Here is a 56,786-nt window from a genome sequence, read left to right on the forward strand (position 1 = left end):
CCCCCGGGACACCCGGGTACACAGGGTGTGATCGTGTTGACCGTCAAACTTTTTGGTGAGACGCTGAAAACCCCGCGCACCTTAGCTGTTCGGTAGAGCTGATTAGCAGCAGAACCGCAGTGGTGACAGAGCCCTGCCGAGCACCGCGGGTGCCATCCCCTGACGACCCACACCGCATCGGTCGGTCACTCATTGTGGAGGACCATCCATCATGGCAAAGGCGCTTCTCGGTTACGTCGGCGGTTCCGACCCGCGACTCCTCGCCGAGATGCGACGGCTTCAGCAGCGCGTCCAGGACCTGGAATCCGAGCTCACCCGGATCCAGGACGAGAACGACGCGCTCAACGCCGCCGCCCAGCACCAGGAGTCGCTGCTCGACAGCATCGACATCGACGTACCCCAGGGCGAGCCTGCACTGACCTGACCGTCACGGCCCCTCCGGGCCGGTCGGGCCGGGCACGCTCAGTAGCCTCGGAATCTCTCTGATCCGTCCTGCGTCACGGATCGCCGTCCCCGAGCACCGGGGTTCCCGCAGCGCCGGGAATGCTGATGTCCGGTCGTACGACGATGCCTCGCGCGGGCCACAGCTGCATGAACGGCGACGCAGGCTGTACAGCGACGCCGACAAGATTCACAGGGACGCTTCGGCGTCCCTTTTTCTTTGCCCGCCCTCCCGCCCCGGACCTACCCGCCTTCGCTTACCGTCTGATGTGCCCTGCACCTTCATCAGCGAAACCGAGAGCGAAAGGTAGAGTCCGGCGGCGTGCACCTCAAGGCCCTGACCCTGCGTGGTTTCAAATCGTTCGCGTCCGCCACCACCCTGCGGTTCGAACCGGGGATCACCTGCGTCGTCGGACCCAATGGATCCGGGAAATCCAATGTGGTGGACGCGCTCTCCTGGGTCATGGGGGAACAAGGGGCCAAATCCCTGCGCGGCGGCAAGATGGAAGACGTGATCTTCGCCGGGACGACCGGGCGGCCGCCGCTCGGCCGCGCCGAAGTATCGCTGACCATCGACAATTCCGACGGCGCATTGCCCATCGAGTACGCCGAAGTGACGATCACTCGGATCATGTTCCGCAATGGCGGCAGCGAATACCAGATCAACGGCGACACCTGCCGGCTGCTCGACATCCAGGAACTCCTCTCCGACTCCGGTATCGGCCGCGAGATGCACGTCATCGTCGGGCAGGGCCAGTTGGACTCCGTCCTGCACGCCGACCCGATGGGCCGCCGCGCCTTCATCGAGGAGGCGGCGGGCGTGCTCAAGCACCGCAAGCGGAAAGAGAAGGCGCTGCGGAAGCTCGACGCGATGGGTGCCAACCTGGCGCGGGTCCAGGACCTCACCGACGAACTGCGCCGCCAGCTCAAGCCGCTCGGCCGCCAGGCCGCCGTCGCCCGCCGGGCCGCCGTCATCCAGGCCGACCTGCGCGACGCCCGGCTCCGGCTCCTCGCCGACGACCTGGTGACCCTGCGGGACGCGCTGCGCGACGAGATCGCCGACGAGGCGGAGCTGAAGAAGCGCAAGGACGCGGCCGAGGCCGAGCTGAGGACGGCGCTCGCCCGCGAGGCCGAACTGGAGGGTGAGGTGCGCCGGCTCGCGCCCAGGCTCCAGCGCGCGCAGCAGAGCTGGTACGGGCTCTCGCAGCTCGCCGAGCGGGTCCGCGGCACGATCTCGCTGGCCGATGCCCGGGTCCGCAGCGCCTCCGAGGCGCCGGCTGAGGAGCGTCGCGGCCGCGAGCCCGAGGACCTGGAGCGCGAGGCGGCCCGGATCCGCGAGCAGGAGGCGGAGCTGACGGCGGCCCTGGAGGCGGCCGAACACGCGCTGGAGGACACCGTCGCCCACCGCGCCGACCTGGAACGCGAGCTGGCCGCCGAGGAGCGCCGGCTCAAGGACGCGGCCCGCGCCATCGCCGACCGGCGCGAAGGGCTCGCCCGGCTGAACGGCCAGGTCAACGCGGCCCGCAGCCGGGCTGGTTCGGCCCAGGCCGAGATCGACCGGCTGGCAGCCTCCCGCGACGAGGCCCAGGAGCGCGCGGTCGCCGCCCAGGAGGAGTACGAGCAGCTCAAGGCCGAGGTCGAAGGGCTGGACGGCGTCGACGAGGAGTTGACCGCCCGCCACGAGGAGGCCAAGCGGGCCCTGGCCGGGGCCCAGACCGCCCACAGCACGGCCCGCGACGAAGCCACCGCCGCCGAGCGCAGACGGGCGGCGGTCGCGGCCCGGCACGAGGCGCTGGCCCTGGGACTCCGCCGCAAGGACGGCACGGGCGCGCTGCTCGGCGCCCGCGACCGGCTGGCCGGACTCCTCGGCCCCGCCGCCGAACTGCTGACCGTCGAACCCGGGTACGAGGTCCCGGTCGCGGCCGCCCTGGGCACGGCGGCGGACGCGGTGGCCGTCACGGACCCGGCCACGGCGGCCGCCGCGATCCGGCTCCTGCGCGAGAGGGACGCGGGGCGCGCGGCGATGCTGCTGGGCGGGGAGCCGGCGCCGGCCCCGGCCGACGCCACGGGGGCCCCGGCTGTCACAGAGGCCCGGCGGCATCACGTACCGGGGCAGGCGGGTGAGCAGGCGACGGTGCGGGGCGAGGCCGGTGAGCCGGTTCCCGTACCGGGGCAGGCCGGCGAGTCGGCCCCCGCGCCGGGTCAGCCCCGTGAGTCGGCGGCCGTGTGGCAAGAGCCGGGTGGCCAGGGGCCTGGGGCGGGGCGGGCCGGTGAGCAGGTGCCCACGCCCGAGCGGCCCGGCGGGCAGGCGCCCGTACCCGGACCATCCGGCGAGCAGGCCCCCGTAACGGGTCAGTCCGGCGAGCAGGCGCCCGTGCGGGGTGAGGCCCCGCGCGCCGCACCCGCTGTACTGCCCGGCCAGGGCGGGGTTCCCGGTGAGCCCGCGGCCGTCGTCGGCCCCGGCGCGGCCTCGGGCCTCGCCCCGGCAGGGACCGGTGGAACCGCGCCCGCCTCCGCCCTCGTCGGCCCCTCCAGCGCCGTTCTCCGCGACGGCCACGCGGAGGCGGCCACGACCACCGCGCCCGCCGTCGCCGATCTCGTGCGCGGGCCCGCCGCGCTCGTCGGGGCCGTCCGGCGTCTCGTCGCGGGCATGGTGGTCGTCGCGACGCTGGAGGACGCCGAGGCGCTGGTCGCCGCGCAGCCCGGGCTGACCGCGGTGACCGGGGAAGGGGACGTGCTCTCCGCCCACTTCGCGCACGGCGGGTCGGCCGGGGCGCCCAGTCTGCTGGAGGTGCGGGCATCCGTCGACGAGGCCGCCGCCGAACTGGCCGAACTGGCCGTACGGTGCGAGGAACTGGCCGAGGCCCAGCGCCTGGCGGGGGAGCGGCGCACGGAGCAGGCCGCGCTCGTCGAGGAGCTGGGGGAGCGCCGACGGGCGGCCGAGCGGGAGAAGTCCGGCTTCGCCCAGCAGCTCGGGCGGCTCGCCGGGACGGCCCGGAGCGCGGCGGGCGAGGCCGAGCGCATGACCGCCTCCGCCGCCCGCGCCCAGGAGGCCCTGGAACGCGCGACCGAGGAGGCCGAGGAGCTGGCCGAGCGGCTGCTCGTCGCCGAGGAGACGCCGGCCGAGGAGGAGCCCGACACCTCCGTGCGGGACCGGCTCGCGGCCGACGGTGCCAACGCCCGCCAGACCGAGATGGAGGCCCGGCTCCAGGCCCGTACGCATGAGGAGCGGGTCAAGGCGCTGGCCGGGCGGGCCGATTCGCTGGACCGGGCCGCCCGGACCGAACGTGAGGCCCGCGCCCGCGCCGAACAGCGCCGCGCCCGGCTGCGGTACGAGGCCGAGGTCGCCTCCGCCGTCGCCTCGGGCGCCCGTCAGCTGCTGGCGCACGTCGAGGTCTCCCTCGTACGGGCCGACGAGGAGCGGACATCGGCCGAGGCGGCGAAGGGTGAACGCGAGCGCGAGCTGGCCGTCGAGCGCGACCGGGGCCGGGAGCTGAAGGGCGAGCTGGACAAGCTCACCGACTCGGTCCACCGGGGCGAGGTGCTGGGGGCCGAGAAGCGGCTGCGGATCGAGCAGCTGGAGACGAAGGCCTTGGAGGAGCTGGGCGTGGAGCCCGCGGGGCTGGTCTCCGAGTACGGGCCCGACCAGCTCGTACCGCCGTCGCCCGCAGCCGAGGGCGAGGAGCTGCCGGAGGACCCGGAGCACCCGCGCAACCAGCCGAAGCCGTACCGGCGGCCCGAGCAGGAGAAGCGGCTGCGGTCGGCCGAACGGGCGTACCAGCAACTCGGGAAGGTGAATCCGCTCGCGCTGGAGGAGTTCTCGGCGCTGGAGGAACGGCACAAGTTCCTGTCCGAGCAGCTTGAAGACCTGAAGAAGACCCGGGCTGATCTGCTCCAGGTGATCAAGGAGGTCGACGAGCGGGTCGAGCAGGTATTCACCGAGGCCTACCACGACACCGCCCGGCAGTTCGAGGGTGTCTTCTCACGTCTCTTTCCCGGCGGCGAGGGCCGGCTCGTCCTCACCGACCCGGACAACATGCTCACCACCGGCGTGGACGTCGAGGCCCGTCCGCCGGGCAAGAAGGTGAAGCGGCTCTCCCTGCTGTCGGGCGGCGAGCGGTCCCTGACGGCGGTGGCGTTGCTGGTCTCCATCTTCAAGGCCCGGCCCAGTCCGTTCTACGTGATGGACGAGGTCGAGGCCGCGCTCGACGACACCAATCTGCAGCGGCTGATCCGGATCATGGAGGAGCTCCAGGAGAGCTCGCAGCTGATTGTGATCACCCACCAGAAGCGGACGATGGAGGTCGCCGACGCGCTGTACGGCGTGTCCATGCAGGGCGACGGGGTGTCGAAGGTCATCAGCCAGCGGCTGCGCTGACTCTTCACCGAATTGTCAGAGGTTCAACGCACCTTTTGTGCACCCCGGGGTACACGGCATCAGACCCGCTGTTTGACTTCGCTTCTTGAACGCATACCCTCTGCGAAGTTGATTTGGTCTTCAAGTGGTGGCGGGACGGATGTTGTGCGCCACTGGGAAGGCTCACACCCACGTCTGCCCCCGGCCAGGCATCAGGAGTTCACGTGACCAGCAGCACAGCGAACGGACCCGAGTCCGGGGCGAGGGCGGCCCACCCCGACCACCTCGGCCATGTCATCTTCATCACCGCGGCCGCGGCGATGGGCGGCTTCCTCTTCGGGTACGACAGCTCCGTCATCAACGGCGCCGTCGAGGCGATCCGCGACCGGTACGACATCGGTTCCGGAACGCTCGCCCAGGTCATCGCCATCGCGCTGATCGGCTGTGCGATCGGCGCCGCCACCGCGGGCCGGATCGCGGACCGGATCGGCCGCATCCGCTGCATGCAGATCGCCTCGGTGCTCTTCACCGCCAGCGCGATCGGCTCCGCACTGCCGTTCGCGCTCTGGGACCTGGCGATGTGGCGCATCATCGGCGGCTTCGCCATCGGCATGGCCTCCGTGATCGGCCCGGCCTACATCGCCGAGGTCTCCCCGCCCGCCTACCGCGGCCGGCTCGGCTCCTTCCAGCAGGCCGCCATCGTCGTCGGCATCGCCATCTCCCAGCTGGTCAACTACGCCGTCCTGCAGATCGCCGACGGCGACCAGCGCGGCGAGATCCTGGGCCTGGAGGCGTGGCAGTGGATGCTCGGCGTGATGGTCGTCCCGGCCATCCTGTACGGGCTTCTCTCCTTCGCCATCCCCGAGTCCCCGCGCTTCCTCATCTCGGTCGGCAAGAAGGCCGAGGCCCGCAAGATCCTCGAAGAGGTCGAGGGCGACAAGATCGATCTCGACGCGCGCGTGACCGAGATCGAGACGGCCATGCACCGCGAGCACAAGTCCTCCTTCAAGGACCTGCTCGGCAACCGCTTCTTCTTCCTGCCGATCGTCTGGGTCGGCATCGGCCTCTCGATGTTCCAGCAGCTCGTCGGCATCAACGTGGCGTTCTACTACTCGGCGACGCTGTGGCAGTCCGTCGGCATCGACCCGACCGACTCGTTCTTCTACTCGTTCACCACCTCGATCATCAACATCATCGGCACGGTGATCGCGATGGTGCTGGTCGACCGGGTGGGCCGCAGGCCGCTCGCCCTCGTCGGCTCCATCGGTATGGCGGTCGCGCTCGCCGTCGAGGCCTGGGCCTTCTCCGCCGACCTGGTCGACGGCAAGCTCCCCACCGCCCAGGGCGCCACGGCGCTGGTCGCCGCCCACGTCTTCGTGCTCTTCTTCGCCCTGTCGTGGGGTGTGGTCGTCTGGGTCTTCCTGGGCGAGATGTTCCCGAACCGCCTGCGCGCCGCCGCCCTCGGTGTCGCCGTCTTCGCGCAGTGGATGGCCAACTGGGCGATCACCGCCAGCTTCCCGAGCCTGGCCGACTGGAACCTCTCGGGGACGTACATCATCTACGCCTGCTTCGCCGTGCTCTCGATCCCCTTCGTGCTCAAGTTCGTGAAGGAGACCAAGGGCAAAACGCTTGAGGAGATGGGCTGATCCCCGCTGCCTCCTCCTCGCGGCACCGCCCCGGCTCACCCGAGCCGGGGCGGTGCCGTTTTCGGGCGATCGCCCCGCAGAACAGCCGCAGACTCCGCCACCCACAGCGGCAGCCCCAGCCGGGCCGCCCGCCGCGCCGCCGCCCGCGAGCTGCCGCCGACCAGCAGCACCGGGTGCGGTCGCGTGTACGGGCGAAGGGTGACGCGTACCGTACGGCCCCGGTACGGGAACGGCTCCCCGCTCCACGCCGCCAGCAGCGTCTCCAGCAGCTCGTCCTGGAGCCTGCCGCGCCGGCCCCACTCGGCCCCGGCCCGCTCGTACTCCTCCGGGCGGGAGCCGACCCCCGATTGAACCGGACCACTGTGAAGGCCATCGAGGGTCCCTTCGCCGGAGCGGGCAGACGGGCGGCTGTAGTGGCGGGCGGGCGGCCGCACCGTACCTGACGGAGCGTCAGAAATGTAGGGGTCCGCCTCTGCATTGCGGCCAAAAGGTGTATAGGGGGGCAGGCGGATCGCCGGGGGCCTGCCGGGGCGCCGCTCGCGGGACGGCCGTGGCCGATACTGGACGGGTTATGGAACTCGTCGAAATCGTCATCCTCGCTGTAGTCATCGCCCTGGTCGCTGTCGGCCTGGTCGGCGGGCTCGTGGTCGGCAGCCGCAAGAAGAAGAAGCTGCCGCCCCCGCCGCCGAGCACGCCGACCATCACCCCTCCCGCCGAACCGCAGGTCGGCGAGGAGGCCGAGACGCCGCGCGACGAAGCGCGGCGCACCATCGACGAAGTCGCCCTCCCGGACGCCACCGCGCCCGTGGAGGAGGTCCCGGTCGCCGAGGCCCCCGCGCTGGAGGTCCCCGAGCCCACCGCCGGCCGGCTCGTCCGCCTGCGGGCCCGCCTCGCCCGCTCGCAGAACTCGCTCGGCAAGGGGCTTCTCACCCTGCTCTCCCGGGACAACCTCGACGAGGACACCTGGGAGGAGATCGAGGACACCCTCCTCACCGCCGACGTCGGCGTCGCCCCCACCCAGGAACTGGTCGAGCGGCTCCGCGAGCGCGTCCGTGTGCTCGGCACCCGCACCCCGGAAGAGCTGCGCACCCTGCTCCGCGAGGAGCTGATCACCCTGCTCGGCCCGGACTTCGACCGCGAGGTCAAGACCGAGGGCGGCGCGGAGACCCCCGGCGTCGTCATGGTCGTCGGCGTCAACGGCACCGGCAAGACCACCACCACCGGCAAGCTGGCCCGGGTGCTCGTCGCCGACGGCCGCAGCGTGGTGCTCGGCGCGGCCGACACCTTCCGCGCCGCCGCCGCCGACCAGCTCCAGACCTGGGGCGAGCGCGTCGGAGCCCGTACGGTCCGGGGTCCCGAGGGAGGCGACCCGGCGTCGATCGCCTACGACGCGGTCAAGGAAGGCATCGCCGAGGGCGCGGACGTCGTCCTCATCGACACCGCGGGCCGGCTGCACACCAAGACCGGGCTCATGGACGAGCTGGGCAAGGTCAAGCGCGTCGTGGAGAAGCACGGCCCGCTGGACGAGGTGCTGCTCGTCCTCGACGCCACCACCGGGCAGAACGGTCTCGTCCAGGCCCGGGTGTTCGCGGAGGTCGTGGACATCACCGGCATCGTCCTGACCAAGCTCGACGGCACCGCCAAGGGCGGCATCGTCATCGCGGTCCAGCGCGAGCTGGGCGTACCGGTGAAGCTGATCGGCCTCGGCGAGGGTCCGGACGACCTCGCCCCGTTCGAGCCGGGCGCCTTCGTGGACGCCCTGATCGGCGACTGACCCACCCCGCGATCCGGTACGGCGGACGGGCGGCGGCTCCGGCGAGGAGCCCGCCGCCCGTCCGCCGTTTCCAGGGCTTCCTACGAGCGGTGGCAGACGTACGCCAGGGTGCCCAGCAGCAGCCGCGCCTGCGGGGGAGCGGCCGCCGTGTCCAGCACCGGGGGCCGCAGCCAGCGGACCGGGCCGAGGCCGCCGAGGTCGGACGGCGGGGCGGTGATGTGCGTCCCCGGGCCCAGGGCGCGCAGATCCAGGCCGGTGTCGTCCCAGCCCATCCGGTAGAGCAGCTCGGGCAGCTCGGCGGCGGCCCCGGGGGCGACGAAGAACTGCGCCCGCCCGGTCGGCGTCACCGTGACCGGGCCCAGCGGCAACCCCATCCGCTCCATCCGCACCAGCGCCCGCCGCCCGGCCTGCTCCGCGACGTCCAGGACGTCGAAGGATCGCCCCACCGGCAGCAGCATCGCGGCGCCCGGGGTCCGGGCCCAGGCGTCCGCCGCGCGGTCCAGGCCGGTGCCCGCCGGGACCTCCCCGGCGAAGCCCAGCGGGTGGGCTCCGGGGGAGGGGCACACCGGATCTCCGCACGAGCAGGAGCCGCCCTCGGCCCGTGCTCCGGGCGCCACCGCCCAGCCCCACAGTCCTGTGTACTCGGCCACCGCCGTGCCCTCGGTGCCGCGGTGGCGTCGCCGCGCACCGGATCGCATCTCCCGGATGCCGCCGATCGTGAAGCCCATGCCCCCTCCAACGGGTACGGCTCGCCGGTGGTTACGACCCGCGTCGCTCGGGTAACCCTCCGTCGCTGCTACTCGATCGAGTGGCGTGCGCGGTGGTGCGAAAGGGAGTGCGACACGGAGCACGCGCCCCCGAGTGCTTCGGTGCGCTCGCCCTCGGTTCTGATCCCTCAAGTCAAGCGCGCCCAGGGGCAGTCGGGTTCATTCGAAGGGGTGGCGAATGGTGGCGTTTCCTCAATTCCCCTCGCGAGAGGGGTGATCGTAGGATTACCGTCGGTACGCGGACTCTGGGAGTATGTGCACCCACGGGTATGCCGCAGGCAACCCGATTTCCTGTTCGAGGGCATCCAACTCCCGTACGGACAGCACCGATGCACGGCATTCTGATAATGGTTCGCGCGATGAGGTTTCAGCGGGATGGGGGCGTTCCAGTGAGTGGCAGCGGCGCAGGCGACACGGATGCCGGAAAGCGTCCCAACGAGCAGTTGGGCTCGTGGTTCGTGCGCAGTGGCTGGTCCAAGGGCGAGCTGGCGCGCCAGGTCAACCGACGGGCACGGCAGATGGGTGCCTCCCACATCAGCACCGACACCTCCCGGGTGCGGCGCTGGCTCGACGGTGAGCAGCCGCGGGAGCCGATCCCACGCATCCTCTCCGAGCTGTTCTCGGAGCGCTTCGGCGCCGTCGTCGCCGTCGAGCAGCTCGGGCTGCGCACCGCCCACCAGTCGCCCTCCGTGGCCGGGGTGGACCTCCCCTGGGCCGGCCCGCAGACCGTCGCCCTGCTCAGCGAGTTCTCCCGCAGCGACCTGATGCTCGCCCGGCGCGGCTTCCTCGGCAGCTCGCTGGCGCTGGCCGCGGGGCCCGCGCTCATCGAGCCGATGCAGCGCTGGCTGGTGCCCGTTCCCGGGCAGGGGGCCGGCGAACCGGAGGCTCCGGATGCCGACCACCGCCCCTCCCGGCTCTCCCGGCCCGAGCTGGACCTGCTGGAGTCGACCACCGCGATGTTCCGGCAGTGGGATGCCCAGTGCGGCGGCGGACTGCGCCGCAAGGCCGTCGTCGGACAGCTGCACGAGGTCACCGACCTGCTCCAGGAACCCCAGCCGGGCCCCACCGCCCAGCGGCTCTTCCGCTGCGCCGCCGAACTGGCCGAGCTGGCGGGCTGGATGAGCTACGACGTCGGCCTCCAGCCCACCGCCCAGAAGTACTTCGTCCTCGCCCTGCACGCCGCCAAGGAGGCCGGGGACAAACCCCTCGGCAGCTACATCCTCTCCAGCATGAGCCGCCAGATGATCCACCTGGGCCGCCCCGACGACGCCCTGGAGCTGATCCACCTCGCGCAGTACGGCAGCCGCGACTGCGCCACCTCCCGAACTCAGGCCATGCTGTATGCGATGGAGGCCCGCGCCTACGCCAACATGGGCCAGCCCAGCAAGTGCAAGCGGGCCGTCCGGATGGCCGAGGACACCTTCCTGGACGCCGGTCTCGACGGCGAGCCCGAGCCCGACTGGATCCGCTTCTTCTCCGAGGCCGAGCTGAACGGCGAGAACGCCCACTCCTACCGCGACCTGGCCTATGTCGCCGGCCGCAGCCCCACCTACGCCTCGCTCGCCGAGCCCGTCATGGAGAAGGCCGTCGAACTGTTCGGCGAGGACGACGAGCATCAGCGGTCCTACGCGCTCAACCTCATCGGCATGGCCACCGTCCATCTCCTCCAGCGCGAGCCGGAGCAGTCCACCGTGCTCGCCGGGCAGGCCCTGAAGATCGCCAAGAAGGTCCGCTCCGAGCGGGTGAACACCCGCCTGCGCAAGACCGTCGACACCGCTGCCAGGGACTTCGGTGATGTCGCCGACGTCGCCCGGCTCACCGAACTGCTCCACGAACAGCTGCCGGAGACCGCCGAAGCGGTCTGACCGGCACCCCGGCCCCGGCCGCGGCGCCCCTTCCGTACACCCCGACCCGGCTCCCCCATCGCCTGGTCACACGGAGGGTCGCCGTGGCCGGTTTCGTGCTTTCCGGCCCGAAGGACTGCCCCGTAGGCGTTTCAACCGCACCGTATGCGGCGTGCGCTGCATGGTAGGCAGGGCACCGGACGCGCCACCCCGGATTCATTCGGCCGTAACACGCGATCCCTCTTCGTCACGCTCGCGAAACATCGTGCGGCATCCCATGAAACGGCCCTCCGTCAACCTCGTGGCTCATAACCGGCCCGCACCTGTTCCCCAGTGGTCCCGCAGCATTCCCCCGCACGCCGCGGCCGCACCGACGACGAGGAGACGCCGATGCCCCCAGGCATCACGACGCTTGCCGCAGACGCCCCTGAGCTGTCTGCCGCCAACACCGGGTTCATGCTCATCTGCTCGGCCCTGGTGATGCTCATGACCCCTGGCCTGGCCTTCTTCTACGGAGGCATGGTCCGCGTCAAGAGCACCCTGAACATGCTGATGATGAGTTTCATCAGCCTCGGGATCGTCACGGTCCTGTGGGTGCTCTACGGATTCAGCCTGGCCTTCGGCTCCGATGTCGGCTCGGTCATCGGCTGGAGCTCCGATTACGTCGGCCTCAGCGGGATCGGCGTCACCGAGCTCTGGGACGGCTACACCATCCCGGTGTACGTCTTCGCCGCCTTCCAGCTGATGTTCGCCGTCCTCACCCCGGCCCTGATCAGCGGTGCGCTCGCCGACCGCGTGAAGTTCACCGCGTGGGCGCTGTTCATCGTCCTGTGGGTCACCGTCGTCTACTTCCCCGTCGCCCACTGGGTCTGGGGCACCGGCGGCTGGCTCTTCGAGATGGGCGTCATCGACTTCGCCGGCGGTACGGCCGTCCACATCAACGCCGGTGCCGCGGCCCTCGGCGTCATCCTGGTCATCGGCAAGCGCATCGGCTTCAAGAAGGACCCGATGCGGCCGCACAGCCTGCCGCTCGTCATGCTCGGCGCGGCCCTTCTGTGGTTCGGCTGGTTCGGCTTCAACGCCGGATCCTGGCTCGGCAACGACGACGGCGTCGGCGCGGTCATGTTCCTGAACACCCAGGTCGCCACCGCCGCCGCGGTCCTCGGCTGGCTGATCTACGAGAAGCTGCGCCACGGCTCCTTCACCACCCTGGGCGCCGCCTCCGGCGCGGTCGCCGGCCTCGTCGCCATCACCCCGGCGGGCGGCTCCGTCAGCCCGCTCGGCGCGATCGCGATCGGCGTCATCGCCGGTGTCCTGTGCGCCATGGCGGTCGGCCTGAAGTACAGGTTCGGCTACGACGACTCCCTGGACGTCGTCGGCGTCCACCTCGTCGGCGGCGTCATCGGCTCCATCCTGGTCGGCTTCTTCGCCACCGGAGGCGTCCAGTCCGACGCCGCCGGCCTCTTCTACGGCGGCGGTGTGGACCAGCTCGGCAAGCAGGTCGTCGGCGTCGTCGCGGTCCTCGCGTACTCTCTCGTCGTCTCCGCCGTCATCGCCCTGGCGATCCACAAGACGATCGGGATGCGGGTCTCCGAGGACGACGAGGTCTCCGGCATCGACCAGGTCGAGCACGCCGAGACGGCATACGACTTCAGCGGCACCGGTGGCGGCTCGGTCGCCCGCACCACCGCCCCCGGCACGACGGCAGCACCGAAGGCAAAGAAGGTGGACGCATGAAGCTCATCACCGCGGTCGTGAAGCCCCACCGGCTGGACGAGATCAAGGAGGCCCTCCAGGCATTCGGCGTCCAGGGGCTCACCGTCACCGAGGCCAGCGGTTACGGGCGGCAGCGCGGCCACACCGAGGTCTACCGGGGCGCCGAGTACACCGTCGACCTGGTCCCCAAGATCCGCATCGAGGTCCTCGTCGAGGACGAGGACGCCGAACAGCTCATCGAGGTCGTCGTCAAGGCCGCCCGAACCGGCAAGATCGGGGACGGCAAGGTCTGGAGCGTTCCGGTCGACACCGCCGTCCGGGTACGGACCGGCGAACGCGGCCCGGACGCCCTCTGACCGACGGCCCACGAACGGAAGGCAGCTGGGTGACGAGTACCGAAGTGACCACCGAAACCGAAGGCTCGGGGCCCAGCGGCTACGCGGCGGCCCGGCTGCGCCTCCTCCAGCGGGAGGCGCGGTCCGGGCCGCCGCGCCGTGCGGCCCTCGCCCGCCTCACCGACGCATGGCTCACCGGCCTGTTCACCGCAGCCGCCGACCGGACCGGGGTGCGCGGCGCCGCACTCGTCGCCGTCGGCGGCTACGGCCGCGGCGAGCTCTCCCCGCGCAGCGACCTCGACCTGCTCCTCCTGCACGACGGCAACGCCGACGCACCCGCCGTCGCCGCCCTCGCGGACTCCCTCTGGTACCCGGTCTGGGACCTGGGCCTGGCCCTCGACCACTCCGTACGGACCCCCGGCGAAGCCCGGAAGACGGCGAGCGAGGACCTCAAGGTCCAGCTCGGCCTGCTGGACGCCCGGCCGGTCGCCGGAGACCTCGGCCTCGTCGCCGGCCTGCGCACCGCGATCCTCGCCGACTGGCGCAACCAGGCCCCCAAACGGCTCCCCGCCCTTCACGAGCTCTGCCAGGAACGCGCGGAGCGGACCGGCGAGCTCCAGTTCCTCCTGGAACCCGATCTCAAGGAGGCCCGCGGCGGCCTCCGCGACGCCACCGCCCTGCGCGCGGTCGCCGCCTCCTGGGTCGCCGACGCCCCGCGCGAAGGGCTCGACCAGGCCCGCCGCACCCTCCTCGACGCCCGTGACGCCCTCCACCTCACCACCGGGCGCGCCACCGACCGCCTCGCCCTCCAGGAACAGGACCAGGTCGCCGCCGCCCTCGGCCTCCTCGACGCCGACACCCTGCTGCGCCAGGTCTACGAGGCCGCGCGGACGGTCTCGTACGCCACCGACGTCACCTGGCGCGAGGTCAACCGGGTGCTGCGCGCCCGCTCCGCCCGCCCCCGGCTCCGCGCCCTGCTCAGCGGCGGCCTCGGCACCAAACCCACCCCCGAGCGCACCCCGCTCGCCGACGGCGTGGTGGACGCGGACGGCGAAGTGGTCCTCGCCCGCGCCGCCCGCCCCGAACGCGACCCGGTCCTCACCCTGCGCGCCGCCGCGGCCGCAGCCGAGGCCGGACTCCCGCTCTCCCGCCACCTCGTACGCCACCTGGCGACCACCGCCCAGCCGCTGCCGGTCCCGTGGCCCCCCGAGGCGCGCGAGGAACTGGTCACCCTGCTCGGCGCGGGGGAGGCCACCGTCGGCGTCTGGGAGGCGCTCGAAGCGGAAGGGATCGTCACCCGGCTGCTGCCCGACTGGGAACGCGTCCACTGCCGCCCCCAACGCAACCCCGTCCACACCTGGACCGTCGACCGGCACCTCGTGGAGACCGCCGTCCGCGCCGCCTCCCTCACCCGCCGCGTCCACCGCCCCGACCTCCTCCTGGTCGCCGCCCTCCTGCACGACATCGGCAAGGGCTGGCCGGGCGACCATTCGGTGGCCGGTGAGGTCATCGCCCGGGACATGGCCACCCGGATCGGCTTCGACCAGCACGACGTGGGCGTCATCGCCACCCTCGTACGCCACCATCTGCTGCTCGTCGACACCGCCACCCGGCGTGACCTCGACGACCCCGCCACCGTCCAGGCCGTCGCCGGGGCCGTCGCCAACGCCTCCACCCTGGAGCTGCTGCACGCCCTCACCCAGGCCGACGCGCTCGCCACCGGCCCCGCCGCCTGGTCCGCCTGGCGCGCCTCCCTCGTCGCCGACCTGGTCAAACGGGTCGGAGCCGTCCTCGCCGGGGAGTTCCCCGATGAGCCCGACGACGAGGCCCCCAGCGCCGAACACGAACGCCTCGCCATCGAGGCCCTGCGCACCGGCGAACCCGTGCTGGCCCTGCACACCCGGCCCGGGGAGCCCGCCGGGGACGGCGAAGTGGAACCCGTCGGCGTCGAACTCCTCATCGCCCTGCCCGATCGCCCAGGCGTCCTGCCCGCCGCCGCCGGAGTCCTCGCCCTGCACCGCCTCACCGTGCGCGCCGCCGACCTGCGCGCGGTGGAGCTGCCCAACGAGGTGGGGGAGCGGGCGGACCTGCTGCTGCTCAACTGGCGGGTCGCCGCCGCGTACGGGTCCCTCCCGCAGGCCGCCCGCCTCCGCGCCGACCTCGTACGCGCCCTGGACGGCTCCCTGGACATCCGGGCCCGCCTCGCGGAACGGGAAGCCGCCTATCCGCGCAGGCGGGGCGTCAAGGCCCCGCCGCCCCGCGTCACCGTGGCCGCCGCGGGCTCCCGGCGCGCCACCGTGATCGAGGTCCGCGCCCAGGACGCCCCGGGACTGCTGCACCGCATCGGCAACGCCCTGGAAGGGAGCGCCGTACGGGTACGGAGCGCCCATGTCTCCACCCTCGGCGCCAACGCCGTGGACGCCTTCTACGTCACCGGGGCCGACGGCGAACCCCTCCCCCCGGCCCGGGCCTCCGAGGTCGCCCGGGAGGTCGAGAAGGCCCTCGGCTGACCGCGTACGACCAGCCCTCGCCCGGCAGGTTCCGGGCGAGGGCTTGGTGTTCTCCGGGAGGCGGATACCCTGGAGGGCGATTGACCTGCCCCGCCCCCGACCCTGAGGACCGACGAGCGCCGTGTTCGATACTCTCTCCGACCGCCTTAGCGCGACTTTCAAGAACCTCAGGGGCAAGGGCCGCTTGTCCGAGGCCGACATCGACGCCACGGCACGCGAGATCCGTATCGCCCTGCTGGAAGCCGACGTCGCCCTGCCTGTGGTCCGGGCCTTCATCGCCAACGTCAAGGAGCGGGCGCGCGGCGTCGAGGTCTCCCAGGCGCTGAACCCCGCCCAGCAGGTCGTCAAGATCGTCAACGAGGAGCTCGTCGCCATCCTCGGCGGCGAGACCCGGCGGCTGCGGTTCGCCAAGACCGCGCCCACCGTGATCATGCTCGCCGGTCTCCAGGGTGCCGGTAAGACGACGCTGGCCGGAAAGCTCGGCCTCTGGCTCAAGGGCCAGGGCCACTCCCCGCTGCTCGTCGCCTGTGACCTCCAGCGCCCCAACGCCGTCAACCAGCTGAGCGTCGTCGCCGAGCGCGCCGGCGTCGCGGTGTACGCCCCCGAGCCGGGCAACGGCGTCGGCGATCCGGTGCGGGTCGCCAAGGACTCCATCGAGTTCGCCAAGGCCAAGGTCCACGACATCGTCATCGTCGACACCGCCGGCCGCCTCGGCATCGACCAGGAGCTGATGCAGCAGGCCGCGGACATCCGCGACGCCGTCAGCCCCGACGAGATCCTCTTCGTCGTCGACGCGATGATCGGTCAGGACGCGGTCAACACCGCCGAGGCCTTCCGCGACGGCGTCGGCTTCGACGGCGTGGTCCTCTCCAAGCTCGACGGCGACGCCCGCGGTGGCGCGGCCCTGTCGATCGCCCATGTCACGGGCAAGCAGATCATGTTCGCCTCGAACGGCGAGAAGCTTGAGGACTTCGACGCGTTCCACCCGGACCGGATGGCCTCCCGCATCCTCGACATGGGTGACCTGCTCACCCTGATCGAGCAGGCGGAGAAGACGTTCAGTCAGGAAGAGGCCGCCAAAATGGCCTCGAAGCTCCAGTCGAGCAAGGGTGGGAAGGACTTCACCCTCGACGACTTCCTGGCCCAGATGGAGCAGGTCCGCAAGATGGGCTCCATCTCCAAGCTGCTCGGCATGCTGCCCGGCATGGGGCAGATCAAGGACCAGATCAACAACATCGACGAGCGCGACATCGACCGCACCGCCGCGATCATCAAGTCGATGACGCCCAAGGAACGCGCCGAGCCGACGATCATCAACGGTTCGCGCCGGGCCCGTATCGCCAAGGGTTCGGGCGTCGAGGTCTCCGCGGTCAAGAGCCTGGTCGAGCGGTTCTTCGAGGCGCGCAAGATGATGTCGAAGATGGCCCAGGGCGGCGGCATGCCCGGGATGCCGGGGATGCCGGGCATGGGCGGCGGCCCCGGCCGGCAGAAGAAGCAGGTCAAGCAGGCCAAGGGCAAGCGCAAGAGCGGCAACCCGATGAAGCGCAAGGCCGAGGAGCAGGCCGCGGCGGCCCGCCGTGAGCAGGCGGCGGCCCAGGGCGGCGCGTTCGGTCTGCCCGCCCAGGACGACAAGAACTTCGAGCTGCCGGACGAGTTCAAGAAGTTCATGTAAGCAAGCACGGCACAGGTAAGGGGCGCCCTCTCTCAAGGGCGCCCCTTACGCGCTCGGCACTCCTGCCCCTCAGGTCACGCAGACCAGATAGCGGAAGACGTTCGGCATCCACACCGTGCCGTCCTCCCGCCGGTGCGGGTGCAGGGCCTCCGCGACCTCCTTCTCCACCTGGGAGCGGTCCGTGGCCCGTACGGCGGCGTCGAAGAGCCCGGTGGACAGCAGGCCGCGCACCGCGCTGCCCACGTCCGCGTAACCGAACGGGCAGGACACCCGCCCCGAACCGTCCGGCTTCAGCCCGGCCCGCGCCGCCACGTCCTCCAGATCGTCCCGGAGGGTCGGCCGCCACCGGCCCGGCCCCGTACGCGGCGGACGCGCGGTGTCCGCAAGGCGTGCGGCCACTTGGAGCACCGCGGCCGTGGCGCAGCGCTCCGGCGGACCCCAGCCGGTCAGCACCACCGCCGCGCCCCGGACGGCCAGCGGCACCGCCGAGCGCAGCGCCGGCACCAGCCCCTCGGAGTCCCCGGCCGCGCAGCCGATCGGCTCGAAGACCGTGATCAGGTTGTACGGAGCGCCGTCCGCGCAGACGGGCGCGGGACCCCCGTCCTCCAGCACCCGGGCCCGGCGGCGGGCCGGGTGCGGGGAGTGCGCGGGCGCGTCGTCCCAGCCCGCGTCGGGCAGCAGCCGCGCGCGGGCCAGCGCAAGACGCTCCCGGTCGGAGTCCACACCCGTGACGTGCGCCCCCCGGGCCGCCGCGACGAGCATCGCGAGGCCCGAACCGCAGCCGAGGGACAGCATCCGGGTGGCGGCCCCGATCTCCATCCGGTCGTACACCGCCTCGTAGAGCGGCGCGAGCATGCGTTCCTGGATCTCGGCCCAGTCGCGTGCGCGGGTACCGGCGTCCGCCGGCGCGGAGGCGTCCGCGCCCAGCTGGTTCCGGACGAGCGTTGGTGTCATGGAAAGTGCCCCAATCCGCCAAGAGGTCGGTCGTGCCCGAGTGGACGTCCCCCGTGTGCGAGTGTTCCGCACCCCCGTAGCCAGAGAACTGCGCATCCGCCGTTCCGTCCAGGGGTTGTGGAACAGTGCTTGCGTGCCCCGGTCGTGCGCCCCGTCCCACGTCTGCTCTCCGACCAGTCTTACCCGACACCCCGCGCCGGGCACGTCGAGCGGAGGGGAGGGTAGTCTTCCGGGCGGGTTCGTCAGGGCCGCGGGCCGCCCGCGCTCCTCACATCAGCGGCCGCCGGACGTACCGCACGCTGTGCACCACCTTGGTGCGAGCTGTGCGTCTTCTCCGCAGTTCTGCGTACCCGCCCTCGTCCGGACGCATCAAGGGCAACTGACTGGTACGTGCAAATTATTTGGGATGCCCCGGAATAGGAACACCGGGGCACTCGGGCTCGTTGTCACGACGTGAGCACGACACCACCTGTACTTGCCGCAGAGCTGGCACAGGCGTGGGCCGACATTCAGCGGTACCACCCCGAGCTGCCCGATCTAGCCGCGCCCGAGTCCCTGATCGGAGAGTCCTCGTCCGCCTGTGGCGCCGAGCTCTCCTTCGAGCGACTGCTCCACGAGGCAGTCCACGGCATCGCCGCCGCGAGAGGAGTCCGAGACACCTCCCGCGCCGGCCGCTACCACAACCGACGCTTCCTCGCGATCGCCGAGGAGCTGGGCCTCGACCATGCCGAGGAACCCCACCCCAGCAGCGGATTCTCCCTGGTCACGCTGAATCCGGAAGCCAAGCGCCGGTACCGTCCGACCACCGAACGGCTGCAGCGCGCCCTCAAGGCGCACACCGTCGCCACCGCCGCCGACACCAAGCGCTCCTTCCGCGGACCTGCCGCCCGGCACGGTTCCTCCGGGGGCGGTGTGCGGGTCAAGGCAGTCTGCGACTGCGGACGCAATGTCCGCGTCGTCCCGTCGGTTCTGGCGCAGGCGCCGATCGTCTGCGGCGGCTGCGGCAAGCCGTTCCGGATCCCGGAAGCGGTCGCGGTGGGGTGAGCCGATGTGGTGTGGCACAATGGCTAGCTGTACTCGACAGTCGCACAGGACCCCTCTCTCCTCCGGCTGACGCGTCCATCGGGCACTCCGAGTACCGCAACCCCACGTGGCATCTTCGTTGTGCCCAACCACGTCAGAGACCAGGAGACACCACTTCCGTGGCAGTCAAGATCAAGCTGAAGCGTCTGGGCAAGATCCGTTCGCCTCACTACCGCATCGTCGTCGCCGACTCCCGTACCCGCCGTGACGGCCGGGCCATCGAGGAGATCGGCCTGTACCACCCGGTGCAGAACCCCTCGCGCATCGAGGTCAACTCGGAGCGTGCGCAGTACTGGCTGTCCGTCGGCGCCCAGCCGACCGAGCCGGTTCTCGCGATCCTGAAGCTCACCGGTGACTGGCAGGCCCACAAGGGTCTCCCGGCCCCCGCGCCGCTGCTGCAGCCGGAGCCCAAGGCTGACAAGCGCGCGCTGTTCGAGGCGCTGTCCGCGGACGGCGACGAGGCCAAGGGTGAGGCCATCACCCCCAAGGCCAAGAAGGCCGACAAGAAGGCGGACGAGGCGGCTGACGCTGCCGAGTCCACCGAGTCGACCGAGGCCTGAGCATGCTCGAGGAGGCTCTCGAGCACCTCGTGAAGGGCATCGTCGACAACCCCGACGACGTGCAGGTTGCCGAGCGCACCCTGCGTCGCGGGCGCGTGCTGGAGGTCCGGGTCCACCCCGACGACCTCGGCAAGGTGATCGGCCGTAACGGCCGCACCGCTCGCGCCCTGCGTACGGTCGTGGGTGCCATCGGCGGCCGTGGGATCCGTGTCGACCTCGTCGATGTGGACCAGGTTCGCTGATCAGCGAGTTGAACACCGGCCAGGGCCGGGGAGGGCCTTCGGGCCGTCCCCGGCCTTTGTCGTCGGCCACCCGGACGTCTCCCCCTTCCCGTCCGCACCCCATCAATCGGAGAACAGCGTGCAGTTGGTAGTCGCGCGGATCGGCCGCGCCCACGGCATCAAGGGCGAGGTCACCGTCGAGGTACGAACGGACGAGCCGGAGCTGCGGCTCGGCCCCGGCGCCGTCCTGGCCACCGAACCGGCGGCGACGGGTCCGCTGACGGTCGAGGCGGGCCGGGTCCACAGCGGCCGGCTGCTGCTGCGCTTCGAGGGCGTACGCGACCGCACCGCCGCCGAGGCCCTCCGCAACACCCTCCTGATCGCCGAGGTGGACCCGGACGAACTGCCCGAGGAGGAGGACGAGTTCTACGACCACCAGCTGATCGATCTCGACGTGGTGCTCGCCGACGGCACCGGGATCGGCCGGATCACCGAGATCTCCCACCTGCCCTCGCAGGACCTGTTCATCGTGGAGCGCCCCGACGGCAGCGAGGTGATGATCCCCTTCGTCGAGGAGATCGTCAGCGAGATCGACCTGGAGGAACAGCGCGCGGTCATCACCCCGCCGCCGGGTCTGATCGACGAGAGCGAGGCCGTGATCGCCTCCTCCCGCGACGAGGGGACCGGCGAAGCGGCATCCGGCGATGCGGCCTCCGGGGACGCGGCCGAGGCGCCGAAGGGCGACGCCTGATGCGGCTCGACGTCGTCACGATCTTCCCGGAGTACCTGGAACCGCTGAACGTCTCCCTCGTCGGCAAGGCCCGCGCCCGCGGCGTGCTGGACGTCCACGTCCACGACCTGCGGGAGTGGACGTACGACCGGCACAACACGGTCGACGACACCCCCTACGGCGGCGGACCCGGCATGGTCATGAAGACCGAGCCCTGGGGCGACGCCCTGGACGAGTCCCTGGCCGACGGCTACGAGGCCGGGGCGCACTCCCCGGTCCTCGTCGTGCCCACGCCCAGCGGCCGGCCGTTCACCCAGGAACTCGCCGTCGAGCTCTCCGCCGCACCCTGGCTGCTCTTCACCCCGGCCCGCTACGAGGGCATCGACCGCCGGGTGATCGACGAGTACGCCACCCGGCTGCGGGTCGTCGAGGTCTCCATCGGGGACTATGTGCTGGCCGGCGGGGAAGCGGCCGTCCTGGTGATCACGGAGGCGGTGGCCCGGCTGCTGCCCGGTGTCCTCGGCAACGCCGAATCCCACCGGGACGACTCCTTCGCCCCGGGCGCGATGGCCAACCTCCTGGAGGGGCCCGTCTACACCAAGCCGCCCGAGTGGCGCGGCCGGTCCATCCCGGACGTCCTGCTCAGCGGCCACCACGGGAAGATCGCGCGCTGGCGGCGCGACCAGGCCTTCGCCCGTACCGCCCTCAACCGCCCCGATCTGATCGAGCGGTGCGAGGCGAGCGCCTTCGACAAGAAGGACCGCGAGATCCTCTCCATCCTCGGCTTCGCGCCGGAGCCCGGCGGCCGATTTTGGCGCAGGCCCACCGCCGTGGAAGAATAGGCCGCTGCTGTCCGTCCGGCGTGCGCCCCTGCCACAGGGGGAAAGACGCCCGCCCGAGGCGATCAGCACTCCGAACTCTTCAACAACCTTCCCGTCGATGACCTGTGGCATCGGCGAAGAAAGCAGAAACCATGGCTTCCCTGCTCGATGGCGTCAATGCCGCCACCCTCCGTTCGGACGTCCCGGCGTTCCGCCCCGGTGACACCGTCAACGTCCACGTGCGCGTGATCGAGGGCAACCGCTCCCGTATCCAGCAGTTCAAGGGTGTTGTCATCCGCCGCCAGGGCGCGGGCGTCAGCGAGACCTTCACGGTCCGCAAGGTCTCCTTCTCCGTCGGCGTCGAGCGCACCTTCCCGGTGCACAGCCCGATCTTCGAGAAGATCGAGCTCGTCACCCGCGGTGACGTCCGTCGCGCCAAGCTGTACTTCCTCCGTGAGCTGCGCGGCAAGGCCGCGAAGATCAAGGAGAAGCGCGACAACTGAGCTGTCGCCCGGTCATCCCCCTGCGGGTGACCCGTCCACAGCCTGGCCGGATAAGCTTCGGCCGCGATGGACACGCAAGCACAGCACTCGGAGCGCGACCGCTCCTCGGAACCCGATGCGGGGTCCGGGGAGAGGTCGCGCTTTTCGCGTACGCGGGCCCGCGTCGCCTCCGCGCTGTCGTGGCGGCGGGTGTTCGCCGGGGCGATCCTGGCCACCGTCGCCCTGCTGCTGTTCAGTGCTTACGTGGTCCAGCCCTTCCTGATCCCCAGCCGCTCGATGGAGCCCACGCTGCAGGTCGGCGACCGGGTGCTCGTGAACAAGCTGGCGTACCGTTTCGGTGCCGAGCCCGAGCGCGGCGACGTGGTGGTCTTCGACGGGACAGGATCGTTCGTACGGGAGGACCTCGACGCGAACCCCCTGACCGGGCTGGTGCGCGGGGCGGCGGCTTCCCTGGGGCTCGCGGAGCCCGCCGACACCGACTTCGTGAAGCGGGTGGTGGGCGTGGCCGGAGACCGCGTCGTGTGCTGCGACAGGCGCGGGAGGCTCGCGGTCAACGGCACCGTGGTGGACGAGCCGTATCTGTACCCCGGGGACACCGCTTCCCGGGCGCCCTTCGACATCGTGGTGTCCGCCGGCGCTCTGTGGATGATGGGCGACCACCGCAGCCGCTCCAGCGACTCCCGGGACCACCTCGGATCGCCCGGCGGCGGGATGGTGCCCGTCGAGCGGGTGACCGGCCGGGTGGACTGGCTGGGCTGGCCGCCCGCCCGGGTCGGCTCGCTGACCGGGACCGGCGCCTTCGGTGACGTACGGGCGCCTGGCGCGGCGCATGGGTAACCGCGGACGCCCGCGCGGCGCATCCGACCCCCGTGCGTCCCTGCCGACCGGGACCAGGCCGACCGCGCCGCGCCCGCTGCCCACCCGGGCGGAGCGCCGCAAGCTCGCCAGGAAGGTCCGGCGCAAGCGCCGCAGGTCCGCGGTGAAGGAGATACCCGTCCTCGTCGTCGTGGCGCTGCTGATCGCGCTCGTCCTGAAGACGTTCCTGGTCCAGGCGTTCGTCATCCCGTCCGGGTCGATGGAACAGACCATCCGGATCGGCGACCGGGTGCTCGTGGACAAGCTGACCCCGTGGTTCGGATCGAGGCCGCAGCGCGGCGACGTCGTGGTCTTCAAGGACCCCGGCGGCTGGCTCCAGCAGGAGAACCCCGGGCAGAAGAAGGACCCGCCGATCGGCGTCAAGCAGGCCACCGAGCTGCTGACCTTCATCGGGCTGCTGCCGTCCGACGACGAGCAGGACCTGATCAAGCGGGTCATCGCGGTGGGCGGCGACACCGTGAAGTGCTGCGGCGAGGACGGCCGGGTCACCGTCAACGGCGTACCGCTGGCCGAGACGTACCTCCACCCCGACGACCGGCCCTCGGCCATCTCGTTCGAGGTGAAGGTCCCCGAGGGACGGCTCTTCGTGATGGGGGACCACCGGTCCGACTCCGCCGACTCCCGCTTCCACCTCGACGAACCCGACCGGGGCACGGTCGCCGAGGAGGAGGTCGTGGGGCGGGCCGTCGTGATCGCCTGGCCGTTCGGCCACTGGACCACGCTGGAGGAGCGCGACGCCTTCCGTGCCGTCCCGGACTCGCGCGCATCGGAGGCGGCGGTTCCGGCCCGGTCGAATAGTGTGGCACCTCCGGATCGCGATGGAATGGTCCGGCTCCCGACCCCTGCGGAACTCCCGCTCGTTATGGGAGTGGTGGGCCTGCGTCTGATGAGGCGCGGGCAGTGGCACGTACTGAGGAGTGGATGTGGGGGATTTGGCGGTCGGCGCACGATCCGGACACGACGAACCCGAGGACCGGCCGGAGCGCGACGAGTCTCCCGCGGGCGGGGCGGCGGTCCCGCCGGAGGGTGAGGGCGACGCTGCGGGCGGCACGCCCCCGAAGGGCAAGAAGCAGCGCTCCTTCTGGGTGGAGCTGCCGCTGCTCGTCGGTATCGCCCTGATCCTGGCGCTGCTGATCAAGACGTTCCTGGTCCAGGCGTTCTCGATCCCCTCGGACTCCATGCAGAACACGCTGCAGCGGGGCGACCGGGTGCTGGTCGACAAGCTGACCCCGTGGTTCGGCTCGGAGCCGGAGCGCGGCGAGGTCGTGGTGTTCCACGACCCGGGCGGCTGGCTGGAGGACACCGTGACCCCGGAGCCCAACGCGGTGCAGAAGTTCCTGAGCTTCATCGGCCTGATGCCGTCCTCAGAGGAGAAGGACCTGATCAAGCGGGTCATCGCGGTCGGCGGCGACACCGTGGAGTGCAAGGAGAACGGCCCCGTCACGGTCAATGGGAAGAGCCTGGACGAGAAGTCGTTCATCTTCCCGGGGAACACCCCGTGCAACGACAAGCCCTTCGGCCCGATCAAGGTGCCCGAGGGCCGGATCTTCGTCATGGGCGACCACCGGCAGAACTCCCTGGACTCGCGCTACCACCAGGAGCTCCCGGGCCAGGGCACGGTCTCCAACGACGAGGTCGTCGGCCGCGCCGTCGTCGTCGCCTGGCCGCTGAGCCGCTGGGCGACCCTTCCGGTCCCCGACACCTTCGACCAGCCCGGTCTGAACGCGGCCGCCGCGATGGCTCCGGGGGCACTGGGTGTAGCCGGAGCGGTGCCCCTCGTGTTGTGGCGCCGCCGGAGGCTGACCGCCCGGCGTACCGCCGGGTAGGGTGCCGACTCGGATCAGCGATTGTCGATCTCCGACGGGGGAGCGCTGGGATGAGCGGTACAGGAAACGGGAAAGACGGCCGCGGCCGGCTCGGCGCCATGGTGTCGGGCCTCGCCGTGGCCGTCGGCTGTGTACTCTTCCTCGGCGGCTTCGCCTGGGCGGCGGTGGTCTACCAGCCGTACACGATCCCGACCGACTCCATGGCCCCGACGGTGAACCCCGGCGACCGGGTGCTCGCGGAGCGGATAGACGGCGCCGACGTCCGGCGCGGTGACGTGGTGGTCTTCACCGACGAGGTCTGGGCCGCCACACCGATGGTGAAGCGCGTCGTCGGGGTCGGCGGCGACAAGGTGGCCTGCTGCCACAAGGACGGCCGCCTCACCGTCAACGGGACCCCCGTCGACGAGCCGTACGTCGACCAGGGCCCGGCCGCCGGCGGCAAGGCCCCCGCCTCGCCCCAGGAATTCTCCGCCACCGTGCCGCAGGGCAAGATCTTCCTCCTCGGCGACGAACGGGCCACCTCCCTGGACTCCCGGGTCCACCTCCAGGACGCCGGCCAGGGCTCCGTACCGCTGAGCGCCGTCCAGGCCCGGGTGGACGCGGTGGCCTGGCCGATGGACGGCATGATCGACCGGCCCTCCTCGTTCACCGCGCTGCCCGGCGGGGTGTCCGCCGCCGGACCCCTGCCGCTCCAGCTCGGCGCGATCCTGGTGGGGGCCGCCCTGATCCTCGGCGGCGCGGTGTACGGGCCCGTGGCGGCGCGCCTGGGCCGCCGGAGGGCACCTGCCGGAGGGGCCCGGTGACCTCCGGAGCCCGCAAGGTCGCCCGGGTGGTCCTGCTGGACCCCGACGACCGCATCCTGCTGCTGCACGGCCATGAGCCGGACGATGTGGCCGACACCTGGTGGTTCACCCCGGGGGGCGGCCTGGAAGGCGACGAGACCCGGGAGCAGGCGGCCCGCCGGGAGCTCGCCGAGGAGACCGGGATCACGGACATCGAGCTGGGCCCGCTGCTCTGGACCCGGATCTGCTCCTTCCCGTTCGACGGGCGCCGCTGGGACCAGGACGAGTGGTACTACCTGGCCCGTACGACGCAGACGGCCACCGCCCCGCAGGGCCTCACCGACCTGGAACTGCGCAGCGTCGCCGGTCTGAGGTGGTGGACTTCCGCCGAACTGCTCGCGACGCGTGAGACGGTGTACCCGACCAGACTCGCCGAGCTGCTGCGCACGCTCCTCGACGAGGGTCCCCCGCGCGATCCGCTGGTTCTGGCCCCCGAAATCGTCCAATCGTCCAGGGACGCCGAAGGCTGACGCACAATGGGGGCACGCACGGCTGAAGGGGAAACATGCCATGAGCGCCGAGGACCTCGAGAAGTACGAGACCGAGATGGAGCTGAAGCTCTACCGGGAGTACCGCGATGTCGTCGGTCTGTTCAAATATGTGATCGAGACCGAACGGCGCTTCTACCTCACCAACGACTACGAGATGCAGGTGCACTCCGTCCAGGGTGAGGTTTTCTTCGAGGTGTCCATGGCGGACGCCTGGGTCTGGGACATGTACCGGCCTGCCAGGTTCGTCAAGCAGGTCCGCGTGCTGACCTTCAAGGACGTCAACATCGAAGAGCTCAACAAGAGCGATCTGGAACTTCCGGGAGGCTGACCCCGCGCTGCCCCATGGAGCCGGGGCCGCCGACACGCGCGCTGCAAGGAGAAACCCGGTCACCCGTGAGGGTGGCCGGGTTTTCCACATCCGCGGAGTTGTCCACCAAGATCCACACCTTTCGGCGGGCCGGGTCACAGTCGGTGCCGGAGGTGGTGCCGAATGAACGCACGGGGGGCACTCGGGCGGTACGGCGAGGATCTGGCGGCGCGGCTGTTGACCGACGCCGGGATGACGGTGGTCGGACGGAACTGGCGCTGTCGCGCCGGAGAGATCGACATCGTGGCCAGGGACGGGGACGCGCTGGTCTTCTGCGAGGTGAAGACGCGCAGGTCGGACGGGTTCGAACACCCCATGGCCGCGGTCGGCCCGGTCAAGGCGGACCGGTTGAGACGACTCGCCGAGATCTGGCTGGAGCGGCACGGCGGGCCACCGCCCGGCGGGGTCCGCATCGATCTGGTCGGGGTGATCGTGCCCCGGCGCGGGGCCCCGGTGACGGAGCATGCCCGGGGGGTGTCCTGATGGGCTTCGCACGCGCGTGCTCCGTGGCGCTGGTCGGCGTCGAGGGTGTGGTGGTGGAGGTCCAGGCGGACCTGGAGCCCGGGGTGGCGGCCTTCACCCTCGTCGGGCTGCCGGACAAGAGCCTGGTGGAGAGCCGGGACCGGGTGCGGGCGGCCGTCGTGAACTCCGGGGCCGAGTGGCCGCAGAAGAAGCTCACGGTCGGGCTCTCCCCGGCCTCCGTGCCGAAAAGTGGGTCGGGTTTCGATCTCGCCGTGGCGTGCGCGGTGCTCGGCGCGGCCGAGCGGATCGACCCCGCGATGATCGCCGACGTGGTGATGATCGGCGAACTGGGTCTGGACGGCCGGGTGCGTCCGGTACGGGGCGTGCTGCCCGCGGTCCTGGCGGCGGCCGAAGCGGGGTACGAGCAGGTCGTCGTCCCCGAGCAGACGGCCGGGGAGGCGGCCCTGGTGCCGGGGGTCTCGGTCCTCGGCGTCCGGAGCCTGCGCCAGCTCATTGCCGTCCTGTGCGACGAACCGGTGCCCGAGGAGCCCGCCGACGGCCAGGGGCGCCCCGACGCCATGCTGGCCGGGCTCATGATCCCCGGCACCGGCCTCGGTACGGGGCTCGCACCGGCCGCCGCGCGGGGTGACGGGCACCGGCCGGACCTGGCGGACGTCGCGGGGCAGCTGCGCCCGCGCCAGGCTCTGGAGGTGGCCGCAGCCGGCGGACACCACCTGCTTCTCTCGGGTCCGCCGGGCGCGGGCAAGACCATGCTGGCCGAGCGGCTGTCGGCGGTCCTGCCCCCGCTGACCCGGCAGGAATCCCTCGAAGTGACGGCGGTCCACTCCGTGGCGGGCATCCTCCCCCCGGGTGAACCGCTCGTCTCCCGGGCGCCCTACTGCGCTCCGCACCACTCGGCGACCATGCAGTCCCTGGTGGGCGGGGGCAACGGAATCCCGAGGCCGGGCGCGGTCTCGCTGGCCCACCGAGGCGTGCTCTTCCTCGACGAGGCCCCCGAATTCTCGGGCAAGGCCCTGGACGCGCTGCGCCAGCCGCTGGAGTCGGGCCATGTGGTGGTCGCGCGGGCGGCGGGGGTGGTGCGGCTGCCCGCCCGGTTCCTGATGGTGCTGGCGGCCAATCCGTGCCCCTGTGGCCGCCACACGCTCACCGGCGCGGGCTGCGAGTGCCCGCCCTCGGTGGTCCGCCGCTACCAGGCACGGCTGTCCGGCCCTCTGCTCGACCGGGTGGACCTGCGGGTCGAGGTGGAACCGGTCGGCCGTGCGGACCTCCTGGGCCAGGGCGGCCGGGGCGAGTCGACGGAGGTCGTCGCCGCACGGGTACGGGACGCCAGGGCCCGGGCGGCCGAACGGCTGGCCGGCACCCCGTGGACCACGAACAGCGAGGTCTCGGGCCACGAGCTGCGGACCCGCCTGCTGGTGGCCCCGGGGGCACTGGCGGCGGCGGAACGGGACCTGGAACGCGGAATCCTCACGGCCCGCGGCCTGGACCGGGTGCTGAGGGTGGCCTGGACGGTGGCGGACCTACGCGGCGCCGACCGCCCGGACGCCTCGGACGTGGCGGTCGCCCTGGAGCTACGGACGGGTATCCACCGCGGAGTTCAGATGGGGGCGGGGGCGCGGTGACCGGGGTGACGGGGGAGCGGGGGCGGGAGTCGGGTGCCGGGCACAGCCTCGGCCCCGGGCACGGGCCGGAGCCGGAGCGCGGCCCGGACACCGGGCACGGGCTCGACCGTGGGCACTTCCCCGGCCGGGACCGTGCCGGGGGCCGGGATCTCGGAACAGCGTCGCGGGACCAGGAGCGCGAAGCTCAGCGGTTGGCCAGGGCTGCGTTGACCCGGGTGCTGGAGCCGGGGGACGAGCGTGCCGGACGGTGGCTGCGGCTCACCGGGCCGGTCGAGCTGATGCGGAGGCTCACCGTCGAGGACGGCTCCGCCGAGAAGCTGCCGGGCATGACCGCCGCACGGCTCGGGGGCTACCGGCTGCGGGCAGCCGCCGCGGAGCCGAGGCGGGACCTGGCCGCGGTCGCCGCGGTGGGCGGGCGCTTCGTCTGCCCGGGCGACCGGGAGTGGCCGAGCCAGCTGGACGACCTCGGCGACGCCCGGCCCGTCGGGCTCTGGGTGCGGGGACGGCCCGACCTGCGGCTGTGGTCCCTGCGCTCGGTCGCGGTGGTCGGCGCGAGGGCCTGCACCCCTTACGGGGCGCACATGGCGGCCACCCTCGGCTCCGGGCTCGCGGAGCGCGGCTGGGTGGTGGTGTCGGGGGCGGCGTTCGGGGTGGACGGGGCCGCCCACCGGGGCGCACTGGCCGCGGGCGGGGCGACGACGGCGGTGCTGGCCTGCGGGGTCGACGTGCCCTACCCGCGCGGGCACGCCGAGTTGCTCGGGCGCATGGCCCAACAGGGACTCGTCGTCGCCGAGTTGCCGCCGTCCGCCCACCCCACCCGCAGCCGGTTCCTCCTGCGCAACCGCGTCATCGCCGCGCTGACGAGGGGCACGGTGGTGGTCGAGGCCGAATACCGTAGCGGTTCGCTGGTCACCGCCCGCCAGGCGCAACGGCTCGGCCGCTTCTCGATGGGAGTGCCCGGGCCGGCCACCAGTGGGCTGTCAGCAGGGGTGCACGAACTGTTGCGCGGCGAGGGCGTACTCGTCACCGACGCGGACGAAGTCGTCGAGCTGGTCGGGGACATCGGCGATCTGACGCCGGTCCGCCGCGGTCCGGTGCTGCCCAGGGACCACCTGGACGCGGTCACCGCACGGGTCTTGGACGCTCTCCCCTACCACGGGGCCACCCACCCCCGTGACGTCGCGCGCGCAGCAGGGACCTCGGTCGACGAAACGCTCGGTCGACTGTACGAACTCCACTCACTGGGGTTCGTCGAACGAGAAGGCGACACCTGGCGGTTGACGCTTCCTTCGGCGCGCAACGACGACGCGCGGCGAGGCGGTACTTGACCTGGAGCATTCGGGTGAAAAGGTAAGGCCGATGACCTCGCACGATCGATCGGTGACCTGTCCGGGACCCGCGCCAACGGCGACGGCCTCGGTCCCGGGCGGGCGCCGACCGCGTATGGGGCGACAGACAATCGCGCGGCAGGGAACTCCCGTCCTGCGCGGACTGCGACGCCGCAGTCACGCTACGCTCACAAGGATTCCGCTTCAGACGTACGTCCCCCAGCACTTCACGGCAGAACGGCTCAAGGCACCACATGCCCCAGCACACCTCCGGGTCGGACCGCGCGGCGAAACCACCGGTTGCGCGTGGCACTGTGCGCCCTCCCGCTCCCTCCTCCCTCGATGAGTTGTGGCGTTCCTACAAGACCTCGGGCGACGAGCGGCTGCGGGAGCAGCTGATCCTGCACTACTCGCCGCTCGTGAAGTACGTCGCGGGCCGGGTGAGTGTGGGGCTGCCCTCCAACGTCGAGCAGGCCGACTTCGTCTCCTCCGGGGTCTTCGGGCTGATCGACGCCATCGAGAAGTTCGACATCGAGCGGGCCATCAAGTTCGAGACATACGCGATCACCCGGATCCGCGGCGCGATGATCGACGAACTCCGGGCCCTGGACTGGATCCCCCGGTCCGTCCGGCAGAAGGCACGGAACGTGGAGCGCGCGTACGCCACGCTGGAGGCACAGTTCCGGCGTACGCCCTCGGAGGCCGAGGTCGCCTCGGAGATGGGCATCGCGCTGGAGGAACTGCACGCCGTTTTCAGCCAGTTGTCGCTGGCGAACGTGGTCGCCCTGGAAGAGCTGCTGCACGTCGGCGGCGAGGGCGGCGACCGGCTGAGCCTGATGGACACCCTGGAGGACACCGCCGCCGACAATCCGGTGGAGGTCGCCGAGGACCGCGAGCTGCGAAGACTGCTCGCGCGGGCCATCAACACCCTGCCCGACCGCGAGAAGACCGTGGTCACCCTCTACTACTACGAGGGCCTCACCCTGGCGGAGATCGGCAACGTCCTCGGGGTGACCGAGAGCCGGGTCAGCCAGATCCACACCAAGTCCGTGCTCCAGCTCCGGGCGAAGCTGGCCGACGCGGGTCGCTGACGTCCCGCCGGTATCCCCTTCCCCGTCCCGCCCCGCGGTCTCCGGGACGTCGCCATCCCGCACCGTGCCCGTCGGCCCCTCTCCGCCCTCGTCGGCCATCCGATCGGTGGCTGTGCCCTTCCTCCTCGCGCCTGCCGCCGTAGAGTGGATGCGTGCCCAGGATTCGAGCGGCCTCCGTGGCCGAGCACCGGACCATGCAGCGCGGCGCCCTCCTGGACGCCGCGCGATCCCTGCTGTCCGAGGGCGGTACGGAAGCGTTGACCTTCCCCGCACTCGCCGAGCGCACGGGCCTCGCGCGGTCCTCCGTGTACGAGTACTTCCGCTCCCGTGCCGCCGTCGTCGAGGAGCTGTGCGCCGTCGACTTCCCCGTCTGGGCGGCCGAGGTCGAGAACGCCATGCAGCGAGCCGAGACGCCGGAGGCGAAGATCGAGGCGTATGTGCGCCGCCAGCTCGACCTCGTCGGCGACCGCCGCCACCGCGCGGTCGTCGCGATCTCCGCGAGCGAGCTGGACGCCGGGGCCCGCGAGAAGATCAGGGCCGCGCACGGCGGGCTGATCGCCATGATCGTCGAAGCGCTCGGCGACCTGGGCCACACCCAGCCGAGGCTGGCCGCCATGCTCCTGCAGGGGTCGGTCGACGCCGCCGTACGCCGGATCGAACTGGGCGTCGCCGAGGAGCCGGGCGTCATCGCGGACACCGCCGTAGCTATGGTCCTGCGCGGTGTGAGCGGCTGACCCGTCCCCACCGCCTGAGGTTCGCCCCCGCCTGCGCCCCCACCTGCGCCTGCGGGCCCGGCTCCGCCACCCCGAACACCGGCAGCAACCGCGAAGGCCCTCTCCGCAGCAGCTCCGGCGGCAGCAGCGAGAGCGGGTCCAGATAGGCGTCCCCGCGTCGCAGCCCCCAGTGCAGGCAGCCCGCCGCGCAGTGGAACGGCCCCTCCTCCAGCACCCCGACCGGCTGGCCCGCGCGCACGCTCGCGCCCTCCTCGACCAGCGACCGCACCGGCTCGTACGTGGTGCGCAGCGGCGGCGAACCGCTCCCGGCCACGTCGACGGCGAGTACCCCGCGCCCCGCCACCCGCCCCGCGAACGACACCCGGCCGTCGGCGGCCGCCAGCACGCGGGTGCCCGGCCCCGCCGCGAGATCCACGCCGCGGTGGCCGGGCCCGTACGGACCGGCGGGCGGCTCCCATCCCCGTAACAGCGCGGGCCTTCCCGCCAGCGGCCAGCTCCGGGCTCCGCCACCCGGGTCCAGGCCGTCCGTGTCCACACCGGCGTCCGCGCCCGGGAGGGAGTCCGGGGCCACGGCCTGTACGACGGCCGTGCCCGGCCCGGTCACCCCCGTCGCCCCGGGCAGCCCGGCCGGAAGCAGCACGTGCGGCAGGAGCGCCAGGAGCAGGAGCGGCAGCAGGGGGCGGTGGGAGCGGAGGCGGCGTGGGCCGGGGCGGTGGAGCATGTCCGCCACGATGTCCCGGAGGCCGGGATTCCGGGGATCATGGACCGCTCCTGTGGACTACTCGCCGGTTGTGGACAACGCCGTCACCCGACCGTGGACATCGCCGTCACCCGGCACTCAGCCGGTCCCGTACACTTCTTACGGCGATCCGGGTCACCGGGTCGACTTCGCACGCCCCGCCACCCCCCTCTTCTCGGAGGTGGCCGCGCTCCTCGGTCCCTCGTGGCACGGCGCGTCGGGGCGTCAGGCGCGAGCGCAAACCTGCGGTCGCGATAACCGAGTACCTCAAGGAGTACGGCCATGGCCGTCGTCACGATGCGGGAGCTGCTGGAAAGCGGCGTCCACTTCGGTCACCAGACCCGTCGCTGGAACCCGAAGATGAAGCGCTTCATCTTCACCGAGCGCAACGGCATCTACATCATCGACCTGCTCCAGTCGCTGTCGTACATCGACCGCGCCTACGAGTTCGTCAAGGAGACCGTCGCCCACGGCGGCTCCATCATGTTCGTGGGTACCAAGAAGCAGGCCCAGGAGGCCATCGCCGAGCAGGCGACGCGCGTCGGCATGCCGTACGTCAACCAGCGTTGGCTCGGTGGCATGCTCACCAACTTCTCCACCGTCTACAAGCGCCTCCAGCGCCTGAAGGAGCTGGAGCTCATCGACTTCGAGGACGTGGCCGCCTCCGGCCTCACCAAGAAGGAGCTCCTGGTCCTCTCGCGCGAGAAGGCCAAGCTGGAGAAGACCCTCGGTGGTATCCGCGAGATGCAGAAGGTGCCCAGCGCCGTCTGGATCGTCGACACCAAGAAGGAGCACATCGCCGTCGGTGAGGCGCGCAAGCTCCACATCCCGGTCGTCGCGATCCTCGACACCAACTGCGACCCCGACGAGGTCGACTACAAGATCCCGGGCAACGACGACGCGATCCGCTCCGTCACCCTGCTCACCCGCGTGATCGCCGACGCCGTCGCCGAGGGCCTCATCGCCCGCTCCGGTGCCGCCACCGGTGACTCGAAGCCGGGCGAGAAGGCCGCCGGTGAGCCCCTCGCCGAGTGGGAGCGCGACCTGCTCGAGGGCGACAAGAAGGACGAGACCGCGGCTGCCGCCGAGGTCCAGTCCTCCGCCGAGACCGAGAAGGTCGCCGACGCCGAGAAGCCGGCCGAGGCCGTCGCCGAGGCCGAGGCTCCGGCCGCCGACGCGGACGCCGAGCAGGCCTGACACCCGTCACGGCTGCTGACGGCGGGGGCCGACGCCACAAGCGTCGCCCCCGCCGTTCACCCGTAGATCTTTCAGACTTCGAGAGAGACATACAGACTCATGGCGAACTACACCGCCGCTGACGTCAAGAAGCTCCGTGAGCTCACCGGCGCCGGCATGATGGACTGCAAGAAGGCGCTCGACGAGGCCGACGGCAACGTCGACAAGGCCGTCGAGGCGCTCCGTATCAAGGGCCAGAAGGGCGTCGCCAAGCGCGAGGGCCGTTCCGCCGAGAACGGCGCCGTCGTCTCCCTCGTCTCCGAGGACAAGACGTCCGGCGTTCTGCTGGAGCTGAAGTGCGAGACGGACTTCGTCGCCAAGGGTGACAAGTTCCAGGCCGTCGCCAACACGCTCGCCGCGCACGTCGCCGCGACCTCCCCGGCCGACATCGCCGCGCTCCTCGCCTCCGAGATCGAGCCCGGCAAGACTGTCCAGGCGTACGTCGACGAGGCCAACGCCAACCTCGGCGAGAAGATCGTCCTGGACCGCTTCGCGCAGTTCACCGGCGCGTACGTCTCCGTGTACATGCACCGCACCATGCCCGACCTGCCCCCGCAGATCGGTGTTCTGGTCGAGCTGGACAAGGCCGACGCCGAGCTGGCCAAGGGTATCGCGCAGCACATCGCCGCCTTCGCCCCGAAGTACCTGTCCCGCGAGGACGTTCCGGCCGAGGTCGTCGAGGCCGAGCGCCGCGTCGCCGAGGAGACCACCCGCGCCGAGGGCAAGCCCGAGGCCGCCCTCCCGAAGATCGTCGAGGGTCGGGTCAACGGCTTCTTCAAGGAGGCCACCCTCCTGGGCCAGCCGTACGCGCTGGACGCCAAGAAGTCCGTCCAGAAGGTCCTGGACGAGGCCGGTGTGACCCTGAAGCGCTTCTCGCGCATCAAGGTCGGCATCTGAGTCCGTCCGGGCGAACAGCACCGGACCCGATAGGGTCTGGTGCAGTCGACGGCCGCACCCACGCCGGACGACCGCAGATCTGACGAGGAGGCCATTGCCGCTGTAGGGACACCAGACCCACCGGCAATGGCCTTCTTCGTATGTGCACGAGGAGAATTTCCATGGACAAGGGCGCGGACGCCATTCAGGCCGACGACAAGCGCGACGACGACAAGGGTTCCGGGCGCTTCATGCTGAAGCTCTCCGGTGAGGCATTCGCCGGCGGCGGCGGTCTCGGCGTCGACCCCGACGTCGTGCACACCATCGCCCGCGAGATCGCCGCCGTCGTCCGCGACGGCGCCCAGATCGCGGTGGTCATCGGAGGAGGCAACTTCTTCCGTGGTGCCGAGCTCCAGCAGCGCGGCATGGACCGGGCCCGGTCCGACTACATGGGCATGCTCGGCACCGTCATGAACTGCCTGGCGCTCCAGGACTTCCTGGAGAAGGAGGGCATCGACTCGCGCGTCCAGACCGCCATCACCATGGGCCAGGTCGCCGAGCCGTACATCCCGCTCCGTGCCGTACGGCACCTGGAGAAGGGGCGCGTGGTGATCTTCGGCGCCGGTATGGGCATGCCGTACTTCTCCACCGACACCACCGCCGCGCAGCGCGCCCTGGAGATCGACGCCGAGGCGTTGCTCATGGGGAAGAACGGTGTGGACGGGGTCTACGACTCCGACCCGAAGACCAACCCCGGCGCGGTGAAGTTCGACGCACTGGAGTACGGCGAGGTGATCGCCCGCGACCTGAAGGTCGCCGACGCCACCGCCATCACGCTCTGCCGCGACAACAAGCTGCCGATCCTCGTCTTCGAGCTGACCGCCCTGGGCAATATCGCTCGCGCGGTCAAGGGTGAGAAGATCGGCACGCTCGTGAGCGACGAGAGCACCCGGGCCTGACGGCCCCCCAGGATGGACAACGGCCTGCCGGTCGGACACCGTGCAGGTGAGGACGCGACGCAGGACCCGCAGGGCACGGCGATGACGACGCCGGGCCCGCCCAAGAAACGCAGGAGCACGTGGTGATCGAAGAAATCCTCCTCGAGGCCGAGGAGAAGATGGAGAAGGCCGTTGTCGTCGCGAAAGAGGACTTCGCCGCGATCCGTACCGGCCGTGCGCACCCGGCGATGTTCAACAAGATCGTCGCCGACTACTACGGCGCACTGACCCCGATCAACCAACTGGCCTCGTTCTCGGTTCCCGAGCCGCGGATGGCCGTCGTGACGCCGTTCGACAAGACCGCCCTGCGCAACATCGAGCAGGCGATCCGCGACTCCGACCTCGGCGTCAACCCGAGCAACGACGGCAATATCATCCGGGTGACCTTCCCCGAGCTCACCCAGGACCGCCGCAAGGAGTACATCAAGGTCGCCAAGACCAAGGCCGAGGACTCCAAGATCTCGATCCGCTCCATCCGCCGCAAGGCTAAGGAGAACCTCGACAAGCTCGTCAAGGACAAGGAGTCCGGCGAGGACGAGGTGCGCCGCGCGGAGAAGGAGCTCGACGACACCACCGCGAAGTACGTCGCGCAGGTGGACGAGCTGCTCAAGCACAAGGAAGCCGAGCTGCTCGAAGTCTGATGAACGACTCTTCCTGGGGTGCCCCGCAAGGAGCCGGTTACTGGGGCACGCCCGAGATGAGGGCTGCCCCGGCGGGTCCTGCCCACGATGTGCACGGCGCCCAGCAGACTCGGCCCATGCCCATCGTGCCGGACGTTCCCGACGCAGGTAGAGACGCAGACAGAGAGCCGCAGAGCCGCGACGACCGGGACGGGGACGCCGCGCTCATCAGCGGCCCCCTGTTCCGTGACGAGATGCCGCAGGAGCCCATGTCCACCCCGCTGCCGTCCCCGCCGCAGAAGAAGCGCGCGGGGCGTGATCTGCGCGCCGCCATAGGGGTCGGCGTGGGTCTCGGCGCCGTCATCGGCGTCTCGCTGTTCATCGTGAAGGCCGTCTTCATCGGCGTCATAGTGATCGCCGTCGTGGTCGGCCTCTGGGAGCTCACCTCCCGCCTCCAGGAACGCAAGGCCATCAAGGCGCCCCTGATCCCGCTGGCCGTCGGCGGGGCCGCGATGGTCGTCGCCGGTTACGCCCGGGGCCCCGAGGGCGCCTGGGTCGCCATGGCCCTGACCGCCCTCGCGGTGCTGGTCTGGCGGATGACCGAGCCACCGGAGGGGTATCTCAAGGACGTCACCGCCGGGGTCTTCGCGGCGTTCTACGTCCCCTTCCTGGCCACCTTCGTCGCCCTGCTGCTGACGGCGGACGACGGGCCGTGGCGGGTGCTGACCTTCCTCGTCCTCACGGTGGTCAGCGACACCGGGGCGTACGCGGTCGGCTGGCGCTTCGGCAAGCACAAGCTCGCCCCGCGCATCAGCCCCGGCAAGACCCGCGAGGGCCTGCTCGGCGCGGTCGCCTTCGCCATGGTGGCCGGCGCGCTCTGCATGGAGTTCCTGATCGACGGCGGCGCCTGGTGGCAGGGTCTGCTGCTCGGCCTCGCGGTCGCCGCCAGCGCCACCCTGGGCGACCTGGGCGAGTCCATGATCAAGCGGGACCTCGGGATCAAGGACATGGGCACCCTGCTCCCCGGCCACGGCGGCATCATGGACCGGCTGGACTCGCTCCTGCCGACCGCACCGGTGGTGTGGCTGCTGCTGGTGCTGTTCGTGGGCTCCGGCTGACCTCCACGGCACCCCGGGACCCCGTCCCACCTGCACGTTCCACGGGTGAGGGTCCGTCGTCCACAGGGCGGCGGGCCCTCACTCGTATGTCTGCGACACTGGATGAACCATGCCTAAGCCCGGAGAACTCACTTTCGTCGCGCCCCGCGGAGCCAAGAAGCCGCCGCGGCACCTCGCCGACCTCACGCCCGCCGAGCGCAAGGAAGCGGTCGCCGCGACCGGCGAGAAGCCGTTCCGCGCCCAGCAGCTGTCGCAGCACTACTTCGCGCGGTACGCGCACGACCCGGCCGAGTGGACCAACATCCCGGCCGCGTCGCGGGAGAGGCTCGCCGAGGCGCTGTTCCCCGAGCTGATGTCCGTGATCCGGCACATCAGCTGCGACGACGACACCACCCGCAAGACCCTGTGGAAGCTGCACGACGGGACGCTCGTCGAGTCCGTCCTGATGCGCTATCCGGAGCGCGTCACGATGTGCATCTCCTCGCAGGCCGGCTGCGGAATGAACTGCCCGTTCTGCGCCACCGGGCAGGCCGGCCTCGACCGCAACCTGTCGACCGCAGAGATCGTGCACCAGATCGTCGACGGCATGCGCGCCCTGCGCGACGGCGAGGTGCCCGGCGGTCCCGCCCGACTGTCCAACATCGTCTTCATGGGCATGGGCGAGCCGCTCGCCAACTACAAGCGCGTCGTCGGTGCCATCCGCCGGCTCACCGACCCCGAGCCGGACGGCCTCGGTCTCTCGCAGCGCGGGATCACCGTCTCCACCGTGGGCCTCGTCCCGGCCATGCTCCGCTTCGCCGACGAGGGCTTCAAGTGCCGCCTCGCCGTCTCGCTGCACGCCCCGGACGACGAACTGCGCGACACCCTGGTCCCCGTCAACACCCGGTGGAAGGTCCGCGAGGTCCTGGACGCCGCATGGGAGTACGCGGAGAAGTCCGGCCGCCGGATCTCCATCGAGTACGCCCTGATCCGCGACATCAACGACCAGGCCTGGCGCGGCGACCTGCTCGGCCGGCTCCTCAAGGGCAAGCGGGTGCATGTCAACCTGATCCCGCTGAACCCCACGCCCGGCTCCAAGTGGACCGCCTCGCGCCCCGAGGACGAGAAGGCGTTCGTCGAGGCCATCGCGGCCCACGGCGTGCCCGTCACCGTCCGGGACACCCGCGGTCAGGAGATCGACGGGGCCTGCGGTCAGCTGGCGGCCTCCGAGCGCTAGGGAGTGTCCGGGGCGCTCGGCCCCCGGGCGCCGGCCACTCCCGGGTGGACGGCCCCTCGCGCGGGCTCTCCGGTCCGGCCGGAAACCGCCGGTGTAGCCTGGGCCGAAATCAACTTCATATTCCGACAGGGGAGCGCCACAGCGCTGAGAGTGCGGCACCAAGGACAGGTTGGCCGCAGACCCTCTGAACCTCGCCCGGGTCATTCCGGGTAGGAAGTTCGGACCTTACTCAAGCTGTTGCGCCCTGCCCGCTTCCGGTTCGCCGGACAGCGGGCGGGGCCGCGTCTCTTCCTGGTCACCTCCAGGAGGAATCACATGAACACCACCACGAAGTACGCGGCGACCGCGCTCGCGGCGGCGCTCGGCGTCACCGTGCTCGCCGGCTGCGGCAGCGACGACGGCTCGGCGGGCTCCGGGGCGTCCAAAGGCAGCGGTTCCAAGACCGTGACCCTGGTCAGCCACGACTCCTTCAACGTCTCGGACAAGGTGCTGAAGGCGTTCACGAAGGAGACCGGCTACACGGTCAGGACCCTCAAGAGCGGCGACGCCGGGGCCGCGCTCAACCAGGAGATCCTGACCAAGGGCTCCCCGCGCGGCGACGTCTTCTTCGGCGTCGACAACACCCTGCTCTCCCGCGCCCTCGACAACGGCCTGTTCACCGCGTACGAGGCCAAGGGGCTGGACCGCGTCGCGCCGGACACGCAGACCGACGAGAAGCACCGCGTCACGCCCGTCGACACCGGTGACATCTGCGTCAACTACGACAAGAAGTACTTCGCCGACAAGAAGCTCGCGCCGCCGAAGACCTTCGCGGACCTGCTGAAGCCCGCGTACAAGAACCTCCTCGTCACGGAGAACGCGGCCAGTTCCTCGCCCGGTCTCGGCTTCCTCCTCGGCACCATCGCGGCCGAGGGCGAGGACGGCTACGAGGCCTACTGGAAGAAGCTGAAGGCCAACGGCGTGAAGGTCGTCGACGGCTGGGAGCAGGCGTACAACGAGGAGTTCTCCGGCTCCGCCGGCGGCAGGAAGGCCAAGGCCGACCGGCCGCTCGTCGTCTCCTACGCCTCCAGCCCGCCCGTCGAGGTGCTCTACGCCGACCCGCAGCCGAAGGAGGCTCCCACCGGGGTCGCCACCGGCACCTGCTTCAGGCAGACCGAGTACGCCGGGCTGCTGACCGGGGCGAAGAACGAGGCGGGCGGCAAGGCGCTGCTCGACTTCCTGATCAGCAAGACGTTCCAGGAGGACATGCCGCTGAACATGTTCGTCAACCCGGTCGTGGAGGACGCCGAGTTGCCGGAGCTGTTCACGGAACACGGCGAGAAGGTCGACACGCCTCCCACCGTCACGCCCGAGAAGATCGCCGCCAACCGTGAGCAGTGGATCCAGTCGTGGCAGTCGCTGGTCCTGAAGTAGGCATCGAGAAGAAGGCCGCCCGGCCCGCCGGCGGCGGGTCCGGGCGGCGCGGAGCCGCGGTGCGGCTCGGCCTGATGGCCGTGCCCGTCGCGTTCTTCGCGCTGTTCTTCGCCTATCCCGTCACCGCCATCGTCGGCCGCGGGCTCAAGGCGGGGGGCGACTGGCAGTTCGGGCGGATCGGCGAGGTGCTGGGCCGTCCGGACATCCTCGACGTCCTCTGGTTCACCACCTGGCAGGCCCTCGCCTCGACCGCCCTCACCCTGCTGATCGCCCTGCCCGGGGCGTATGTCTTCGCCCGCTTCGACTTCCCGGGCAAACAGGTGCTGCGGGCCGTCGTCACGGTCCCGTTCGTGCTGCCCACCGTCGTCGTCGGCACCGCGTTCCTGGCGCTGCTCGGGCGCGGCGGGCTCCTCGACGAGCTGTGGGGCGTCCGCCTCGACACCACCGTGTGGGCGATCCTGCTGGCCCATGTCTTCTTCAACTACGCCGTCGTGGTCCGCACGGTGGGCGGGCTCTGGTCCCAGCTCGACCCGCGCCAGGAGGAGGCCGCCCGGGTGCTGGGGGCCGGGCGGTTCGCCGCGTTCCGCCGGGTGACGCTGCCTGCGCTCGCCCCCGCCGTGGCCGCCGCCGCCCTGATGGTCTTCCTCTTCACGTTCACCTCCTTCGGCGTCGTACAGATCCTCGGCGGACCGGCGTACTCCACCCTGGAGGTGGAGATCTACCGGCAGACCGCGCAACTGCTGGACCTGCCGACCGCCGCCGTGCTGACCCTCGTGCAGTTCGCCGCGGTCGGCGGAATCCTCGCCGTGCACGCCGCGACCGTACGCCGCCGGGAACGGGCGCTGAGGCTGGTCGACCCGGCCCAGACCTCCCGCCGGCCGCGCGGGGCCGGGCAGTGGGCGTTGCTCGGCGGCGTACTGCTCACGGCGCTGCTGCTGATCCTGCTGCCCCTGGGCGTCCTGGTGGAACGGTCCTTCGACGGCCCCGGAGGTTATGGCTTCGGCTACTACGAGGCCCTCCAGTCGGTCGGGGCGGGCGGCTCCTCCACCTTCCTGGTGCCGCCGCTGGAGGCCGTCGGCAACTCCCTGCGCTACGCGCTCGTCGCGACCCTCATCGCCCTTGTCATCGGCGGGCTCGCGGCAGCGGCCCTGACCCGGCGGGCCGGGCGACTGGTCCGGGGCTTCGACGCGCTGCTGATGCTGCCGCTCGGGGTGTCCGCCGTGACGGTCGGCTTCGGCTTCCTGATCACCCTGGACAAGCCGCCGCTCGACCTGCGGACCTCCTGGATCCTGGTCCCGCTGGCCCAGGCACTGGTCGGCGTCCCCTTTGTCGTACGGACCATGCTGCCCGTCCTGCGGGCCGTCGACGACCGGTTGCGGGAGGCCGCCGCCGTGCTCGGGGCATCCCCGCTGCGGGCGTGGCGGGAGGTCGATCTGCCGCTGGTGCGACGGGCGGTGCTGGTCGCGGCGGGCTTCGCCTTCGCCGTCTCCCTCGGGGAGTTCGGCGCGACGGTCTTCATCGCACGGCCCGACACGCCGACCCTGCCGGTGGCCGTGGCCCGGCTGCTGGGCCGGTCGGGGGAGCTCAACTACGGGCAGGCGATGGCCCTGAGCACGATTCTGATGCTGGTGTGCGCGGTGTCGCTGCTGCTGTTGGAGCGCATCCGCACCGACCGATCCGGGGAGTTCTGAACGACATGCTGAGCTTGCAGGCCGCCACCGTACGGTTCGGGAAGCGGGCCGCGCTCGACGCCGTGGACCTGGAGGTCGCCGACCACCGGATCGTCTGCGTCCTCGGGCCCAGCGGCAGCGGGAAGTCCACCCTGCTGCGGGCCGTCGCGGGGCTCCAGCCCATGGACGGCGGCCGGGTTCTCCTGGCCGGACAGGACCAGGCGGGCGTCCCGGTGCACCGGCGCGGGCTCGGCCTGATGTTCCAGGACCACCAGCTCTTCCCGCACCGGGACGTCGGCTCCAACATCGCCTTCGGGCTGCGGATGCACGGCACCGGGCGGGCCGAGGCCGAGCGCCGGGTCCGTGAACTCCTGGAGCTCGTCGGTCTGCCGGGCGCGGAACGCCGGGCGGTCGCCTCCCTCTCCGGCGGCGAACAGCAGCGGGTCGCCTTGGCCCGCGCGCTCGCCCCGCGCCCGAAACTCCTGATGCTCGACGAGCCCCTCGGTCAGCTCGACCGGAGCCTGCGCGAACGGCTCGTCGTGGAACTCCGCACCCTCTTCCAGGAGTTGGGGACGACCGTGCTGGCCGTCACACACGACCAGGGCGAGGCGTTCGCGCTTGCCGACCGGGTCGTCGTGATGCGGGACGGCCGGCTCGCGCAGGAGGGCGCCCCGCTGGACGTCTGGCAGCGCCCCGCCTCCGCGTTCGTCGCCCGGTTCCTCGGCTTCGACAACGTCACACCCGCCACGGTCACGGGACAGGCCGCCGCCACCGCCTGGGGCAAGGTCCCGGTGCCCGAGGGCTCCCCGCAGGGCGGGGCCGACCTGCTGGTCCGGCCCGCCGGAGTCCGGATCGGCGCTCCCGAGGACGGCCTGCGCTGCACGGTCGGCGTCCGCACCTTCCGGGGGAACCACGTGACCGTGCGGCTGCTGCCCGAGAACGCGCCGGTGCTGGAGGCCGAGTGCGCCCTGCGGGACACCCCGGACGAGGGCGCGGTCGTGGGCGTCCGCTTCGACGCGGCGGAGACGGTGGTGCTGGCGGGGGACCCGGTCGGCACCGGGGAGCCCGAGGCGCCCCGGCCGCCGCCAGGATCTTGAGTTCCCCGCCACCACCGGACCCCGTTCGTACGCCGGGACCACCGCCTGCCCCCGGTCCCGCCGCCTCGGGCGCGGCGCGTGCCGTACGCCGCGACAGCGCGCCCCTGCCCCGGCAAACTGGAGGTCCGGACCCCGTGTCCGTACGCCGTGCGGCACCGACAGCGACAAGGACCGTGACCATGACCGGTGGCACCCGCGAGGGCATCGACCTCACCCGCGTCCTCCACGCCCCGCAGCAGCGGGTCTTCGCGGCCTGGACGTCGCCGGAGGACTTCGCCGCCTGGTACGGGGGAGAGGCGGACGTCCCCCTGGACCGGGTGGCGATGGACGTACGGCCCGGGGGCTCGTGGAGCCTGGTCATCGTGATGCCGGGGGTCGAGATGCCCTTCCAGGGGGTCTACCGCGAGGTGAGCGAACCCGACGGGCTGGTCTTCACGCTGAAGGACGGCTCCGCCCCCGAGGACGCCGAGGGCGAGACGGTGACCGTCACCTTCAGCGACCTCGGGGGCGGCCGGACCGAACTGGCCTTCCAGCAGCGCGGAGGGAACCTCACCCCCGAGCAGTACGCGGCGGCCGAGGACGGCTGGGAGGCCTTCTTCGACGCGCTCGCGGAGCGCCTCGCCGCCCACCCCTGACGCGGGTCCGCTACGCCAGCGGAACCGCCGCGAGCTGCGCGATCACCCAGGTCAGCGGGGCGAACAGGGCCAGCAGCGCGCCCGCACGCAGCAGCGTCGCCCGGCGCAGCGTGGCCGCCGGGGCGCCCATCCTGAGCAACGCCTGCGCCGTATGGGCCCGGGCGTGCTTGGCCTCCAGCGCCGAGGTCAGCAGCGTCGCCGTCGTACAGCCGAGGACCAGCACCGCGCCGAGTGCGGTGAGCGGACCGTACGGGCGCTCGTCGCCCCCGTACAGCGCCGAAGCGGCGACCGCGGCGGACACCACGGCGCAGACGATGCCGAGCGGGCGGCCGATGCGCCGCGCCTCGTCCATCAGGACCCGGCCCGCCAGCAGCCGTACGGCCCCGGGGCGCACCGCCTGCAGCGCCCGGCCGCACAGATACGTCAGGCTCGGTCCGGCCATCGCCAGGCCGACCGCGGTCAGCGTCCACCCGATCAGCACCGCCACCGGGGTGGAGTCGTACCGTCCGGGCAGCGGAAACGCGTTCCCCGACGCACCCCGTGAGGCGATCGCCTCGACCGCGAGTCCGGCCGCCGTCAGCGCCACGCCCCAGGGGAGCCCCGCCGGGGCCGGTGCGGGCTCCGGCAGTTCCTCGGAGCCGAAGGTGTCCCGTGCCGGGTCGGGCCGCGACCGCAGCGCCAGCGCGCTCGCCGTCGACGCGGCCACCGGCACGAGCGCCAGCAGCATCAGGGCAGCGGCCGGCGGCAGCGGCGTGCCCGCGCCGAGGAACTCCGCCGCGCCCCCGTCGAACGGCATCCCGGTCAGATCGCCGCGCAGATGCAGGAAGAAGAGCAGCGCCACCATCGAGCCGAGCGTGGTCGAGACGGCTGTGGAGACCGCGGCCAGGGCGGACAGCCGGACCGGGCCGAGGCCCAGCGACGAGAGGCCCGGCCGCGGCCGGGTGCTCGGGTCGGTCCGGGCCACCGCCACGGCGAACTGCACGGTGGCGGCCAGCGGGACGAAGCACCACAGCAGCCGCAGCACCGAACCGGCGGACGCGGGGTGCGCGGCGGCGTACCCGAGGGCGCACAGGAGGAGGAATCCGACACCGGCCGACGCGGCGGCCACCAGCAGCCGCCGGACCAGGACGAGGGGATGGGAACCGCGGGCTAGACGGAGAGCGAGCACGCCGCGCGGCCCTCCGCTTCCGGTTTCGAAGGCAGGGTGACGGTGGCGACGCAGCGGCCGTCCAGCATCGGGACGGTCCGGTCGGCGAGCGCCGCGACCTCGGCGTCATGGGTGGCCAGCACGACGGTGATGCCGTGCGAGCGGGCCGCCGTGGTGAAGGTGCGCAGCACCTGGGCGCGGTCCGCGCGGTGCAGGGTCGCGGTCGGCTCGTCCGCGAAGATCACGGCCGGTGCGCCGCACAGGGCCCGGGCCACGGAGATCCGCTGGCGCTGCGCCTGGAGCAGGGCGTGCGGCCGCTTCCTGGCGAACGCGGCGATGTCCAGGCGCTCCAGCCACTCGGTGGCCGCTTTCCTGGCGGCCCGGTGGGAGACGCCGCGCAGCAGCAGGGGCAGCGCGGTGTTCTCCCAGACGGTCAGCTCCGGGACCAGCTCGGGATCGGAGGAGATCCAGCCGAAGCGTTCCCGGCGCAGCTGTTCGCGGGCCCGGGGGGCCATGGTGTGGACGGGGACGCTGTTGAACCAGACCTCGCCCTCCTGGGGCACGAGCCGGCCCGAGAGGCAGTGCAGCAGCGTCGTCTTCCCGCTGCCGCGCGGGCCGGTCACGGCGAGGATCTCCGCGTCCCGGACGCCGATGGAGACACCGCCGAGACCGGGCGATCCGTTGTGGGAGTGGTGCAGTGAACGCGCCCAGATCACGTCGTTGTCCGGCGGGGCCACCATGGCGTACACCTCGGTTCAGGTCAGATTTCCCGTCCCCCGTACGGGGGAACGAAGACGCGGCCGATCGGTCACTGGGCACCGTAGATAGTCGGACCGGTCCGGGAGCACGGCACGCGGCCCGGATACCCCCTTCTCACTCGAAGGGGCGTATCCGGGCCGCGTGGACCGATGAAATGACCGCTGGGCGGCTAGCGGCCGGGGGATCTGGCGGCGGTCAGAGCTTCGTCCACGCCTCCGTGAGGACGGTCCGCAGGATGCCCTCGATCTCGTCGAACGTGGACTGGTCGGAGATCAGCGGCGGGGCGAGCTGGATGACCGGGTCGCCTCGGTCGTCGGCCCGGCAGTAGAGGCCGTTCTCGAACAGCGCCTTGGAGAGGAAGCCGTACAGGACGCGCTCGGTCTCCTCGTCGGTGAACGTCTCCTTGGTCGCCTTGTCCTTCACCAGCTCGATGCCGTAGAAGTACCCGTTGCCGCGGACGTCGCCGACGATCGGCAGGTCGTGCAGCTTCTGGAGCGTGGTGAGGAAGGCGTTCTCGTTGTCGAGGACGTGCTGGGTGAGGTTCTCGCGCTCGAAGATGTCGAGGTTGGCGAGGCCCACGGCCGCGGAGACCGGGTGGCCGCCGAAGGTGTAGCCGTGCAGGAAGGTGTTGCCGCCCTCGTAGAACGGTTCCGCGATCCGGTCCGAGACGATGCAGGCGCCGATCGGGGAGTAGCCCGAGGTCATGCCCTTCGCGCAGGTGATCATGTCCGGCACGTAGCCGAACTTGTCGCAGGCGAAGATCGTGCCGAGCCGGCCGAAGGCGCAGATGACCTCGTCGGAGACGAGCAGCACGTCGTACTTGTCGCAGATCTCGCGGACCCGCTGGAAGTAGCCGGGCGGCGGCGGGAAGCAGCCGCCCGCGTTCTGCACGGGCTCCAGGAAGACGGCCGCGACGGTCTCGGGGCCCTCGAAGAGGATCTCCTGCTCGATCTGGTCGGCGGCCCAGCGGCCGAAGGCCTCCGGGTCGTCGCCGAAGAGCGGGGCGCGGTAGATGTTGGTGTTCGGAACCTTGTGCGCGCCGGGGACCAGCGGCTCGAAGGGGGCCTTCAGGGCCGGGAGGCCGGTGATGGACAGCGCGCCCTGCGGGGTGCCGTGGTAGGCGACGGCCCGCGAGATGACCTTGTACTTGGTCGGCTGGCCCTTGAGCTTGAAGTACTGCTTGGCCAGCTTCCAGGCGGTCTCGACGGCCTCGCCGCCACCGGTGGTGAAGAAGACCTTGTTGAGGTCGCCCGGGGCGTAGTCGGCGAGCCGCTCGGCCAGCTCGACGGCCTTCGGGTGGGCGTAGGACCACACCGGGAAGAAGGCGAGCTCCTGGCCCTGCTTGTACGCCGTCTCGGCGAGCTCGTGACGACCGTGACCGGCGTTGACCACGAACAGGCCGGAGAGGCCGTCCAGGTAGCGCTTGCCCTTGTCGTCGAAGATGTACGTTCCCTCGCCACGCACGATGGTGGGAACGGGCGCGTTCTCGTAGTCCGACATGCGGGTGAAGTGCATCCACAGGTGGTCGTACGCGGTTCGGCTGAGGTCCTTGCTCACGGCTATCGGGTTCCCCACATATAGGTCTGCTTCTTGAGCTTCAGATAAACGAAGCTCTCGGTGGAGCGCACGCCGGGAAGGGTCCGGATGCGTTTGTTGATCGTCTCCAGCAGGTGGTCGTCGTCCTCGCAGACGACCTCCACCATCAGGTCGAAGGAGCCCGCGGTCATGACCACGTACTCGCACTCGGCCATGGCCGACAGGGCTTCGGCCACCGGATCGAGGTCGCCCTCGACATTGATGCCGACCATCGCCTGGCGCCGGAATCCCACGGTGAGCGGGTCCGTGACGGCGACGATCTGCATCACGCCCTGGTCGAGCAGCTTCTGGACGCGCTGGCGCACAGCCGCTTCGGAGAGGCCCACGGCCTTGCCGATCGCGGCGTACGGACGCCGTCCGTCCTCCTGGAGCTGCTCGATGATTGCGAGGGAGACGGCATCGACCGCCGACGGTGATCCGTTCCCTGTCCTGGAGTCTGCGCTGCGACTGGCCACGCACCCACCATGCACCGCTCCTCGTCTGTCTCGCAACCCCAGATCGATGAAATTCGTTGAGTGAATGCTCAGGGGCGACTGAATCCGAAGTTGGGGGCGGTTGGGTATGTCGAAAGCGTCGCCCGAGCGATTAGGGTGGATGTCTCACCCATCGGACAGCCGACAGGAGGGGTGGTTGTGACCACCGAGGTGCGCCGTCTGCGCAACTACATCAACGGAGAGTTCCGGGACGCCGCGGACGGGCGGACCATCGATGTGGTCAGCCCGGTGACGGAAGAGGTCTACGCAACCTCGCCGCTCTCGGGCCAGGCCGATGTCGATGCCGCCATGGAGGCCGCAGCGGCGGCCTTCCCCGCCTGGCGCGACACCACGCCCGCCGAGCGCCAGAAGGCCCTGCTCAAGATCGCGGACGCCTTCGAGGAGCGGGCCGAGGACCTGATCGCCGCCGAGTCGGAGAACACCGGCAAGCCGCTCGGCCTCACCCGCAGCGAAGAGATCCCGCCGATGGTGGACCAGATCCGCTTCTTCGCGGGGGCCGCCCGGCTGCTGGAAGGCCGCTCGGCCGGCGAGTACATGGAGGGCCTGACCTCCATCGTCCGCCGCGAGCCGGTCGGCGTCTGCGCCCAGGTCGCGCCGTGGAACTACCCGATGATGATGGCCGTATGGAAGTTCGCCCCGGCGCTCGCCGCGGGCAACACGGTCGTCATCAAGCCGTCCGACACCACCCCGGCGTCGACGGTCCTCATGGCCGAGATCATCGGGCAGATCCTGCCCAAGGGCGTCTTCAACGTCCTGTGCGGCGACCGGGACACCGGCCGCGCCATGGTCGAGCACCCGATCCCGGCGATGGCCTCCATCACCGGTTCGGTACGGGCCGGGATGCAGGTCGCCGAGTCCGCCGCCAAGGACGTCAAGCGCGTCCACCTGGAGCTCGGCGGCAAGGCGCCCGTCGTGGTCTTCGAGGACGCCGACATCGCCAAGACGGTCTCGGGCGTCTCCGAGGCGGGCTTCTTCAACGCGGGCCAGGACTGTACGGCCGCCACCCGCGTCCTGGTCCACGAGTCGATCCACGACGAGTTCGTCACCGCGCTCGCCAAGGCCGCCGCCGACACGAAGACCGGGCAGCCGGACGACGAGGACGTGGCGTACGGCCCGCTCAACAACGCCAACCAGCTGGGCCAGGTCAGCGGCTTCATCGAGCGGCTCCCCGCCCACGCCAAGGTCGAGGCGGGCGGCCACCGGGTCGGCGACAAGGGCTACTTCTACGCCCCGACCGTCGTCTCCGGGCTGAAGCAGGACGACGAGATCATCCAGAACGAGGTCTTCGGCCCCGTCATCACCGTCCAGTCCTTCACCGACGAGGACCAGGCCGTCACGTACGCCAACGGTGTCGAGTACGCGCTCGCCTCCTCGGTCTGGACGCAGAACCACGCCCGCGCCATGCGCATGTCCAAGAACCTCGACTTCGGCTGCGTGTGGATCAACACCCACATCCCGCTGGTCGCCGAGATGCCGCACGGCGGGTTCAAGAAGTCCGGCTACGGCAAGGACCTCTCCGCGTACGGCTTCGAGGACTACACCCGCATCAAGCACGTCATGACGTCCATCGAGGACTGATCCACGGATCGTCGTCGCGGTCGTACGGCCCCGGGCTCCGGCCCGGGGCCGTACGCGCATCTGTACAAGGTGTGCGGGGCGCGCCCGCCCGGCTGGACGCTTGGTCCATTGTCCGCGCGCCCGCCGACCGGCATTCTGCGCGGGTGCGAGCGATCAGGAAGAACCCCATGTCCCGCCGGTCCCTGCTGCGCGCCCTCGGGGCGGGAGCGGCCGGCGCCTCCCTGGCCGGCTGCGGGGTGCCCGCGGCCTTCGTCGAGCCGGGGGAGCGTGCCGGACACGACAGTTCGGCCACCGACCACACCCTGCACTTCGCCAACTGGCCGCTCTACATCGACACCGACGACGAGGACGAGTCGAAGCGCCCCACCCTGGACGCCTTTTCGCGGCGGACCGGGATCTCCGTCACGTACACCGAGGAGATCAACGACAACGACGAGTTCTTCGGGAAGATCAGCCCCGCGCTGATGAACCGCCAGCAGACCGGCCGGGACCTGATCGTCATCAGCGACTGGATGGCCGCCCGCTTCGTCCGGCTCGGCTGGGTCCAGGAGATGGACCGGGCGAAGCAGCCCAACGTCGCCAAGTACCTCGACCCCCAACTGCGCACCCCCGCCTTCGACGAGGGGCGCCGCCACAGCGTCCCCTGGCAGTCCGGCATCACCGGCATCGCGTACAACCGCAAGAAGCTCGGCCGCGAGATCCGGTCGACGGGCGACCTGTGGGCGGACGACCTGCGCGGCCGGGTCACCCTGCTCTCCGGGCTCGACGAGTCGTTCGCGCTGCTGATGCAGGGCAACGGCGTCGACATCACCCGCTGGACGGCCGACGACTTCCACGAGATCTGCGAGCAGACGGAGCGGCGCGTCCGTTCGAAGCACATCCGCCGCTTCACCGGCAACGACTACATCAAGGACCTCGCCACCGGCGACGTACTCGCCTGCCAGGCCTACTCCGGCGACGTCATCCAGCTCCAGGCCGACAACCCGGGCATCGAGTTCGTCGTCCCCGAGGAGGGCGCAGAACTCTGGGCGGAGTCCCTGATGATCCCCAACCTCGCCCGCCACAAGCGCAACGCCGAACGTCTGGTGGACCACTACTACGAACCCGAGGTCGCCGCCGAACTCGCCGCCTGGGTCAACTACGTCTGCCCGGTCCCCGCCGCCCGCGACGTCCTCGCCTCCTCCAAGGACGAGGAGCGGGCCGCGCTCGCCGAGGACCCCCTGGTCTTCCCCGACGACGCGATGCGCGAACGGCTCGCCATCGCCCGCGACATCACCTCCGGGGAACGGATGGACTTCGCCAAGAAGTGGAACGGTATCGTCGGCCTGTGAAGTGCTGACAGGACGCCGTGAAGCGGGGAGACCCGGGCGGCGAGCCCGGCGTCCGTTCCGGCGAGGGCCTGGGGCTCAGGGCTTCCGGGCCACCGCACCGAACTGCGCGACCTCCGGCTCCCGCGGGTTCGTCCGCCAGCGGGAGCAGGAGACGATTCCCGGCGCCAGGATCTCCAGGCCGTCCAGGAACGAGGCGAACTCCTCGCGGCTGCGGGCGGTGATGGGCGGGGTGGCGTTCTCGTTCCAGAAGCGCATCGCCTCCTCGTTGCCCTCGCCGCCCAGTTCCAGCGTCGGGTGGGTCAGTACCAGGTGGCTGCCCGAGGGGACGGCCGCCATCAGCGTCCGCACGATGGAGCGGGCCTCGTCCGTGTCCAGCACGAAGTTCAGGATGCCGAGCATCATCACCGCGACCGGCCTGCCCAGGTCCAGGGTGGGTTCGGCGGCCCGCAGGATCTGCTCCGGGTGGTGCGCGTCCGCGTCGATGTACTCGGTCGCGCCCTCCAACGAACTGGTCAGCAGGGTGCGGGCGTGGGCCAGCACGATCGGGTCGTTGTCGACATAGACGATGCGGGCGTGCGGCGCGGTGTGCTGGGCGATCTCATGGGTGTTGTTCCCGGTCGGCAGCCCGGTGCCGATGTCGAGGAACTGGTCGACGCCCGCGTCGCCCGCCAGATGGCGCACCACCCGGCCGAGGAACGCCCGGTCCGCGCGGGCCACTTCACCGATGCTCGGGTACATTCCGGTGACCCGGTCGCCCACCGCCCGGTCCACCGGGTAGTTGTCCTTGCCGCCCAGCCAGTAGTTCCACACCCGCGCGTTGTGCGCGACGTCGGAACGTATCCGGGGGGTGGCTGTCTGCGGGCGGGGGTCCATGACGTCTGGCTCCTCGGTGACGGAGGGGGTCCGCGTGGGGCGGTGCGGCGGCGCGCGGTGCGGGCTCTCCATCATGCCGGACCGATCAAGAGCCGCCGCGCCCGGGCGAGTTGGCAAGCAGCCGGTGCAGGGTGTCGATCCGGTTGGTGGTGATCGAGTCGACGCCCCGGTCGATCAGCCGCCGCATCGTGCGCTTCGTGTCGGCCGTCCACGCGGAGACGAGCAGCCCGTCCCGGTGCGCCCGGTCCGTCAGCTCCCGGCTGATCAGACCGAAGCGGTAGTTCAGCCAGCGCGGCTTCACCGCGGCCAGCAGCTCCGGGCGCGGCGGGGCCAGCGTGGTCCAGGTCAGGGCGATCTCGGCGGACGGGTCGGCGGCGCGCACCCGCAGCATCGCGTCCGAGCTCGCGCAGTAGTACGCCCGCTCGCCCGCCCCGCACTCCCGGACCGTCCCCACGACCTTCTTCACCGAGGCGTCCGTGGAACCGGGCAGGTCCACCATCACCCGGTGCGCCCCGGCGGCGAGCAGCGCCTCGCGGAGCGTGGGCACCCCGCCGCCGGTCAGCTCCCTCAGCTCCGCGTGGTCGATCCGGTCCAGCCGCCGGTCGTGGCCCCACAGCCGCTCCAGCGTCGCGTCGTGCAGCAGGACCGGCACCCCGTCGCGGGTCACGCGTACGTCGATCTCGACCGCGTCCGCCCCCCGTTCGAGGGCCGAGCGGATCGAGGGCAGCGTGTTCTCACGGGCGAGGTACGGATCGCCGCGATGGGCCACGGCGGTGACGCGGGAGACGGTGTTGGCCATGAGGCCATTGTGACGACCGGGGTCAGCGGCCGGGTGCCCGGAGCCAGTTCGCCGTGTACGTGTCGATCTCCTCCGCCAGCATCCGCTTGCCCGCCGGGTCCAGGAACGAGGCCTGAACGGCGTTCTTCGCGAGGTCCGCGATACCGCGCTCGTCCAGCTCCAGCAGCCGGGCGGCCACCGCGTACTCGTTGTTGAGGTCCGTGCCGAACATCGGCGGGTCGTCGCTGTTGACCGTCACCACCACCCCGGCCTGCACCATCTCCCGGATCGGGTGGCGCTCGATGTCGGTGACCGCGCGGGTGGCGATGTTGGACGTCGGACAGACCTCCAGGGCGATCCGGTGCTCGGCCAGGTGCTCCAGCAGCTTCGGGTCCTGCACGGAGCTGGTGCCGTGCCCGATGCGCTCGGCGCGCAGCGCGGTCAGCGCGTCCCAGACCGTCTGCGGCCCGGTGGTCTCCCCGGCGTGCGGCACCGAGTGCAGGCCCTCGGCGATGGCCCGGTCGAAGTAGGGCTTGAACTGCGGGCGGTCCACCCCGATCTCCGGTCCGCCGAGGCCGAAGGAGACGAGCCCGTCGGGTCGCCGTTCCACCGCGAGCCGGGCGGTCTCCTCGGCCGCCTGGAGCCCGGCCTCGCCCGGGATGTCGAAGCACCAGCGCAGGACCACGCCCAGCTCGGCCTCGGCGGCCTTGCGCGCGTCCTCGATGGCCTCCATGAACCCGACCTCGGGGATGCCCCGGCGGGTCGAGCTGTACGGGGTCACGGTCAGCTCCGCGTACCGGATGTTCTGCCGGGCCATGTCCCGCGCCACCTCGAAGGTGAGCAGCCGGACGTCCTCCGGGGTGCGGACCAGGTCCACCACCGACAGGTAGACCTCGATGAAGTGCGCGAAGTCGGTGAAGGTGAAGTAGTCGGCCAGCGCCTCCGGATCCGTGGGGACCTTGGAGTCCGGGTGGCGGGCGGCCAGCTCCGCGACGATCCGGGGCGAGGCCGACCCGACGTGGTGGACATGGAGCTCGGCCTTGGGCAGCCCGGTGATGAAGGGGTGCGGATCGGTCATCGGAAATCTCCCGGTTCGGCGTGACATCGGCCGGGCGTACCGGCCGCACCGATCATCGCAGGCGGGGTCCGGGCCCGTCAGGCCTGGCCGTAGCATGACGGGACCACGATGGGGGAGGCCCATGTCAGACAACACAGAGCAGCCCGGGGGCGGGGCCGCGCCGCGCGATCCGTGGGCACCGCCGGACAGCACCAGGGTGGATCTGGGCAAGCAGGGCGCGCAGACGCCGCCGCCCGCCGGGCACACGCCGCCCGCCGTCCACGACCAGCCGACCGTGACGTCGATGCCGAGCGCCGGACCGGGGGACGGCACCGGCCCGATACCCCAGGCCGGAGGCTTCGGGCCGGCGCCCTTCGACGTACCGCCGCCGCCGGTCGGACCGAACGGCCCCGGCCACGCGGGCCCGCCGCCCGCCGCGCACTACGGCTACCCGGCCCCGCCCGCGCAGCCGTACGGCGGATACCCGGGCTACGGCGCCTACGGAGTCGGTCCGGCAGCCTGGGGCCCGGCGCCCAACAACGGTCTGGGCACGGCCGCGATGGTGATCGGCATCATCTCCGTGGTCGGCTTCTGCCTCTACGGCCTCAACATCATCCTCGGCATCCTCGCGCTGGTCTTCGGCATCATCGGCCTCGGCCGTGCCAAGCGCGGCGAGGCCACCAACCGGGGCATGGCGCTGGCCGGGGTCATCCTCGGCTCCGTCGGCATCGTCGTCGGCGCCGCGATCCTCGGCGTGATCATCTGGGCCGCCACGACCGCCGACAGCGACCGGAACCGGGACTACGACAGCGACTACGACGACCCGTTCGCCACGTCGCTGGTCGTCGAGGACCGCCGCTGAGGGGCCCCGGCGGATCATGACCGGCCGGGCAGGGACCGCTCCCTGCCCGGCCGGCCGTCGTAGAAGCGCGCAACCCCGTCTCAGCCCGGCGCGCCCGCCCGCAGCCTCTCCCGGGCCTCCATCAGCGCGAAGCCCAGCAGATTCAGCCCCCGCCACTCCTGGGGCCGCTCCGTCCGCTCGTCGTCCGCCGCGAGCCCGATGCCCCAGATCCGGTCCAGCGGGGACGCCTCCACCAGCACCCGGTCCCCGGTGGACAGCAGATAGCCCGCCAGCTCCGGGTCCTGCCCGAACTTGTGCACGCTGCCTGCCACCACCAGGGCGAACCGCTCCCGTATCCACACGTCCTCGTCGAAGCCGCGCACCAGCCGCCCCGCCTTCTTCGCCGCGGCCGGGCTCCTCGCCGTCACCGCCGCCGCCTCGGCCTCCGGATCGCCGAAGAGCCGCGCCTTGCCCGCCATCATCCAGTGCTCGGCGCTCGCATACGTCACCCCGTCCACCGTGAACGGCGACGGCCACCACTGGCTCAGACAACTCGGGCCCAGCCGTCCGTCCGGGCGCGGACGGTGCCCCCAGAACGCCAGATACTTCACCCGCTTGCCCCGCGCCACGTCCGACAGAAGCTCATCGATCGGTCCCATGGCATGTGAGTGTGGCATCCGCCACTGACACTCCGTACGGGGATTTCCGCACCGACACGACACATGGTCGACAGATTCCGTCGCGTAACCAAAAGGCAACAACGGAATCACTTGTTGGGCTTGAACCCCTCTGTCAGGATCGGCACTCAATTCACGAAGAAGCTACGCCGACCCCGCCCAGCGGGTACAGCGGCGGAGGAGAGCGTCATGAGCAACGGCTTCCAGGTTCAGGACCGCTTCGCGGAAGGTGCGCAGTACATCGGCGGCAAGCTGCTTCCCGGCACGTCCGGCCGCCACCACGACATCGTGAACCCCGCGACCGGCGAGAGCGTGCTCCGCTACGAGCTCGCGGGCACCGAGGACGTGGACGCGGCCGTCGCCGCCGCCCGCGCCGCCTTCCCCGGCTGGTCCGGCGCCACCCCCGGCGAGCGGTCCGACGCCCTGCACCGGTTCGCCGCCGTCCTCGCCGAGCAGGCCGACGACTTCGCGTACGCCGAATCCCTCCAGTGCGGCAAGCCGGTCAAGCTCTCCACCGAGTTCGACGTCCCCGGCACCGTCGACAACGCCGCCTTCTTCGCGGGCGCGGCCCGCCACCTGGAGGGCAAGGCCGCCGCCGAGTACGACGGCGACCACACCTCCTACGTACGCCGCGAGGCGATCGGCGTCGTCGGCTCCATCGCCCCCTGGAACTACCCGCTCCAGATGGCCGCCTGGAAGATCCTCCCGGCCGTCGCCGCGGGCAACACCATCGTCCTCAAGCCCGCCGAACTCACCCCGCTCACCTCGCTGATGTTCGCCCAGGCCGCCAGCGAGGCCGGTATCCCCGACGGTGTCATCAACATCGTCACCGGTGCGGGCAAGGACGCCGGCGAGCACCTCGTCGGCCACCCCGACGTCGTGATGACCTCCTTCACCGGCTCCACCGCCGTCGGCAAGCGCGTCGCCGAGATCGCCACCGCCACCGTCAAACGCCTCCACCTGGAGCTCGGCGGCAAGGCCCCCTTCGTGGTCTTCGACGACGCCGACCTGGAGGCCGCCGTCCACGGCGCGGTCGCCGGATCGCTCATCAACACCGGTCAGGACTGCACCGCCGCCACCCGCGCCTACGTCCAGCGCCCCCTCTACGACGCCTTCGTCCGGGACGTCGCCGCGCTCATGGAGACCGTCCGGCTCGGCGACCCCTTCGACGCGTCGACCGACCTCGGCCCCCTCATCAGCCACGCCCAGCGCGACCGCGTCGCGGCCTTCGTCGAGCGGGCCCGCGGCTACGCCCAGGTGGTCACCGGCGGCGAGGCCCCGGGCGGCGACCTCGCGGACGGCGCGTACTACCGGCCGACCCTGATCGCCGGCGCCGCCCAGGACAGCGAGGTCGTCCAGTCGGAGATCTTCGGCCCCGTCCTGGTCGTCCTCCCCTTCGACACCGACGACGAGGGCATCGCGCTCGCCAACGACACCCCGTACGGACTGGCCGCCTCCGCCTGGACCCGCGACCTGTACCGCGCGAACCGCGCCACCCGCGAGATCCAGGCGGGCTGTGTGTGGGTGAACGACCACATCCCGATCCTCTCCGAGATGCCGCACGGCGGATACAAGGCCAGCGGCTTCGGCAAGGACATGTCGGCGTACTCCTTCGAGGAGTACACGCAGGTCAAGCACGTCATGTACGACAACACCGCGGTCGCCCGCAAGGACTGGCACCGCACGATCTTCGGGGACCGATAGCAGCTGCCGCATCACGGGGCCCGACCACGACCGCGGGCCCCCGCGGCCTCCCACCCGAAAGGGCATACAGCGTATGGAGAGTTACGAGCCCGAGCGCCTCACGCCGGTCCAACTGGCGGCCATGAGGCGGTCCCTGACCAGCGGCAGGGGCGCCCTCACGCGCCGCTCCCTGCTCCGCGCCTCCGGCATGGGCGCCCTCGCGCTGGGCGGCATAGCCACCCTCGGCGCGTGCGGCATCCCGCCTGCCAAGCGCGCCGACGCCGGTACGGCATCCGACGACCACTCGGACAAGGAGAAGGAGGTCACCTTCTCCAACTGGACCGAGTACATGGACGTCAGCGAGGACGAGAAGAGCCGCCCCACCCTCCAGGCGTTCACCAAGCGCACCGGGATCAGGGTCAAGTACACCGAGGACATCAACGACAACGTCGAGTTCTTCGGGAAGATCAAACCGCAGCTCGCGGCCGGCCAGAACACCGGGCGCGACCTCATATGCGTCACCGACTGGCTCGCCGCCCGCATCATCCGGCTCGGCTGGGCGCAGAAGCTCGACCCCTCGAACCTTCCGCACGCCTTCGCCAACGTGTCCGCCCAGTTCCGTACCCCCGACTGGGACCCGGGCCGCGCCTACTCCTACCCCTGGACCGGTATCCCGACCGTCATCGCGTACAACGTGAAGGCGACCGGCGGTCGCAAGGTCGACTCCGTCACCCAGCTCCTCGACGACCCCAAGCTCAAG

General features: G+C 71.4%; 52 protein-coding genes and 1 pseudogene (1 of these 53 only partly in view). 41 read left to right on the top strand and 12 right to left on the bottom strand.

What is annotated here, in order from left to right; genetic code table 11:
• Window positions 1-211 precede the first annotated feature (211 nt).
• From RNL97_RS24440 to RNL97_RS24450, 3 genes are all read left to right on the top strand, one after another.
• The gene (locus RNL97_RS24440) at window positions 212-424 is read left to right on the top strand and encodes a hypothetical protein (RefSeq protein WP_006127885.1); all 213 of its coding nucleotides are present in this window, start codon (window positions 212-214) and stop codon (window positions 422-424) included.
• A gap of 339 nt (window positions 425-763) precedes the next feature.
• Window positions 764-4,819, top strand: coding sequence for an AAA family ATPase (locus RNL97_RS24445; RefSeq protein WP_313751195.1), 4,056 nt, complete (start codon window positions 764-766; stop codon window positions 4,817-4,819).
• 203 nt (window positions 4,820-5,022) lie between these two features.
• Window positions 5,023-6,444, top strand: coding sequence for a sugar porter family MFS transporter (locus RNL97_RS24450; protein WP_243315286.1), 1,422 nt, complete (start codon window positions 5,023-5,025; stop codon window positions 6,442-6,444).
• A gap of 101 nt (window positions 6,445-6,545) precedes the next feature.
• Here RNL97_RS24450 and RNL97_RS24455 read toward each other — a convergent pair.
• Window positions 6,546-6,791 (bottom strand): annotated as a pseudogene (locus tag RNL97_RS24455) (LLM class flavin-dependent oxidoreductase); the annotation flags it as partial.
• A 224-nt stretch (window positions 6,792-7,015) separates the two neighbouring features.
• Between RNL97_RS24455 and ftsY the strand changes: the two are divergent.
• Window positions 7,016-8,218 (top strand): signal recognition particle-docking protein FtsY, encoded by a 1,203-nt coding sequence (gene ftsY / locus RNL97_RS24460; RefSeq protein ID WP_030587800.1) that lies wholly within the window; start codon window positions 7,016-7,018, stop codon window positions 8,216-8,218.
• 80 nt (window positions 8,219-8,298) lie between these two features.
• On the opposite strand, the gene RNL97_RS24465 is transcribed toward ftsY, so the two are convergent.
• Window positions 8,299-8,946, bottom strand: a complete 648-nt coding sequence (locus RNL97_RS24465) for a bifunctional DNA primase/polymerase (RefSeq protein ID WP_243315287.1) — start codon at window positions 8,944-8,946, stop codon at window positions 8,299-8,301.
• A gap of 428 nt (window positions 8,947-9,374) precedes the next feature.
• Between RNL97_RS24465 and nsdA the strand changes: the two genes are divergently transcribed.
• The 5 genes from nsdA (at window position 9,375) to ffh (ending at window position 17,062) form a co-directional block, all read left to right on the top strand.
• Window positions 9,375-10,850: a transcriptional repressor NsdA gene (gene nsdA, locus RNL97_RS24470; RefSeq protein WP_030587806.1), complete on the top strand. Its 1,476-nt coding sequence runs from the start codon at window positions 9,375-9,377 to the stop codon at window positions 10,848-10,850.
• A gap of 369 nt (window positions 10,851-11,219) precedes the next feature.
• Window positions 11,220-12,566, top strand: a complete 1,347-nt coding sequence (locus tag RNL97_RS24475; RefSeq protein WP_313751196.1) for an ammonium transporter — start codon at window positions 11,220-11,222, stop codon at window positions 12,564-12,566.
• Window positions 12,563-12,901 (top strand): P-II family nitrogen regulator, encoded by a 339-nt coding sequence (locus RNL97_RS24480; RefSeq protein ID WP_006127894.1) that lies wholly within the window; start codon window positions 12,563-12,565, stop codon window positions 12,899-12,901. Before RNL97_RS24475 ends, RNL97_RS24480 begins: the two co-directional genes overlap by 4 nt.
• A 29-nt stretch (window positions 12,902-12,930) precedes the next feature.
• A complete protein-coding gene (locus tag RNL97_RS24485) occupies window positions 12,931-15,390 on the top strand; it encodes a [protein-PII] uridylyltransferase (RefSeq protein WP_243315289.1) in 2,460 nt (819 codons plus the stop codon).
• A 121-nt stretch (window positions 15,391-15,511) separates the two neighbouring features.
• Entirely contained in the window at window positions 15,512-17,062 is a 1,551-nt protein-coding gene (gene ffh, locus RNL97_RS24490; RefSeq protein WP_030587816.1) for a signal recognition particle protein, read from the top strand.
• A gap of 69 nt (window positions 17,063-17,131) precedes the next feature.
• On the opposite strand, the gene RNL97_RS24495 is transcribed toward ffh, so the two are convergent.
• Complete coding sequence (locus RNL97_RS24495; protein ID WP_030587820.1) at window positions 17,132-18,016, bottom strand: methyltransferase domain-containing protein; 885 nt, start codon at window positions 18,014-18,016, stop codon at window positions 17,132-17,134.
• Between the two features lie 453 nt (window positions 18,017-18,469).
• Here RNL97_RS24495 and RNL97_RS24500 point away from each other — a divergent pair, with 453 nt between their 5' ends.
• From RNL97_RS24500 to RNL97_RS24580, 17 genes are all read left to right on the top strand, one after another.
• Window positions 18,470-19,060 carry a hypothetical protein gene (locus tag RNL97_RS24500; protein WP_030587823.1) on the top strand — a complete coding sequence of 197 codons (591 nt, stop codon included), beginning with the start codon at window positions 18,470-18,472 and terminating at the stop codon, window positions 19,058-19,060.
• A gap of 158 nt (window positions 19,061-19,218) precedes the next feature.
• Window positions 19,219-19,659, top strand: coding sequence for a 30S ribosomal protein S16 (gene rpsP / locus RNL97_RS24505; RefSeq protein ID WP_243315290.1), 441 nt, complete (start codon window positions 19,219-19,221; stop codon window positions 19,657-19,659).
• A gap of 2 nt (window positions 19,660-19,661) precedes the next feature.
• Window positions 19,662-19,901, top strand: coding sequence for an RNA-binding protein (locus tag RNL97_RS24510; protein WP_003965959.1), 240 nt, complete (start codon window positions 19,662-19,664; stop codon window positions 19,899-19,901).
• Between the two features lie 118 nt (window positions 19,902-20,019).
• Window positions 20,020-20,631 (top strand): ribosome maturation factor RimM, encoded by a 612-nt coding sequence (rimM, locus tag RNL97_RS24515; protein WP_030587829.1) that lies wholly within the window; start codon window positions 20,020-20,022, stop codon window positions 20,629-20,631.
• Complete coding sequence (gene trmD, locus RNL97_RS24520; protein ID WP_030587832.1) at window positions 20,631-21,452, top strand: tRNA (guanosine(37)-N1)-methyltransferase TrmD; 822 nt, start codon at window positions 20,631-20,633, stop codon at window positions 21,450-21,452. The genes rimM and trmD overlap by 1 nt, the downstream gene beginning before the upstream one ends.
• A gap of 131 nt (window positions 21,453-21,583) precedes the next feature.
• Complete coding sequence (gene rplS, locus RNL97_RS24525) at window positions 21,584-21,934, top strand: 50S ribosomal protein L19 (RefSeq protein ID WP_010061961.1); 351 nt, start codon at window positions 21,584-21,586, stop codon at window positions 21,932-21,934.
• 66 nt (window positions 21,935-22,000) lie between these two features.
• Entirely contained in the window at window positions 22,001-22,771 is a 771-nt protein-coding gene (gene lepB, locus RNL97_RS24530; protein WP_313751197.1) for a signal peptidase I, read from the top strand.
• Window positions 22,764-23,840 carry a signal peptidase I gene (gene lepB, locus RNL97_RS24535; RefSeq protein WP_313751198.1) on the top strand — a complete coding sequence of 359 codons (1,077 nt, stop codon included), beginning with the start codon at window positions 22,764-22,766 and terminating at the stop codon, window positions 23,838-23,840. The genes lepB (RNL97_RS24530) and lepB (RNL97_RS24535) overlap by 8 nt, the downstream gene beginning before the upstream one ends.
• Entirely contained in the window at window positions 23,743-24,636 is an 894-nt protein-coding gene (gene lepB, locus RNL97_RS24540; protein WP_313751665.1) for a signal peptidase I, read from the top strand. Before lepB (RNL97_RS24535) ends, lepB (RNL97_RS24540) begins: the two co-directional genes overlap by 98 nt.
• A gap of 50 nt (window positions 24,637-24,686) precedes the next feature.
• Window positions 24,687-25,439, top strand: a complete 753-nt coding sequence (lepB, locus tag RNL97_RS24545) for a signal peptidase I (RefSeq protein WP_030587844.1) — start codon at window positions 24,687-24,689, stop codon at window positions 25,437-25,439.
• Entirely contained in the window at window positions 25,436-25,948 is a 513-nt protein-coding gene (locus RNL97_RS24550; protein ID WP_030587847.1) for an NUDIX hydrolase, read from the top strand. The genes lepB (RNL97_RS24545) and RNL97_RS24550 overlap by 4 nt, the downstream gene beginning before the upstream one ends.
• 40 nt (window positions 25,949-25,988) lie before the next feature.
• On the top strand, window positions 25,989-26,297 hold the full coding sequence (locus RNL97_RS24555; protein ID WP_003965949.1) for a DUF2469 domain-containing protein: 309 nt from the start codon (window positions 25,989-25,991) through the stop codon (window positions 26,295-26,297).
• Between the two features lie 162 nt (window positions 26,298-26,459).
• Window positions 26,460-26,819 (top strand): YraN family protein, encoded by a 360-nt coding sequence (locus tag RNL97_RS24560; protein WP_030587850.1) that lies wholly within the window; start codon window positions 26,460-26,462, stop codon window positions 26,817-26,819.
• On the top strand, window positions 26,819-28,441 hold the full coding sequence (locus RNL97_RS24565; protein WP_030587853.1) for a YifB family Mg chelatase-like AAA ATPase: 1,623 nt from the start codon (window positions 26,819-26,821) through the stop codon (window positions 28,439-28,441). Before RNL97_RS24560 ends, RNL97_RS24565 begins: the two co-directional genes overlap by 1 nt.
• A gap of 215 nt (window positions 28,442-28,656) precedes the next feature.
• Window positions 28,657-29,769, top strand: coding sequence for a DNA-processing protein DprA (dprA, locus tag RNL97_RS24570; protein ID WP_030587856.1), 1,113 nt, complete (start codon window positions 28,657-28,659; stop codon window positions 29,767-29,769).
• A gap of 254 nt (window positions 29,770-30,023) precedes the next feature.
• Entirely contained in the window at window positions 30,024-30,860 is an 837-nt protein-coding gene (whiG, locus tag RNL97_RS24575; protein WP_030587858.1) for an RNA polymerase sigma factor WhiG, read from the top strand.
• A 176-nt stretch (window positions 30,861-31,036) separates the two neighbouring features.
• Window positions 31,037-31,594 (top strand): TetR/AcrR family transcriptional regulator, encoded by a 558-nt coding sequence (locus tag RNL97_RS24580; protein WP_029182420.1) that lies wholly within the window; start codon window positions 31,037-31,039, stop codon window positions 31,592-31,594.
• Here RNL97_RS24580 and RNL97_RS24585 read toward each other — a convergent pair.
• On the bottom strand, window positions 31,566-32,315 hold the full coding sequence (locus tag RNL97_RS24585; RefSeq protein WP_313751199.1) for a murein hydrolase activator EnvC family protein: 750 nt from the start codon (window positions 32,313-32,315) through the stop codon (window positions 31,566-31,568). The two genes, RNL97_RS24580 and RNL97_RS24585, sit on opposite strands and share 29 nt — an antisense overlap.
• 300 nt (window positions 32,316-32,615) lie before the next feature.
• On the opposite strand from RNL97_RS24585, the gene rpsB reads away from it, so the two are divergent.
• The 10 genes from rpsB (at window position 32,616) to RNL97_RS24635 (ending at window position 43,212) form a co-directional block, all read left to right on the top strand.
• Window positions 32,616-33,530 carry a 30S ribosomal protein S2 gene (rpsB, locus tag RNL97_RS24590; RefSeq protein ID WP_006127913.1) on the top strand — a complete coding sequence of 305 codons (915 nt, stop codon included), beginning with the start codon at window positions 32,616-32,618 and terminating at the stop codon, window positions 33,528-33,530.
• A gap of 99 nt (window positions 33,531-33,629) precedes the next feature.
• On the top strand, window positions 33,630-34,466 hold the full coding sequence (gene tsf, locus RNL97_RS24595) for a translation elongation factor Ts (RefSeq protein WP_030587866.1): 837 nt from the start codon (window positions 33,630-33,632) through the stop codon (window positions 34,464-34,466).
• 161 nt (window positions 34,467-34,627) lie between these two features.
• The gene (gene pyrH / locus RNL97_RS24600; RefSeq protein ID WP_006127916.1) at window positions 34,628-35,404 is read left to right on the top strand and encodes a UMP kinase; all 777 of its coding nucleotides are present in this window, start codon (window positions 34,628-34,630) and stop codon (window positions 35,402-35,404) included.
• Window positions 35,405-35,526: 122 nt separating this feature from the next.
• Window positions 35,527-36,084 (top strand): ribosome recycling factor, encoded by a 558-nt coding sequence (gene frr / locus RNL97_RS24605; RefSeq protein ID WP_006127917.1) that lies wholly within the window; start codon window positions 35,527-35,529, stop codon window positions 36,082-36,084.
• Window positions 36,084-37,181: a phosphatidate cytidylyltransferase gene (locus RNL97_RS24610; protein ID WP_030587869.1), complete on the top strand. Its 1,098-nt coding sequence runs from the start codon at window positions 36,084-36,086 to the stop codon at window positions 37,179-37,181. Before frr ends, RNL97_RS24610 begins: the two co-directional genes overlap by 1 nt.
• Window positions 37,182-37,290: 109 nt before the next feature.
• Window positions 37,291-38,397: a dual-specificity RNA methyltransferase RlmN gene (gene rlmN / locus RNL97_RS24615; protein WP_030587931.1), complete on the top strand. Its 1,107-nt coding sequence runs from the start codon at window positions 37,291-37,293 to the stop codon at window positions 38,395-38,397.
• Between the two features lie 315 nt (window positions 38,398-38,712).
• The gene (locus tag RNL97_RS24620; protein WP_030587933.1) at window positions 38,713-39,810 is read left to right on the top strand and encodes a thiamine ABC transporter substrate-binding protein; all 1,098 of its coding nucleotides are present in this window, start codon (window positions 38,713-38,715) and stop codon (window positions 39,808-39,810) included.
• Between the two features lie 74 nt (window positions 39,811-39,884).
• Window positions 39,885-41,501 (top strand): ABC transporter permease, encoded by a 1,617-nt coding sequence (locus RNL97_RS24625; RefSeq protein WP_030587936.1) that lies wholly within the window; start codon window positions 39,885-39,887, stop codon window positions 41,499-41,501.
• A gap of 5 nt (window positions 41,502-41,506) precedes the next feature.
• Window positions 41,507-42,577, top strand: coding sequence for an ABC transporter ATP-binding protein (locus tag RNL97_RS24630; RefSeq protein WP_243315309.1), 1,071 nt, complete (start codon window positions 41,507-41,509; stop codon window positions 42,575-42,577).
• Window positions 42,578-42,756: 179 nt separating this feature from the next.
• Window positions 42,757-43,212, top strand: a complete 456-nt coding sequence (locus tag RNL97_RS24635) for an SRPBCC family protein (RefSeq protein WP_243315311.1) — start codon at window positions 42,757-42,759, stop codon at window positions 43,210-43,212.
• 10 nt (window positions 43,213-43,222) lie between these two features.
• Here the strand turns inward: RNL97_RS24635 and RNL97_RS24640 are convergent, their stop codons facing one another.
• The 4 genes from RNL97_RS24640 to RNL97_RS24655 all read right to left on the bottom strand — a co-directional run bounded on the left by RNL97_RS24640 (window position 43,223) and on the right by RNL97_RS24655 (window position 47,169).
• Window positions 43,223-44,380 (bottom strand): hypothetical protein, encoded by a 1,158-nt coding sequence (locus RNL97_RS24640; protein ID WP_030587944.1) that lies wholly within the window; start codon window positions 44,378-44,380, stop codon window positions 43,223-43,225.
• The gene (locus RNL97_RS24645; protein WP_030587947.1) at window positions 44,362-45,099 is read right to left on the bottom strand and encodes an ABC transporter ATP-binding protein; all 738 of its coding nucleotides are present in this window, start codon (window positions 45,097-45,099) and stop codon (window positions 44,362-44,364) included. Before RNL97_RS24645 ends, RNL97_RS24640 begins: the two co-directional genes overlap by 19 nt.
• A gap of 214 nt (window positions 45,100-45,313) precedes the next feature.
• Entirely contained in the window at window positions 45,314-46,693 is a 1,380-nt protein-coding gene (locus RNL97_RS24650; protein ID WP_030587950.1) for an aspartate aminotransferase family protein, read from the bottom strand.
• Window positions 46,678-47,169 (bottom strand): Lrp/AsnC family transcriptional regulator, encoded by a 492-nt coding sequence (locus RNL97_RS24655; RefSeq protein ID WP_030587953.1) that lies wholly within the window; start codon window positions 47,167-47,169, stop codon window positions 46,678-46,680. The genes RNL97_RS24650 and RNL97_RS24655 overlap by 16 nt, the downstream gene beginning before the upstream one ends.
• A gap of 177 nt (window positions 47,170-47,346) precedes the next feature.
• On the opposite strand from RNL97_RS24655, the gene RNL97_RS24660 reads away from it, so the two are divergent.
• Window positions 47,347-48,786 carry a gamma-aminobutyraldehyde dehydrogenase gene (locus RNL97_RS24660; RefSeq protein ID WP_030587956.1) on the top strand — a complete coding sequence of 480 codons (1,440 nt, stop codon included), beginning with the start codon at window positions 47,347-47,349 and terminating at the stop codon, window positions 48,784-48,786.
• 167 nt (window positions 48,787-48,953) lie between these two features.
• Entirely contained in the window at window positions 48,954-50,117 is a 1,164-nt protein-coding gene (locus tag RNL97_RS24665; RefSeq protein WP_313751200.1) for a polyamine ABC transporter substrate-binding protein, read from the top strand.
• Window positions 50,118-50,192: 75 nt separating this feature from the next.
• Here RNL97_RS24665 and RNL97_RS24670 read toward each other — a convergent pair whose 3' ends face one another.
• From RNL97_RS24670 to RNL97_RS24680, 3 genes are all read right to left on the bottom strand, one after another.
• Complete coding sequence (locus tag RNL97_RS24670) at window positions 50,193-50,990, bottom strand: SAM-dependent methyltransferase (protein ID WP_030587963.1); 798 nt, start codon at window positions 50,988-50,990, stop codon at window positions 50,193-50,195.
• Window positions 50,991-51,075: 85 nt separating this feature from the next.
• Window positions 51,076-51,789 carry a glycerophosphodiester phosphodiesterase gene (locus RNL97_RS24675; RefSeq protein ID WP_030587966.1) on the bottom strand — a complete coding sequence of 238 codons (714 nt, stop codon included), beginning with the start codon at window positions 51,787-51,789 and terminating at the stop codon, window positions 51,076-51,078.
• Window positions 51,790-51,811: 22 nt separating this feature from the next.
• The gene (locus tag RNL97_RS24680) at window positions 51,812-52,846 is read right to left on the bottom strand and encodes an adenosine deaminase (RefSeq protein ID WP_030587969.1); all 1,035 of its coding nucleotides are present in this window, start codon (window positions 52,844-52,846) and stop codon (window positions 51,812-51,814) included.
• 121 nt (window positions 52,847-52,967) lie between these two features.
• Here RNL97_RS24680 and RNL97_RS24685 point away from each other — a divergent pair, with 121 nt between their 5' ends.
• Window positions 52,968-53,687, top strand: coding sequence for a DUF4190 domain-containing protein (locus RNL97_RS24685; RefSeq protein WP_078652105.1), 720 nt, complete (start codon window positions 52,968-52,970; stop codon window positions 53,685-53,687).
• Window positions 53,688-53,767: 80 nt separating this feature from the next.
• Here RNL97_RS24685 and RNL97_RS24690 read toward each other — a convergent pair whose 3' ends face one another.
• On the bottom strand, window positions 53,768-54,325 hold the full coding sequence (locus RNL97_RS24690) for an NADAR family protein (RefSeq protein WP_030587976.1): 558 nt from the start codon (window positions 54,323-54,325) through the stop codon (window positions 53,768-53,770).
• A gap of 207 nt (window positions 54,326-54,532) precedes the next feature.
• Between RNL97_RS24690 and RNL97_RS24695 the strand changes: the two genes are divergently transcribed.
• Window positions 54,533-56,047 carry a gamma-aminobutyraldehyde dehydrogenase gene (locus RNL97_RS24695; protein ID WP_313751201.1) on the top strand — a complete coding sequence of 505 codons (1,515 nt, stop codon included), beginning with the start codon at window positions 54,533-54,535 and terminating at the stop codon, window positions 56,045-56,047.
• 73 nt (window positions 56,048-56,120) lie between these two features.
• Window positions 56,121-56,786, top strand: the 5' portion of a protein-coding gene (locus tag RNL97_RS24700) for an ABC transporter substrate-binding protein (RefSeq protein ID WP_030587982.1). 582 nt of this gene lie beyond the right edge of the window; the window shows 666 of its 1,248 coding nt (coding positions 1-666); its start codon is at window positions 56,121-56,123; its stop codon lies beyond the right edge, outside the window.

It is taken from the genome of Streptomyces parvus (assembly GCF_032121415.1).
GTDB lineage: Bacteria > Actinomycetota > Actinomycetes > Streptomycetales > Streptomycetaceae > Streptomyces > Streptomyces globisporus_A.

What these genes read in the sequence shown, in the direction of transcription:
- RNL97_RS24440 (WP_006127885.1), top strand. Translation starts at nt 212, where the DNA reads ATGGCAAAGGCGCTTCTCGGTTACGTCGGCGGTTCCGACCCGCGACTC.
- ftsY (WP_030587800.1), top strand. Translation starts at nt 7,016, where the DNA reads ATGGAACTCGTCGAAATCGTCATCCTCGCTGTAGTCATCGCCCTGGTC.
- RNL97_RS24465 (WP_243315287.1), bottom strand. Translation starts at nt 8,946, where the DNA reads ATGGGCTTCACGATCGGCGGCATCCGGGAGATGCGATCCGGTGCGCGG.
- RNL97_RS24475 (WP_313751196.1), top strand. Translation starts at nt 11,220, where the DNA reads ATGCCCCCAGGCATCACGACGCTTGCCGCAGACGCCCCTGAGCTGTCT.
- RNL97_RS24480 (WP_006127894.1), top strand. Translation starts at nt 12,563, where the DNA reads ATGAAGCTCATCACCGCGGTCGTGAAGCCCCACCGGCTGGACGAGATC.
- RNL97_RS24495 (WP_030587820.1), bottom strand. Translation starts at nt 18,016, where the DNA reads ATGACACCAACGCTCGTCCGGAACCAGCTGGGCGCGGACGCCTCCGCG.
- RNL97_RS24510 (WP_003965959.1), top strand. Translation starts at nt 19,662, where the DNA reads ATGCTCGAGGAGGCTCTCGAGCACCTCGTGAAGGGCATCGTCGACAAC.
- trmD (WP_030587832.1), top strand. Translation starts at nt 20,631, where the DNA reads ATGCGGCTCGACGTCGTCACGATCTTCCCGGAGTACCTGGAACCGCTG.
- rplS (WP_010061961.1), top strand. Translation starts at nt 21,584, where the DNA reads ATGGCTTCCCTGCTCGATGGCGTCAATGCCGCCACCCTCCGTTCGGAC.
- lepB (WP_313751197.1), top strand. Translation starts at nt 22,001, where the DNA reads ATGGACACGCAAGCACAGCACTCGGAGCGCGACCGCTCCTCGGAACCC.
- lepB (WP_313751198.1), top strand. Translation starts at nt 22,764, where the DNA reads ATGGGTAACCGCGGACGCCCGCGCGGCGCATCCGACCCCCGTGCGTCC.
- lepB (WP_030587844.1), top strand. Translation starts at nt 24,687, where the DNA reads ATGAGCGGTACAGGAAACGGGAAAGACGGCCGCGGCCGGCTCGGCGCC.
- RNL97_RS24555 (WP_003965949.1), top strand. Translation starts at nt 25,989, where the DNA reads ATGAGCGCCGAGGACCTCGAGAAGTACGAGACCGAGATGGAGCTGAAG.
- RNL97_RS24560 (WP_030587850.1), top strand. Translation starts at nt 26,460, where the DNA reads ATGAACGCACGGGGGGCACTCGGGCGGTACGGCGAGGATCTGGCGGCG.
- RNL97_RS24565 (WP_030587853.1), top strand. Translation starts at nt 26,819, where the DNA reads ATGGGCTTCGCACGCGCGTGCTCCGTGGCGCTGGTCGGCGTCGAGGGT.
- whiG (WP_030587858.1), top strand. Translation starts at nt 30,024, where the DNA reads ATGCCCCAGCACACCTCCGGGTCGGACCGCGCGGCGAAACCACCGGTT.
- RNL97_RS24585 (WP_313751199.1), bottom strand. Translation starts at nt 32,315, where the DNA reads ATGCTCCACCGCCCCGGCCCACGCCGCCTCCGCTCCCACCGCCCCCTG.
- rpsB (WP_006127913.1), top strand. Translation starts at nt 32,616, where the DNA reads ATGGCCGTCGTCACGATGCGGGAGCTGCTGGAAAGCGGCGTCCACTTC.
- tsf (WP_030587866.1), top strand. Translation starts at nt 33,630, where the DNA reads ATGGCGAACTACACCGCCGCTGACGTCAAGAAGCTCCGTGAGCTCACC.
- pyrH (WP_006127916.1), top strand. Translation starts at nt 34,628, where the DNA reads ATGGACAAGGGCGCGGACGCCATTCAGGCCGACGACAAGCGCGACGAC.
- RNL97_RS24610 (WP_030587869.1), top strand. Translation starts at nt 36,084, where the DNA reads ATGAACGACTCTTCCTGGGGTGCCCCGCAAGGAGCCGGTTACTGGGGC.
- rlmN (WP_030587931.1), top strand. Translation starts at nt 37,291, where the DNA reads ATGCCTAAGCCCGGAGAACTCACTTTCGTCGCGCCCCGCGGAGCCAAG.
- RNL97_RS24620 (WP_030587933.1), top strand. Translation starts at nt 38,713, where the DNA reads ATGAACACCACCACGAAGTACGCGGCGACCGCGCTCGCGGCGGCGCTC.
- RNL97_RS24625 (WP_030587936.1), top strand. Translation starts at nt 39,885, where the DNA reads ATGGCCGTGCCCGTCGCGTTCTTCGCGCTGTTCTTCGCCTATCCCGTC.
- RNL97_RS24630 (WP_243315309.1), top strand. Translation starts at nt 41,507, where the DNA reads ATGCTGAGCTTGCAGGCCGCCACCGTACGGTTCGGGAAGCGGGCCGCG.
- RNL97_RS24635 (WP_243315311.1), top strand. Translation starts at nt 42,757, where the DNA reads ATGACCGGTGGCACCCGCGAGGGCATCGACCTCACCCGCGTCCTCCAC.
- RNL97_RS24645 (WP_030587947.1), bottom strand. Translation starts at nt 45,099, where the DNA reads ATGGTGGCCCCGCCGGACAACGACGTGATCTGGGCGCGTTCACTGCAC.
- RNL97_RS24665 (WP_313751200.1), top strand. Translation starts at nt 48,954, where the DNA reads ATGTCCCGCCGGTCCCTGCTGCGCGCCCTCGGGGCGGGAGCGGCCGGC.
- RNL97_RS24670 (WP_030587963.1), bottom strand. Translation starts at nt 50,990, where the DNA reads ATGGACCCCCGCCCGCAGACAGCCACCCCCCGGATACGTTCCGACGTC.
- RNL97_RS24675 (WP_030587966.1), bottom strand. Translation starts at nt 51,789, where the DNA reads ATGGCCAACACCGTCTCCCGCGTCACCGCCGTGGCCCATCGCGGCGAT.
- RNL97_RS24680 (WP_030587969.1), bottom strand. Translation starts at nt 52,846, where the DNA reads ATGACCGATCCGCACCCCTTCATCACCGGGCTGCCCAAGGCCGAGCTC.
- RNL97_RS24685 (WP_078652105.1), top strand. Translation starts at nt 52,968, where the DNA reads ATGTCAGACAACACAGAGCAGCCCGGGGGCGGGGCCGCGCCGCGCGAT.
- RNL97_RS24690 (WP_030587976.1), bottom strand. Translation starts at nt 54,325, where the DNA reads ATGGGACCGATCGATGAGCTTCTGTCGGACGTGGCGCGGGGCAAGCGG.
- RNL97_RS24695 (WP_313751201.1), top strand. Translation starts at nt 54,533, where the DNA reads ATGAGCAACGGCTTCCAGGTTCAGGACCGCTTCGCGGAAGGTGCGCAG.